Below are 42,758 nucleotides of genomic sequence, written 5' to 3'. Positions count from 1 at the left end.
GGGGTGGTGATCCATCCGATCATCGACGGCTGCCTGGCGCTGCTGCCACAGTTATCGGGTGAATCGATTGACCGGGTGAGCCTGGAGGTTCACCCGCTGGTGCTCAAACTCACCGGGACCCGCCATCCCGCGCACGCACTGGCCTGCAATGCCAGCGTTTACCACTGGGCGGCGGCCGCTTTGACCTGTGGGCGCGCCGGCATCGCCGAAGCCAGCGAGACTGCCCTGAATCACCCCGACATCGTCGCCTTGCGCGATCGCATCGAGGCGCTGCCCCGAGAGGACCTGGCGCGCGATGAGGCCCGCGTGCAAGTGCACCTGCGGTCAGGCCGCGTGCTGGACACGCACATCCCCCATGCCCGCGGGAGTCGCGATCGGCCCCTGACCGACCCGGAGCTGCAGGCCAAGCTGCTGGCGATGGCGACCCCGGTGCTCGGCGATCACCCAGCCCAAGACCTGGCCACCTTGTGCAACGCCCTGGCCGACGCCGGCCCGGGCTGGCTCGGGCCCCTCTTAACCGCCACTGTTCCTGCCCATTCATCCTGAAAGGAAAGCCTCCATGTCACAGATTCCCCTGCACTGGTCACGCCGCGCCCTCCTGGGCCTCCTCGCCGCAACCGCCCTGTCGACCGCACAGGCCCAGCAGTGGCCGGACCGTCCCGTGCGCTTCATCGTGCCCTTCGCAGCGGGCAGTGGCACGGACATCGTTGCGCGCCTGGTGGGACAAAAGCTGTCCGAGGCCATCAAGCAGCCGGTCATCGTCGAGAACCGAGTCGGCGCCAGCGGGGCCATCGCGGCTGCCGCGGTTGCGCGCGCCACACCCGATGGCTACACGGTCTTCATCGCCACGCAGACCACGCAGGCCTCGAATGCGGGGATGTTCAAGAAGCTGCCCTACGAGCCGATCAAGGACTTCGAGCCGGTGACCATGCTGGGCACCATTCCCCTGATTCTGGTCGTCCACCCGGCTGTGCCGGCCAGAACCGTCGCTGAGTTGCAGGCGCACATGCGTGCCAACCCCGGCAAGTTGTCCATTGGCTATGGCACGGGTGGCGCGCAGGTGACCGCCGAGCTTTTCAAGACCCAGAGCAAATCCGATGTCTTGCTGGTCCCGTACAAGAGCAACCCTTTGGCGCTCCAGGCGGTCATCGCGGGCGAGATCCAGATGATGGTGATTGACCCGGGTCCGTCCCTGCCCCTGATCGAGGCGGGTCGGGTTCGCGCCCTGGCCGTCACCACGGCCAAGCGTACCCCCATCGCGCCGCAGTTGCCCACCATGATCGAGGCGGGTATGGCTGGCTACGAGTTGTCGGCCTGGTACGCCGCGCTGCTGCCCGCCGGCACGCCGGCTGCCGTGCGTGACCGCCTCAATGCAGAACTGGTGAAGGTCATGGCCCTGCCGGAGGTGCGCCAGCAGCTGGGATCGGCGGGTATCGACGCCATGAGCAGCACACCGGCCCAACTCGCCAGGTTCTTGGAAACCGAGCTTGAGCGTTGGTCGACCCATATCCGCAACGCCGGCATGATCCCCGAGTGACGCCAGGAGCTATCCATGTGTGACCACATTGCCCCCATTACACGCGCTTGGAAAGGCTGGCTGCCCTTGCCCGAGCCCACCGGAGAGACCGGGGGCAACGGCCCGTGGACCGACCTGACCCACGTTCTGACCGAGAACCTCTCGCGTTCAACCGCCTTTCCCCAGCCGGTGTTTCGGCATCTCCTCAAGATGCCCGAGGGCAATGCCAACATCACCGAGATCCAGATGGTGGTTCACCATGGAACCCACGTCGATGCACCACGCCACTTCATGATCGACGGCCCCGCCTTTGACCAGATCCCGCTCGATCGGCTCTATGGCACCGCGGTGATCTGGCGCATCGAGAAGGAGCCGTTTGCCCCCATCACCGCCGACGACCTGAAGACCGCCAGACCGAAGCTCAAACGCGGCGACATGGTCTTGCTCGACACCGGCTGGGCCCAGTACATCAACACAGAGAAGTACGAGGACCATCCCTTTTTGACCATCGATGCGGCCGACTGGCTGGTCAGCCACCAGGTCAAGCTGCTCGGAGTGGACTTCAGCACGCCAGACCTGACCGCGCACAAACGCCCGGCGGGTTTCACCTGGCCGGTCCACCAGATTCTGCTGTCGCAGGGCGTGCTGGTCGCCGAGCACCTCACCAACCTTCGCTCGCACGCGAACCAGCGGGTCGAAGCGATGTTTCTTGCGCTGCCTATCGCCGGTTCCGACGGCGCCCCGGCACGCGTTTTGGCCAGACCGCTGGTCGCTGCATGAAAGAGAGCCTGTGATGAACCTATTCAAATCTCGCCGCCTTGCCATGGCTACCATGGCCGCAACCCTCCTGGCCGCCGCCGGTAGCACCTTGGCCCAGTCCTGGCCGGATCGGCCGCTACGTCTGGTCGTGCCGCTTGCCGCAGGCAGCGGGGCCGACCTCGTGGCCCGCTTGTACGCCGAGCAGCTATCGACCGCTCTCGGGCAGCCCGTGGTGATCGACAACAAGCCTGGCGCATCGGGTGCGATTGGCTCTGAATTCGTCGCCCGGGCGCCAGCCGACGGCTACACCCTGCTGCTGGCGAGCGTATCGACCCATGGGTCTAACCCCGGGATGTTCAAGAAGCTGCCCTACGACCCTGTGCGCAACTTCGAAGCCGTGAGCCTGCTGGGGAGCTTTCCGCTGATCATCGTGAGCAATCCTGCACTAGGGGCCAACAGCGTCCAAGATCTTGTGGCCTATGCACGGGCCAACCCGGGCAAGATGACCTTCGCCTACGGCACCGGGTCCGCTCAAGTACTCGCCGAGTTGTTTCGCAAGATCGCCGGCACTGACGTCCTGCTGGTTCCCTACAAGAGCAACCCCCTGGCACTCAACGCTGTGGTCGCAGGCGAAAGCCACGCGATGGCGATCGACCCGGGGGCAGGCCTGCCTCTGATTGCCGCAGGCCGCGTGCGGGGCCATGCCGTGACCACGGCCGTTCGTTCGACCGTCGTCCCGAACCTGCCCACGATGGTCGAATCAGGCTATCCGGAGTACGAGCTGTATGCGTGGAATGCGCTGATGGCTCCTGCCGGCACGCCGACACCGATCCTCGAACGCTTGAGTCGCGAGATTCGCGCCATCGCCGCAAAACCGGATTTTCGTCAAAAGCTACGTACTGCCGGCATAGACGCTCAGGCCTCGACACCCGCCGAATTGCGCCGCTTCGTAGAGACCGAAATAGCCAAGTGGACGGGGCATATCAAAGCAGCAGGCATGGTTCCAGAGTGAGCTGAAGGAGTCGGTTATCGGCACAGATTTGGGAACTATTTGATTTTGAGGCTATTTTTCTTTTTGCCAACAATTGGCAGCTTGATAACATAGCTCAACTAATGACCTTCCCTCCCCGACTCCCCAAGGAAAAAGCAATGAAGAAGTTCGAACGCACTGCGCTTGCCTGCGCGGCTCTGGCAACCTGTTTTCTGGCCGGCTGCGGCTCGTTCGGCGGCAAGTCGACCGCTGCCAAGTGGGGAGGCCCGGCCGAGGCCGAGCTGGACGCCTCCGGCAAACCCAGCCAGACTCGCTCGCAGGTGCTGGCCGAGAGTGGCTTGGGATACCTGCGCCAGGGGGACTTCGACAAAGCCCAGCAGGTTTTCAACACCGCGCTGAAGTTCGACATCAAGAGCGTGCCCCTGCATTTCTTCAACGCCTTGAACTATCAGCTCAAGCACGAGCGGGGTGACCCGGAGAGCTTCAAACTGGCAGAAGCCGGCTACAAAACCGCCGCCTTGCTCGACCCGACCATGGATCTGGCTTACCTCCAACTGGGTAAGTTGTACCTCTCAGCGTCTCGGTTCGGCGACGCACAGAAGGCGTTCGCCCAAGCCATCGATGCGAAGCCCTCCAAACCCCAGGAGGCCTTGTTCGGCCTCGCCCGGGCCGCCTTGCTGGCGGGTGACTCGGCGGCATCGGCCTGGGCGGTCAAGAAGCTCGATGACGCCCGCTGGGATGACCCACGCCTCTTCCGCCTCAAGGCCTTCCAGGCAGCCGTGATCGCCAAGCCTGGGCAAGCCCAGGAAATGCTGGCGAAGTACAACGAAGCTGAGAAGAGCGCGCCGCAACGCCGCTATGTCGACGCACGCATCAACCAGTTGCTGGCCGTGCGGTCCGGCTTTGGCGCCGAGATGTTGGCTGTCTCCGACACGGCGCCGGGCGCAGCGCCAGCCAAGGCGGAAGAAGCCGCCCCGGCAGAAGCAGCAAAGAAAGAGGCTGAGCCCGCAGCCGCAGCAGCGCCCGCCGCCGAAGCGGCAGCTGCTCCCAAAAAGAACTGGTTCAGCTGCGATATCCGTCCGGCACCGGTGGTAGAAAAAGATGCCACGCCACTGATCACGCCGACCGCTTCTGGTGGTGGGGATGAAGGCTGGGTCACCTACGCCCTGCCCATGCCCTGCGACGGCAAGAACCCACCGGTGGCCATCATCGAGGTGACCATGGTGCGGACCGAAGAAAAGGACACCCAAACCTACGGCGTCAACCTGATGGAAGGCCTCAAAGTGGCCAGCGCGTGGCGCTTCACTGGTGGCGCTGTGACGGACAACTTCCGGACTCGGTCCTTCTACACCGAACCGGGCTCCGACCCCATCACGGCCGGCATCCTCAGCTACTCGCTGAACATTGCCAACTCCCTGTACGAGAAGAATGAGGTGGTCGCTCGCCCCACCCTCGCCGCCATCGACCGCTTGCCCTCGGTGTTCTTCAGTGGCTCCACCTACTCGGTGCAAGTTGGCAATGCCAACACCGGATTCACCCTGTCGGACAAGCAGGTGGGCATCTCGCTCTCGGTGACACCCACCTTTGTGAACGAAGAGGAGGTTTTGCTGTCCATCCGCGCTTCCCGGTCCTTCCTGGAGGCGGGCGAGTCGGCCAACATCAAGCTGACCCAGACGCGCAACACGGTCAACGCCAACGCCTTGGTGAACTACGGCGAGACCTTCGTCGTCAACGGCCTGGTGGAACGCGAGAAGGACCGGCTCCAGACGGGCACACCCGTCTTCCAAGAGATCCCGGTCTTGCAGTACTTCTTCAAGAATTCGATCACGGTCGACTACAACCGGCAGATCCTCACCATGGTCACCGTCCGCAAATTGGTGGACAACGACGAAGAGATTGCAAAGGCCAAAAACAAGAAGGGCTTGGTCTCCAAGCACAAGCTGTCCGATCAGGTAGCGGCGTTCGTCGACCTACAGAACGCCCAGCCCGTGCTCGACGAAGTACTGGCCGGCCTGCTCAAGGACAACGGCCTTTACAAGCGCCTGAAAGCCCGCGATCTCATCCAGGAGAGCATTTCGCACAAGGGTACGATCGAACGCATCATCCAGGATGTGAAGGAAATGCTGTACTTCTGATCGGACCGCAGCCGCACAAGACTCAGGCGGCTTGGCCCTCAGCGGCCGCCCGGGTCGCAAGATCCCGGGTAGGAGGGCAGGCCGCGACGCGACGCGACCTGCCTCGGTGTGTCAGAGATTCAGAGCGTCAGCGTGTCAGTGCAATGAGCCGCTGCACGTTGGCCGCCTGGTCCAGGTGCTTGCATTCGGCAGCGAGCTCCGCATAGCCCTTGGCGCCGATAGGAAGCTTGGGGCCGAGTGGTGCCAGCTTGCTGGCCAGCGCGTCAAACTCCAGCGCAAACTCGCGCCCGGTTCCTTCCAGGGTATGGAGCTTTCCATCCCGCGTGAAGATGGTGATGCGCGGCGCAAGCAGGGGGCGCGTATGCGAGGCGGTCACGCGAACGCGCTGCATCATGTCGTGCAGGCCCGGCGGGTCTGGCTCGCCGACACCTCGCACCACGTTCTTGTCCAGAGGAAAGCCGCGTTCGAGCACGCCATACGCGGCGTAGTAGTGGGGCCGCTCGCGCTCCGGGCCCGCGTCGTTGCGGCGCGTCGGAAATGCGGGGCTGGGGTACTGGGTCTCCAGCCAATGCACTTCGCATTCGATAGAGACGACATCTTCGGGCTGAATGTTGTCACGCCGGCAAAGCTGCGCGGTCACTTCCACGTGAGGAATGTTGTATCCCGGCGTCGAATAAATCCGGAAAAGCGTATCCAAGAACAGCCACTGACTACCCAGGTTTGCCACGACATCTGAGAGATCGGCATGCAGGCTGTCGGTGAAGCTGTAACGCAGCGGGTGCCCGAGGGTGCCTGCGTAGGTGCGGTAAAAGCCCGCCTCCCCTTCCAAGGACAGTTCTCCTCCCGCCCCCCCGTTGCGCGCAATGGCCGCGGCCAGCAGGCCATTGCGAGCCACTGCGCCCTCATGCAGCGCCTTGGGTCCGCCTTCCAGATTGCCGGCGGCCAGGTTCACGCACTGCCCAATGGCCACATGGATCTGGTCGGCCGTGAGATCAAGCGCCTTGGCAGCCGCAACCGCCGCACCGAAGATGCCGAACACCTGCCCCGCGTGAAAACCGCGCGACATCATCGTCGGAACAAAGTCCTTGGCGAGCCGGTAGGCCACTTCATAGCCGGCAGCGACCGCGGTCAGGTACTGCCGACCGGAGCATTGGGTTTCCTCGGCGATCGCCAGGGCTGCAGGCAGTACCAAGGAGCCGGGGTGCACCACAAGCCGGAAGGTGTCCCATTTGCCACCGGCCACCATCATCTCGGTGTTCACAAAGGCCGCAGCGGAGCGACCGAGTTTGACGTCGTGCCCGAGAACGCTGGTGTTGCCCGGCCCTGCGCCATCGTCTTTCATGATCGCCAGCGCCTGCTGCGCGTCGGGGAACTGGCTCCCAACCAAGGCCGAGGTCAGGCCTTGAAGGGTTGCGGCGCAGGCGCGGTTGACGACGGCAGGGGGCAGGTCTTCGAAGCGAAGCTGATGGACCCACTGGGCGAGTTGGCGGCTGAGGCTTTGTGTCATGGCAGGCACATCGCGCCGCCGTCGACAGCGACGGAGGCGCCCGTGATGAAGCTGGCACGGGCGGAGGCGAGAAACACGGCAACTGCGGCGACTTCCTGCGGCTGTCCGTAGCGACCCAGCGGAAGGCGCGCCGCCACTTCGGCCCGCAGTTCGTCTTCTGGACGCCCCGAGGTTTGGGACTTGACCCGCAAGGCCGCCTTGGCCCGATCAGTTTCGATCGGACCCGGGTTGATGGCATTGATGCGGATGCCGCGGTGACCCCACGCTTTTGCGGTGGTGGCGCTCACCAGCAACAGCGCTGCGTTCGCGGCTCCTCCGGCAATGTGCAGCGGGTTGGCCAACTTGCCGCCGGTCCCGGCGATGTTGACGATGGCGCCGCGCCCGCGCTGCGCCATGCGCGGGATGACCGCATCGAGCGCAGTGACCGTGGGCATGTACTTGTCGCGCATGCCGTCGGCCCAGCGGGTGCTGTCTGTGCTGTCGACGGGGTGGTACTTGGCCGCGCCAGCAGAATTGACCAGAACATCGATGGGGCCCACGGCGACTTCGATGCGTTCGATCGCCGCCTGCACCGCCTGGGCGTCGCCCATCTCCACGCACTCGGTATGCACGGCCAAGCCTGCGCCCGCCAGCTCTGTCGCCGCCTCCAGCAAGGCGGTTTGGGTCCGCGCCATGATGGCCACCTTGGCGCCCTCTACCGCAAACGCGCGGGCACAGGCCAAGCCAATTCCACGGCTGCCGCCCGTCACAACGACCACTTTTCCTGCAAGTTCAAGATCCATCGGATTTCCTCAAATATGGCGCCAGGCCGTCCCGGCCCATTGGCCAGCGGGCACCTGCCCGTGCTCAGCTCCGCGCTGAGCGACCCAGGAGGGAAGCGAACTGACAGACCTCGATACTAGATCCCATTCAGGGCGTATAGCCTCCACTCAAACCCGCGGATGCATTTCTTTTATTTCAATCAAATTGCGAATTGACTACTCAGTATCGGGCGCGCATTGAGATGTCCCGAAGGTGGCCGGGGGGGCCGTACCCGCGTCCTCAATTGCCAGCATGAAGCCTCACCTGCAGCCCTAGGTTTCCTGGGTTGCGGGTCGTGGCAAGCCGCGCTTTAATAGCGCTTAGATCTTCGGTTTTTGCACAGCCAAGCCCATCTCAAAGTAACCATAAAAATCCAGGAGACATCTCATGAAGCACTCACTCACTCGCCGCTCTGTCCTGGTGGGTTCTGCGGCGACGGCGCTAGGCCTGCCTTCCCTCTCACTCGCGCAGGACGACTATCCGAACCGCCTCATCAGGCTCGTGGTTCCAGTGGCGCCAGGTGCCGCCACCGACAATCTCGCCCGCTTGATCGCAGAGCAACTCCGGGTCAAGGCCGGCAAGCCCGTGATCGTTGAAAACCGTGCCGGAGGGGCGTCGGGTAATGTGGGGGCAGAGCATGTGTTCCGCTCGCCTCCTGATGGCTATACCTTCATGTTTTCTGCAGCGGGCCCGATTGCACTGAACAAGCTGGTGATGGCCAAGATGCCCTATGAGCCCTCAGAGTTCACCCATATCTCCCTGGCTGCCCTGATTCCGAACGTGCTCCTGGTGCGCTCGGACTCGCCGTACAAATCAGTGCGCGACCTCATCGCTGCCGCCAAGGCCAACCCGGGGAAGCTCAATTACGGCAGCGGCGGTGCGGGGACCACCACGCACATCACTTCCGAATTGCTCAAGACTTTGAGCGGCACCGACATCGTTCATGTGCCCTACAAAGCCAGTGCCGCGGCCGTTACCGCGCAGTTGCAGGGCCAGACCGACTTCCAATTCTCCGAGTTGAGCAGCACCTACCAGCACGTCAAGAGCGGCGCCCTGCGCGCCCTGGCCGTGGGCAGTGAGACGCGCGCACCCCTGCTACCCGACGTTCCGACCCTGTCGGAGACGATTCCCGGCTTCGCCTCCACCGTCTGGTACGGTGTCGTCGCGCCGCCCAAAACCCCGCCGGCAATCGTCGCCAAGGTGTCGGGCTGGGTGAGCGAAATCATGAAGCAGCCCGAGATGGTGGCCCGGCTGCAGGCGATCAACATCGTGCCCATTGGCAGCAACCCTGCCGAGATGGGGCGCTTTGTTCAGGCCGAACTCGATCGCTGGGGCTCCGTGGTGCGCGCAGCGAAGATTTCGGTCGAGTAAATACGACGCCAGGCGCTCAGCATGGCGCAGATGTCTGCGCCACGCTCAGGTCACTGCATTCAGGCGTCCAGCGGCTTGGGGGGTTGCCCGAAGTCGGGGGAATCCACCCGGCCCTCCAGGATGCGGATCCCCCCGAAAGACGCCTGCTTGGGCGTGTGGTTGATGCGCTCCTGCTCACGGATGGCGGTGTAGTTGGGAATGGCCACGTTGAATGACTCCACCTGCAACAACTCGAGGGGCTCGTCCCCGACGGCCTCAAACCAGTACTTGAAGTTGCGCGGGACCATGACCCCTTCGCGGGGGCCGAGTTCGGCCACGACCACATCCCCCTCGCCGTAGAAGCGCACCCGCCCGGACAAGACGAACCAGAAGCCGTCGAGGTGGCGGTGGGAGTGAAGGTTGTTCTCGCCGCCGCTCCTGAGCGTCTGCACATTGGCCATCATCCGGTCGGTGCGGGCCAGGCGCGTGATGAACTTGCCCTGGAAGTCGCCTTCCGGCAGCTCCGGCGTCGTGTAGCGAAAGACCTGCGCAGGCCCTGCCGCTTCAATGGTGTCACTCATTGCCTTCACTCCATCTTGATGTTGGCGGTGCGGATGATGTCGCCGAACTTCTTGGTGTCGGCTTTCATCATGGCGCTGAAGGCCTCAGGCCCCTGGAACCAAACTTCCTGGCCAGTAGCGGCCAGCTTCTCCTGCGTGGTCGGGTCGTTCATGATCTTTCCGAGTTCGGCCGCCAGCTTGTCGATGACGGGTTTTGGCGTGCCCGCGGGCACCATGATGGCCTGCCATGAGCGCAGGTCGAAGGCCGGAAGCCCCGCCTGCGAGAAGCTGGGCACTCCGGGCAGGCCCGCAGCACCCGTGTGTGCGAGCGCGCGCAATTTGCCAGACTTGATGTGCGGGGTCACCGTGAAAGGCACCGAGAAGATGGCTTTGACCTGGCCGGAGAGCAGGTCCTGCACCGCCTGCCCGCCGCCCTTGTAGGGCACATGCCGCATCCGGGTGCCGGCCACCTGGTTGAACAATTCAGCCGCGATATGGTTGGCGTTGCCATGACCGGAAGAGGCGTAGTCGATCCCGTCCGGCCGGGACTTGGCCAGCGCGATGAACTCCTGCACGGTAGTGGTCGGAACACTGGGGTGCACGACTAAAACAAACTCGCTCTTGATGAGGGTGGCGACTGGCAGGAAGTCCTTCTCGCTGTCATAAGGCAGGTTCGCCATGAGCAGCGGGTTGATGACATGGGTGCTGGCGGTCAGCAGCAGGGTGTGGCCATCCGGCGGCGACTTCGCAGCCGCCAGCGTGGCGATGGTGGTGTTGCCACCGGCGCGGTTGTCCACGATCACGGGCTGGCCCCATGCCTGGGTCAAGCGATCGCCGATCAGGCGTGCCACGGGGTCCAAGCTGCCCCCTGGCGCGAAAGGCACCAGGATACGAATAGGCTTGTTCGGATAGGCAGCGGGCGACTGCGCCAGCGCGAAGGGAGCAAGGCTGGCCAATAAAGCGGCAGCAGCCACGGTTCTTCGGTTCAGTGGGAGCATGGGTCTCTTCCGGTTCAGGGGCCATCGGGCCGATGCAGCGCGAATAAAATCCCCAGCGACACGCAAGTTAAGTCGAGCAAACGCCCTTTGCCAGCGGGTTTTCCCTCGACGTTGCAGACCGGTTTCGCGTCGGCGCAAAGCCCAACGATCGAAACCGTGCGCTTGTGTGCGTGGGCGGCGCTCAAGGCGCAGGTTTGTGGAAGCTGGGCCAGCGCTGAAGCACCAGCTCACGCGAGGCGCCGTAGGCGTAGCAGGTGTCGATCTTGCGCGGTATGCCGTCCGGCCCCAGGGCGTCGAGGGCCGCCGGGCTGCGCACCGAGGCCAGGGCAATCGTGGCAGCACTCGCCAGTGGGATCAGCAACTCGCGCAGGTGCGCGCAGGTGTCGCCCGTGGGCAGGCGTTTGCGTACCTCGCTGCCCCAGCCGGCGCCGATCTTCAAACCCACCAAGGCCTGCAGGGAGTCGCCACCCCCATTGCACTCCCGGTAGGGGTAAGCGGCGAAGAAGGTGCTCACCTCGCGCACCACCATGTCGGCGCCAAAAACCAGGGTCAGGCCCAGGTCGTGAATCGGGTCGCCCGCGGGCACCACCCGCTCGCCGGAGGGCGGGCGAAACTCGTGCGGCTTGCGGTCGCTGAGGCTGGCCTCGATCTCGAATAAGCCGTCGCCCCGGCGCCAACCACGAAACTGGATTTGACGGAGGTGGAGCTCCTCCCGGGGGATGTCGTCGGTGTGCATGGAAAGAGTATGCCGTGGGCGGTGAATGCGCTCGCGAGCCAGCCGGGGTCGCTGCGTCCCGGCGGCCGCTCAAAAGGAGCGCGGGAGCTTGAGCACGTGCTCGGCGACGTGGCTCAGGATCATGTTGGTGGAGATGGGTGCTACCTGGTAGAGACGGGTTTCGCGGAACTTGCGCTCGACGTCGTACTCGCAGGCAAAGCCAAAACCACCATGGGTCTGCAAGCAGGCGTTGGCCGCCTCCCAGCTGGCCTTGGCGGCCAGGTACTTGGCCATATTGGCCTCAACACCAGCGTTCTGGCGCGCGTCGATCTTCTCGCAGGCACGCCAACGCATGAGGCTGGCTGCTTCCAATTCAATGAAGGACTCGGCCAGCGGGAATTGAATGCCCTGGTTCTGGCCGATGGGCCGCCCGAACACCTTGCGCTCATTGGCATAGTTGCGCGCCCGCTCGATGAACCAATAGCCGTCGCCGATGCATTCGGCCGCAATCAGGGTGCGCTCGGCGTTGAGGCCCTCGAAGATCACCTTGAGGCCCTTGCCCTCCTGCCCGAGCAGCGCGTCTTCGGGCAGCTCGAGGTTGTCGAAGAACAGCTCGTTGGTTTCATGGTTGACCATGTTCAAAATAGGCCGCACCGTGAGGCCGTTGCCGATGGCCTTGTCCAGCTCGATGATGAAGCAGCTGAGGCCGTCGCTCTTGCGCTCTACCTCGGAAATAGGGGTGGTGCGGGCCAGCAAAATCAGCAGGTCGCTGTGCTGCACGCGGGAGATCCAGACCTTCTGGCCGTTGATCACCCAGCGGCCGTCTTTCTTAACCGCGGTGGTCTTGAGCTTGGTGGTGTCGCTGCCGGTGGTGGGCTCGGTCACCCCCATGGCCTGCACCCGCAGTTCGCCGGCGGCGATCTTGGGCAGGTAATGTTCTTTTTGCGCCTGGGATCCGCTGAACACGATGGTGTTCATGACATACATCTGCCCGTGGCAGGCGCCGGAGTTGCCGCCGGAGCGGTTGATTTCTTCCATGATGACCGAGGCCTCGGCCATAGACAGGCCCGGGCCGCCGAACTCCTGCGGAATCAATGCGGCCAGCCAGCCGGCCTTGGTGAGCGCGGTCACGAACTCCTCTGGGTAACCCCGCTTTTCATCGATCTTGCGGAAGTACTCGTCGGGGTACTGGGCGCAGAGCGCGCGCACTGCGTCGCGAAGTTCCTGGTATTGGTCGGGGGCGTGGAGCATGAGAAAAGTCCTGGAGGGGGCGCGGCTGGGCAGCGCATGGAGCCGCAATCAAAATCATATTCCTTGATCCAGCGCCGATGAAACCGCATTGATTGATCGGCGGATCAACAGGCGAGCGCCGAGTGCTACCGGCGGCCTCCAAGATTGCGCCCTAGACTTTTTGACCCGCTTTGAACGGCTCAACGCCGCACCAGTCCACGATCGTGGTGGCAACGACGGCGACCGCCGAGAGGTAGTCCTCCACATCCACCCATTCGTCTGTTTGTCCGTTTTGCGACAAATCGCCGCACAGGGGGCCGAGACCCACCGTCGGGATTGCCTTTTGGACCATCGGGTTGCGGATGTCGCTGGACGTGTGCATCGGGTTGACCTGAGGCACATGGCCGGTAACCTGCTCAATGGCACCGGCCAACGCCCGATACAGCGGGTGCTCCGATGAGACCTCGGCTCCGGTGACGCCCGACTCCCATTGCAGTTGCGGCGGGTGCTCGCGAAACCACGGATCGTCCTGACCCAAGGCCGCCAAAGTCTCCTCCACCTGTCTCATCACCTGGGCCATCGGCTCTGGCGGCGCAAACGAGATGGCGCCTCCGAGCCAGCACTCGCTGCGCACGCGCGAGAGCGAGTCGGTCGGGTCGCAGTTCATCGTGGACACCATGAGATTGGTCGATCGGCCCACCGCCTGATGCAGCAAGGGGTGGTGCAGCTGGGCGCCGCGCCGTTCGTCCAAGCGCATGAGTGCTTCAAACACCTGGAAAGCCTTGGCCACCGGATTGACGGCCAGATGCGCAAAGGCGGTCTGCAGGGGCTCGGAGGTCGGCGGCGCGGTGCCTTCGACCCGGATCCTGAATTCCAGCTGCCCGGATGCGAAAGCCTTGATTTCCTTCATACCCAACCCTGATTCAGCAGGGTGAAGATAGATGGCGGCGTCAGCCGTGAGCCCCTGGTGCAACAGCGCAGAGACACCTCGCGCATGCCGCTTGCTGGGCGTACTGACCAAGATGACATCCCCCTTGGGCTGCAAGCCGCAAGCCTTGAGCAGCGCAATCGCCTGGGTGTAGATGGCCACCCCAGCCAGGTCGTCGGCAACGCCCCAGCCGTGGATCCGGTCGCCGCTGATCTCGCCTTTGAAGGGGTCATGCCTCCATTCATCGAGCCGGGAAAGCGGCTCGCTGTCGGGGTGGCCAAAAAATAGCAGGCTTCGGCCCGCACCCGGCGTTCCGATACGCGCCACGACGCACTGGCGCAGGCCCGGCGTCATGGCTTCCTCGGCGGCAAACTCTTCGACCATGGGAACGGCTTGCGGGTCGTATTCGACCCACTCAACACGGCAGCCCATGTCTGCAGACGCTTTTGCAATGGCGCGAAGCACGGCGGCCTCGCCGTGCCGGGTCTCGGCGATCAAGTCCCGCAAAAAACCGACGATGCTCTCGCGCCGGCTGGCAACCGTTTGCGCAAGAAGGGGGGCAAATTCATTCATTCGGCGGCCTTCTCGTGCGTGTGTTCTGAAGGAATCAGGCCAGCTCGATCAGCAGGTCCTGCGCGCCTTCCCACAAGACCTTCTTACCCAGAGCCGGGAGCTGGTCGAGGTTGGAGGTGAGCGTGATGAAGTGGTTTCCCGCGAGCTGGCCCAGCTTGCTGGCAAAGTGCACGCTGCCATACGCCAGCAAGATTTCACACTCGCTGATACCCCCGGGATAAAGAATCATCTGCCCTGGGGCCGGGTAGCTGGTGTGGTTTTCCCACTTCAAATCGAAGTGCTTGTCGCCCAGCGGGATCCAGACGCCCTCGCCACTCCAGCGCACGTGAATCAGCTTTTGCCGATAAGGAAACAAGGGGAGCATGGCGGCACAGGTCTCGGGCGCCAGCGTGGTTTCGAGTCGGGCGTCGAAGACAAAAGAGCCTGCGGTAATTTTGAGTTGTGGGAGGTGCGGCTGTGAGCTCATGGGGGGTACGTGTGGCTAAAGAAGCGCCCGAAGGGGCTGTGGTCAGATGCGAGCGCGCAGGATCAGGCCACCTTGGGGCGGGCCATCTCCGGCCGGCCGCATGGAAGGAACTGCCCCTGGCCGGCGGCGGCCATCAACTTGCCATCGCCAATGACGACCTGGCCGCGGGAAAGGACAGTGACAGGCCAGCCATCCACCACCATGCCCTCATAGGGCGTGTAGTCGACATTGTGGTGAAGCTTGTCACTGCGGATGACACGACGCAGGTCAGGGTCGAACACCACCACGTCGGCATCGCTCCCGACGGCGATAGCACCCTTGCGAGGATGCAAACCGTACATCTTGGCCGGATTGGTCGACACCAGTTCGACAAATTTGTTCAAACTGATCCGACCCTTCTTGACGCCCTCGGAAAAGAGGATGGGAAGGCGGGTCTCGATGCCTGGCACACCGTTGGGGATCCAGTTGAACGGCGTGCTCTCGCCCTTGAGCATCTTGCCTGTCTCGGACTGATAGCGAAACGGGGCATGGTCCGAGGAAAAGATGTGGAACAGGCCGCTGTCCAGGCCGTCCCAGATGACCGACTGGTTCGCCTTGTTGCGCGGTGGTGGGCTGCAAATGCACTTGGCGCCCTCGAAGCCGGGCTTGGCCAGGTCTTCTTCGGTGAGGGTGATGTATTGAGGACAGGTCTCGGCGTAGATGCGCATGCCACGGCCCTGCGCCCAATGAATTTGCTCCACCGCCTCACGCCCTGAGACATGAACGATGAGGATGGGGACATCCGCAAGTTCGGCGAAGGTGATGGCGCGGTGCGTGGCTTCGCGCTCGACCAGCATCGGCCTTGCGGCCGCGTGGTATCGCGGCTCGGTCTTGCCCTGCTCGAGCAATGTATCGGTGAGCCAGGCGATCAGGTCCGAGTTTTCGGCATGGATCATGGCCATGGCGCCATGCTGGCGAGCCACCGACAGAAGCTGTACGACCTGCTTGTCGTTCAACTTCATGTCGTCATAGGTCATGTAGATCTTGAACGAGGTGTATCCCTCGCCGATCAAACGCGGGAGATCCACTTTCAGGAGCGCTTCGGTGGGGTCGCTCACGATCAGGTGGAAGGCGTAGTCGATGACGGCCTTGCCTTGGGCTCGGCGGTGATAGTCATCCACCGCGGCCTGCATTGGCATGCCGCGGAACTGGCAGGCGAAGGGAATGACCGTGGTCGTTCCGCCAAAGGCCGCTGCGACTGTGCCGGTGTAGAAGTCGTCGGCGCACTGGGAGCCGTCGCCGGTCGGCTGGTCGAGGTGGCAGTGTCCGTCCACACCACCGGGAAGAACCAGCCGCCCCTTGGCGTCAATCACTTGGTTGCCATCGGGCAAGTTTCGACCAATGGCCTGGATCTTGCCCTCGCTGATTCCTACATCAGCTTCAAACGTGTCAGAGGCAGTGACGACGGTACCGCCACGGATGATGGTTTCAAATCGTGTCATCCCAGATCCTGGTTGCGTGGGGCCAGATAGGCCTGGCTTTCAATCTCGCGACGCGCATCGTTTTGCAGGTTTTGCAGATGGCGGCGCATGGCGGCCTGGGCCGACTTGACGTCGCGCTGCATGACCGCGTCCATGATCTCGATGTGCTCCACATCGCTTTCGGACTGACGGTGGAAGGGTGAGGAGATGCGAAACAGCCGGGCCACCACCCGCTCGCGCTGGATGGCGCGCGCCAGGGCCTGGTTTCTGGCCATGGTGGCGAAGAAGGAGTGGAAGCGGTTGTCAAATTGCCAATGCGCCAAGTCGTCCTGTGACGACGCAGGCAGCGCCTTCAACTCGTCGTGAAGGGATTTCAGTTCGGCATCCGGCGCGATGGCAATTGCGCGCTCGATGGCATGACACTCCAGCAGTTCTCTCACCTCCATGCACTCGAAGAAATCCCGAATGGATACCGAGCGCACACGGAAAACTCCCTCAGCCGTTTTCTCCAGCAGGCCCTCGCCCGCCAGTCGCACCAAGGCCTCGCGCATGGGGGTTCGGGAGACGTTCAGCTCCGTGGCGAGTCGCCCTTCGGAGAGGCCCGTTCCGCCCACAATATGTCGACCCAGGATCAATGTGCGCAGATGCGAATACGCCTGCTCCGCCAGGTTGGGGCTGCCCTCCGGGCGTTGCGGAAAACTACCCGCCGGCCGGGGTTTGTGCTCCAGATCGATCGCGTGCAACGCCAGTCCCATGGCTTTAGCCTTTCAGTGTCCTTCGTTGACCGAAATTGATTTGTAGGCGCGGCCATAGCGCGCCTCAATACGCCTTTGAATGATGTCCCACACGGAGGTGAGGAGCAAATAGTAGAGGGCCGCGACGGCAAATAGCTCGAGGACCAGGAATTTCTCCTGGATCAGGATTTGCGTCTTGCGAAGCAGTTCCTCCATGGAGATGACGGAAGTGATCGATGTGGTTTTGAGCAGACCGTTGATGCTGTTGCCGAGCGCCGGAATGATGATCCGGATCGCCTGGGGCAACACCACGTACATCATGGTCTGCGCGGAATTGAGGCCCAGCGCTCGTGCGGCGCTGCTCTGGCCAGCCGACACACCCAGAATGCCTCCGCGGATGATTTCCGCCAGGTAGGCCGCTTCATTGAGAACCAGGCCCAGCAGGGCCGACTCCAGAACCGAAAATTTGATTCCGAGCTGCGGCAAGCCGGTGTAGATGATGATCAACTGAACCAGCAGCGGCGTGCCGCGGAAGATCCAGATGTAGCCTTTGGCGATGGCCACCATCCATTTGTGGCTTGAGAGGCGCAGGAGCGAAAGCAGGCACCCCACGACCAGTCCGCCAGCAATGGCAGCCACCGTCAACCCCAGGGTGACAAAAGCCCCCTGCAGAAGATAGGGGTTCACCAGGTACTCGAAGAACCCGCCCCAATCCCAAGCCTTCATTCCGACTCCCTGGTGATGCTGTACTTCGGGCTGCAGGCGATCGCTCGACCGCCTGTAGCCCGCTGGCCTTTACTTGCTCGGGCCGTTGACCTTGATCGGATCCTTGTTGGCCAGCAGGCCGTACTCCGACATCAACTTGGCGTAGGTGCCGTCTTTTTGCATGTCGTTGAACACGCCCACGACGGCATTGGCGAGGACTGTGCTCTTGAGTGCCAGGGCCACAGGCGTGGGGAACAGGCCGCTGATGGCGCGGTCGAACTCTCCGCGCTTGGCATATTCCGCTCCGGTGGAATCAATGGTCACACTGGCCTCGGTTTGGCCCGCGCGCAGTGCCTGGTAGGCGGTGGCAAAGTTGTCGAAGGTGCGGATGTTGATGCCCTTGAGGCCCTTTGCCTTGAGCATGTCATCGAGTTCCTTGAGCTTGCGCTCTTCGAAACCACCAAGCTCGACGCCCACCGTGCGACCGGCGAGGTCTTCAGGCTTGGAGATCTTGAGCGGATTGCCCTTGGCAACCGAAATGCTCACCGCTTGCGCTTCGTACTGAATCATCTGCATGATCTTGGCCCGCTCTTCGGTCCAGAAGATGCCGGTGTTGATCAAATCCCAGCGCCCGGACTGCAGGCCGGGAACCATCGCTGAAAACTCGATCTTGATGTATTCGGGCTTCAGGCAAAGGCGTTTGGCGATTTCGTCACCCAACGTGATACGCATGCCTTTGAGGACACCCGCACTGTCGACGAACTGCATCGGGGGCAGGGTTGGGTTGGTAGACATGACCAGGGTGCCTGGCTTGACCAGCTCGGAGGCCGGCACCTTGGGCGCGCAGGTCTGCGCAGCGGCCAGGCCGGTCAGCGCCATGGATCCAGCCAGGACCAGGCACGCACGAAGGTTGAATCCGAAAACGCTCTTTTTCATCGCGGGGCTCCTTTGAGTAATGCAAAAACGACCATCAGTGAACGGGAATCGAGTCCTTGAGCTGCAGGCGATCGAGCATCGCTTTCAGTTCAACTGTATCGGCGGCGGGCAATGGCAGGCGCGGCGGGCGGGGCGTGCCGACCGGCAGTCCCATGTAGTCCAGGGCCACCTTGCTGGCGGCCACGTAGCGGTGTCCGCCGACCATCTTGACCAGGGGCAGGATGCGTTTGTAGAGCGCGAGGGCGGCCGGCTGGTCCTTGTGGTCGGCGACCAGCTCGAACAGGCGCGCGGAGTCGCGGGGCAGGAAGTTGGAGCAAACCGCCACCCAGCCCTGGGCACCCAGCCAGAATGACTCATACCCTAGGATGCCGGCAAAGACAGTCATCTTGTCGCCGCACAGCTCGATGATGTCCCGCACACGGGTCACTTCGAGGGTGGACTCCTTGATGTAGCGAACGTTATCGATTTGCGCGAGCCGGGCGACGATGTCCGGCGTGAGGTCGACATTGGATGTCGCCGGGTTGTTGTAGACCATGATCGGCATGGACACGGACTCGCCGATCTTTCGGAAGTGCGCGAACAGTTCGTCGGGGGTGGGCGTGCTGTAGTACGGCGGGATGATCATCACGCCGTCGGCCCCCAGGCTTTCGGCCAAGCGGGCTTTCATCACGGCCTCGTCAGTCCATTCGGCGCCCGTGCCAATCAGCACAGGCACCCGGCCCGCCGCCTGGCGAACACAGACCTCAATCACCTCCTCTTGCTCCTGCATCGTCATGGAGAGGAACTCGCCCGTGCTGCCCAGGGGGATCAGTCCGTGGATGCCTTGCTCAATTTGCCAATCGACGAGGCGCCGCAGCGCGGGGACGTCAACCGACTTGCCGTCTGCGGTGAATGGGGTCACCAGTACGGTGAAGGTGCCGCGCCAGTTCTTGCCTGTGTTTTTTGTCGGACTCATGAGGGGACTCGCAGGGGGTTCTTTGAAAACGTTTTGGCTTTGCGCAAGGTTAATATACCGGCAGTATACTCATCGTGCAACGGTCGTATTCATTAGCCTCAGGACCTCGCGTCGCCCCTCCCCATGCGAATCCAACACGCCAGCGCCAGACCCGCCGACGTCACGGTTGAAATCACCTTTGACGGCAGGCGTTTGTCCGCACTTGCGGGGGAAACGATCGCCGCCACACTCCAGGCGCACGGAATCCAGACCTTCCGCAACACCCGCAAGCAAGAACCGCGCGGGCTCTATTGCGGAATGGGCGCTTGTTTCGATTGCGTGGTGACCGTCGACGGCCAGGCGGGCGTTCGCGCCTGCCTGGAGAAGGTGAGGGAGGGCCAAACCGTGCGGTCTCAAATGCCCGCGGGAACGGCGCAGGATCCACTTGCCCCCCTGTGCACAGCACCCACCAGCGCCGAGCCGCGAGCGGAGGCGGTGGACGTGCTGGTGGTAGGCGCTGGCCCAGCGGGCCTCGCCGCCGCGGTCAGCGCAGCCCGTGCGGGCGCCAGCGTCGTGGTCCTCGACGAGCGGCCACAGAGCGGCGGGCAATATTTCAAACCACTGGCACCCTCGCACACGGCCACCCGGCCTGCCGACAAGCAGTTCGCCGAGGGCTTGGCACTGACCCAAGCTGCACTGAATGCGGGCGTGCGCATCCTCCAGGAGGTGACGGTCTGGGGCGCGGACACGCCCCAGGAAGTGATCGCCATGGTGGACGGCGCAGAAACCGTGTTTCGCCCTGGCCAGTTGATTTTGGCTACCGGCGCCTACGAGCGGCCGGTTCCGTTCGCCAACTGGACGCTGCCCGGGGTCATGACCACCGGCGCTGCCCAGACGCTGGTGCGGGCCTACAAAGTCTCGCCCGGCCAGAAAGTGGTGATCGCCGGCAATGGCCCGTTGAACCTGCAACTTGCGGTGGAAATGGTCCGCGCGGGGGTGCAGGTCGCTGCGGTGCTGGAGTCAGCGCCTGCCCCCACCCCCGCGATGTGGCGCACGCTGCTCAAGGCCTGGCGCTTCGCGCCTGATTTGATGGCGCAGGGCCTGGGCTACGTCGCCGAACTGCGCCGGCACGGCGTTTCTGTGCGCTGGGGCCACGGCGTGGTGCAGGCCCAGGGCGACGGCCGCCTGCAAGGCGTGGTCTACGCGCCGCTGAACGGCGCTGGCGCGCCTGACCTGACACGTGCCACCACGACCGAGGCGGACACCCTGTGCCTGGGCTACGGCTTCATTCCCTCCACCGAGCTGGCCCGCGCCCTCGGGTGCGCCCACCGGCTTGTCGACCGCCACATTGGCTACCTCGAGACCGAGACCACGCGGGCGGGTCAAACAAGCCTGCCAGACGTCTTTGCCATCGGCGACGGCAGTTCCCTGGGTGGTGCGCGGGTGGCCCTGGCGCGAGGCACATTGGCCGGCATGGCCGCCGCCAGCGCGCTGGGGAAAAGCGTCGATCCGGCGGTGATGCGCCATGCGGACGCGGCACTGGATCGGGCACTGAAATTCCAGGAGGCCCTCTGGACACTTTTTCAGGCGCCCCCCGTCCGTCTGCAAGGCCTACCCGATTCAACCGTGGCCTGCCGGTGCGAGGAAGTGAGCCTGGGCCAGCTCAGAGAGGCCATCGCGGAGGGCTTTGACAGCCTGGGCCCGCTCAAGCGCATGACCCGTCTGGGCATGGGCCGCTGCCAGGGACGCTACTGCGCGTGCACCGTCGACAAGCTGCTGCACGAGATCAAGGGCAAGCCCCGGGAGCCCGAGCAATTGTTCGCGCCCCGCCTGCCTGCCAAGCCAGTGCCCGCCGGATGCATGGCGTTTGAAAAGCCGGAATGGGGCGGTCACAAGCGCTCGATCACACCGAATATCGCGCGCCCGACCGAGACGCAGCCACTGCCACTGCAACAGGCCGAGGTATTGGTGATCGGCGCAGGCGTCATGGGGGCCTGCCTGGCCCATTACCTGGCCCGCGAGGGCCGCGACGTGCTGGTGGTCGAGCGGGACGAAGCCAATATGCAGGCCTCGGGCGCCAACGCCGGCAGCCTGCATGTGCAGTTGCTCTCGTTCGATTTCGGCGCCAAGGCTGAAGCGGGCGGCGGACCCGCCGCGCAGACCCTGCCCCTCGGCCCGGCCTCGGTCCAGTTGTGGAGAGAGCTGGAGGCGCAAACCGGCGGCGACTTTGAGATCTCGACCACTGGCGGGCTCATGGTGGCCGACACCCCGGAAGGCATGAAGTTCCTCCAAGCCAAGGCCGCCCTGGAGCGCCAATTCGGCATTGAAAACGAGATCATCGACGCCGCAACACTCAGATCACTGGCGCCTGCGATTTCCCATCAAATGCTCGGCGCGGAGTACGCACCGCAAGAAGGAAAGATCAACCCGCTCAAAGCGACGTACGGCGTCTTGAAAGCGGCGCAGGCTGCGGGAGCTCGATTCATTCGCGGTGCCAGCGTCGAGCACTTGGAGAGGGCCGGCACGCGCTGGCGCGTGAAGACCTCGCGGTGCGTGATCGAGGCAGGCACGGTCATCAACGCCGCTGGCCCCTGGAGCCGCGAAGTCGGGGCGATGGTCGGCCTGGACCTGCCGGTCCACAGCGCGCCCTTGCAGATGATCGTCACCGAAACAGCGCCCGCCATGGTCAAGCAATTGGTGGCGCACGCCGATCGTCACCTGAGCCTCAAGCAAGCCGCCACGGGCGGACTGATCGTGGGCGGTGGCTGGACAGCCTCTTACGATGACCGGCGGCGGTTCAACACCACCCTGCGCCAAAGCGTGGAGGGCAACCTCTGGGTAGCTCAGCGCGTGGTGCCACAGGTCCAGGGGCTGCGCGTGCTGAGAACTTGGGCCGCCATGAACATCAACATTGACGGTGCGCCCATCCTGGGTGAGGCGCCGGGTGTGCCGGGCTTCTACAACGCCGTCACATCGAACGGCTACACGCTGTCGCCCGTGGTCGCCCGTATGACGGTCGACCTCCTCCTCAGGCGCTCGGCGTCATTTGACCCACACCCCTACTCGCTGGCTCGCTTCTGACACTCGAGGATCCGTGCATGATTGAAATCGTCAACGTCAACAAAAATTTCGGCAGCTTCCAGGCACTGAAGAACGTGTCGGCCAGCATCACCAGAGGCGAGGTGGTGGTGGTGTGCGGCCCCTCGGGATCGGGTAAGTCAACTCTCATCAAGTGCATCAATGGCCTTGAAAAGATAAACAGCGGCTCGATCAGCATCAATGGCAAGACGCTGGGTGCCAAGGACACAGACATGTCACTGCTGCGCGCACAAGTGGGCATGGTGTTCCAGAACTTCGAGCTATTTCCCCATCTGACGATTCTTCAGAACCTCACCCTGGCCCAGCGCAAGGTGCTCAAGCGCTCGGAGGAGGAGGCTGTGGCGAAAGGCGAGAAGCTATTGGACAGGGTCGGCCTCCAGGCCCATACGCACAAGTACCCCGCCCAACTCTCAGGCGGGCAGCAGCAGCGCGTCGCGATTGCCCGGGCCCTGGCGATGGACCCGATCGCCATGTTGTTCGACGAGCCGACCTCTGCGCTCGACCCCGAGATGATTCAGGAGGTGCTCGAAGTCATGGTCACCCTGGCGCGCGAAGGGATGACCATGGTGTGCGTCACCCACGAAATGGGTTTTGCCCGGCAGGTTGCCGACCGGGTGATCTTCATGGACGAAGGCCAGATCGTTGAAGACTGCACCAAGGACGACTTCTTTTCCACCACTCGTTCGCAACGCTCACAGCAGTTTCTATCGAAGATCCTCAAGCACTGACTGCCTCGCCAGATTCAAGCGGGCGCAGGGGCGGCCTGCGCCCCCGCTCGCTCACTGCTTCTGAATACCCGCCCGCTGGATCACCTCGCCCCAATGCCGGGTCTCGCTCGCCAGCCAGTCCTGGCCCTGCGCAGGGGTGCCCGGGCTGGGCTCGATGTTCATCTCGATCAGCTTCTGCCGGGTCGGGGCGTGATTGAGGGCTGCCACGACCTCGCGATTAAGGCGCTCCAACACCTCGCGCGGGGTGCGGGCCGGCACGCCCAGCGCATTCCAAGACGAAGCCAGCAGGTTGGCGACGCCGGCCTCGCGCGCGGTGGGCACCTGCGGCAAGGCCGCACTGCGCCGGGTGCCGGTAATGGCCACGGCCTTGAGCACACCGCCCCTGATCTGCGGCAGCACAGGGCTGAGCACCTCGGCGGCAACGTCGATCTGCCCCCCGCGCAGGGCGGTGACCACCGCGGGCGTCCCGTTGAACGGCACCACTTGGGCGTCGAGGCCCGCTGCACTCTTGAACAATTCAGCCGCCAGGTGCTGGGTGCTGCCAATGTTGATACTGCCGATATTGAGCTTGCCCGGGTTGGCGCGGGCCCAGGCCAGCATTTCGGGAAGGCCGCTGAAGCGAGACTCACCACTGGTGACCAGCACCAGGTCAAAGGTACCCAGCAGCGAAACCACGCTGAAGTCGCGGGCCGGGTCGAAAGGCAATTGCTTGAACAGGCCGGCACTGACCGCGTTGGCGTTGGACATCAGCAGCAGCGTGTGGCCATCGGGGTCGGACTTGGCCACCAGGTCGGCGGCGACGATTCCGCCGGCGCCGGGCCGGTTCTCGATCACTACCGGTTGGCCCAGGGTCTCCGTCATGCGCTGAGCGACGGTGCGAGCGGTGATGTCTGCGACGCCGCCGGCGGCGAAGGGCACGACGATCTTGAGGGCCTTGCTCGGGAAGGCCTGAGCCCGGGCAGCCAGCGGCAGCGCGCCGGCCAAGGAGGCGGCGGTGAGCGCGAGGACTTGACGACGTTTCATGGTGGGTTCTCCTGCAAAAAAGGGATGCTGGGGCGGCGAGATGCTGCGATTGTTGCACCGTCGCCCAATACTGCCAGAATGAACATCGATGGAGTCCTGCAGCCCCCCCGGGAATGGCCGAAGGGACTTGGCGAGAGAACTGAGCGAGGTGAATAGCGGGCCCACAAAGTGCACGGACAGAGGAGGTCCGTGGCGCTTCGCAAACATGGAGACACGATGGACAAGCGGCAGTTTTTGCGAGCCGGCGTGGCCTGGGCAGGCGCGGCCCATCTGCCGGCCACCGCATTCGACCGATGGAGTACGCGGGGAACCTACCCGATCGGCCTGGACGGCGGCCTCAACCGCGACCCGCTGTACCGGGTTGGCAACTACTCCGGCGGCTTTGAAAAGGTGCTGCCCTGGCGCGCCATGGCGCCTTCGCCTGTGCCACTGGCGCTGCGCGATTCTCCGGTCAGCGACCTGCGCTATCCCTCCGCCTTTGGCCTCCGGACACCCGACGACTACCTCGACAAGTGGCCGGTCACCGGCTTGCTGGTGTGCCGTGATGGCGAGATCTTGCTGGAGCGCTACCGGTTTGCCCGCACCGCATCGATGCGCATGACGAGCTGGTCGATGGCCAAGAGCGTGAGCTCGCTGCTGCTGGGAATTTGCCTGGATCGCGGCCTGATCGCCTCTTACGACGACGAAGCGCAAAAGTACCTGCCGGAGCTGGCAGGCACGCTGCACGGCGGGGTGACACTGCGCAACCTGAGCAACATGTCCAGTGGCGCTGCCATCTCGCACGACCGGGACAACAGCACCATCTACCCCCGCGCCTTTCTGGACAGCGGGTCGGATATCGCTTCGGTGGTTGCCGGCTGGAACCGCCGGGCCCAGGAGCAAGGGCGTCGCTTCAACTACAACGAGCTATGCCCGCTGACCCTCGGCATGGTGATGAGGCGGGTCACCGGGCGCTCGCTGTCGGAGTTTGCCGAGGAGGTCTTGTGGCAGCCCCTGGGTGCGCAGGACATGGCCACCTGGACGACGGACTCGCAGCGCAACGAGTTCAACTGCGTCGGCTTTGCCGCAACGCTGCGCGATTGGGCGCGACTGGGGACGCTGGTGGCCAACCGCGGCCGTGCGGGCGGGACCCAGGTGGTGAGCGAGACATGGGTGAACGAGTTCACCCGCTGGGGCCCCCTGGACGCCCAGGTTCGCCATGGGGTGGCCATGGGCGGGGCCGGTTACAAGGCGCTCATGTGGCACATCAAGCCGGACGGTTCGCGGCTTTCCTTCAACGGGTTCCACGCCCAGCGTGTCATTGTGGACATGCCCACGCGCACCGTGCTGGTCCAGACCGCGGTCGACCACCTGGGTGGTTGGCAGGGTGAGTTGCTCACCCTGTTCGAGGCCTGCACCCGGATCTGAGTGCGCTCAGGGCTCCATCTTCAGCCGGCCGTCCTTGATCATCTTGCCAATGCGGGCGTGCTCGGCGCGGATGTGACGGGCAAACTCTTCTGGCGTGCTCCCCACCACTTCGGCGCCCTCGCTGGAGAGAGAGTCACGCACACTGCTGCCGCGCAGCGCCTTGACAGACTCCGCATTGAGACGGCGGACAATTGCCTCCGGCGTACCTGCTGGCACCAGCAGGCCGTACCAAGAGCCAGCTTCGTAGCCAGTGAGACCCAACTCCGCCAGGGTCGGCAGGTCCGGCAGCAGCGCCGAGCGCTTCGCGCTGGTGACGGCCAGCGCACGCAGCTTGCCAGACTTGATCTGCGGGGTGATGGCCACCACGCTGGAGAACATGATGTCGACCTGGCCGGACATCAGGTCCGTCATCGCCGGCGCGAGACCCTTATAGGGCACGTGGGTCATGTCCACACCCGCCATGGTTTCGTACAAGGCCGTGGCGATATGGGCCGAACTGCCGTTGCCGTTGGAGGCGAAGTTGATGCGCCCCGGATTGGCCTTGGCGTAGGCCGTCATCTCCTGCACCGTCTTGAACGGTACTTTGGGGCTCACCGCCACCACCGAGGGGGCGGACGCCAGCAGCACCACGGGAATAAAGTCCTTCAGCGCGTCGTAACTGATTTTGGGAACGATATGCGGGTTGACCGCCAGGCTGCCCACGCCGCCGAGAAACATGGTGTAGCCGTCGGGCGCTGCCTTGGCCGCCATGTCGGCGCCAATCACGCCGCCGGCGCCAGCCCGGTTTTCCACCACCACCGGCTGGCCCAGCGAGCTGGTCAACTGGTTGGCCACCGCTCGGGCCACGGTGTCGTTACCGCCGCCGGGGGAGAAGGGGACGATGAGCCTCAGGGGGCGGGTAGGCCACTCCTGAGCCATGACCGGCTGAAACAGCAGCACCCAAGCGGAAAGCAGAAGAGAAACCAGCTTCATGGAGACGACTCCTTGGCAAGCGCCAGCCCCTGCGGCCAGCGATGTACGCAATGGTATACCAAGGAATCCCGTGCGGTCACCGCCCTCGGGGCGAACCGCTTACTGGTTCAAGATGGTGATGCTCACGCGCCGGTTGCGCGGATCGGCCGGATTGCCCTGGATGAAGGGCGCGGTGTCGGCAACGCCTTCGATGCGCTGGAAGCGATCGTAGGGAACGCCGCCGCCCTGTAGCACCTTGCGTGTCGCATCGGCGCGCTCGGTGGACAGCGACCAGTTGTTGCGCCCGCTGTCGGGAGCGAATCCGAGGCTGTCGGTGTGGCCGCGGACGGCGACCTTGTTGGGCACGCCCTTGACCGACTTGGCCACCTCATTGAGCAGCGCAATGGCCTTGTCATCGAGTTCGGCGGTGCCAGACCGGAACATGGAGAACTTTGCCTTGTCGATCACCTCGATGCGAAGGCCGTCCTTGTCGCGGGTGATGGACATCTGGTCTTGCATCTGCGAGAGCTGCTTGTTGTCGGAGATCTTCTGCTTGAGCTCCTTCTCGAGCTTGTCGAAGTTCTCGTTGTCCTGCTGCTGCTTTTGTGAGCCCTTACCTCCATCCGGATTGGAGGACTCCTCCTGCGGACCCTCCTTGTTGTTCTCCTGCTGCGAGGAGCCGTTGTCGGTGTTGGCGCCGCCCTTGGCCTGAGGCGTGAGGCGCTCCATCACCGAGCTTTGCTTGGCGGTGAAGGGGAAGCCGTCGGGGTCGATGATGGAGCGTCCGCCGAGAAGGCCGTCGGAGCCAGCGAGCTCACCGAACTTGATCTGGCTGTGGGAAGAGGGGCGGAAGTAGTCGGCCACCGACTTGCGCTGGTCCTCCTGGGTCGCGCCAAGCAGCCACATCAGCAGGAAGAAGGCCATCAAGGCCGTCATCATGTCGGCCAGCGCGATCTTCCAGGCGCCGCCGTGGGCACCGCCGTGGCCGTCTTCAACAATGATCTTCTTGATGATCGGCCGCACCGGCTCGCCACCGGCATCGGCCGCGGGCGCGGCCTCGGGGGCCGCAGGCGGCTGAGCCTCGGCAGCCGCAGGCGCGGCCTGGGCGACGGGCTTTTCTTCCTCAGCGACTGCAGCTTCGGCCATCACGACCCTCGCAAGGCGTCAAACACTTCCGAGAAGCTCGGCTGGTTGTGGTGGCTGATGCAGGCGCGCGCGGTCTCAATCATCACCGGCTGCGGGTGGCCGCGCAGGTTGGAGACGATCATCTGCTGGATCACGTTATAGATCTGGCCGTCTTCGTCAATGACCTGGGCCAGGCGGCCAGCAAAGGGCTCGAACATGGCGTAGGACATGAACACGCCCAGCATGGTGCCCACCAGCGCAGCGCCAATCAGCGCGCCCAGCACGGGCGGGGGCTGGTCGATGGCGCCCATGGTCTTGATCACGCCCAGCACGCAGGCCACGATGCCCAGCGCAGGCAGGGAGCCCGAAATGGAGGACAGGGCCGCCGACGCGCGCAACGCGTCGTGGTGGTGCGCCTTGATCGCCGTCTTCATGATGTCTTCGACGGTATCGGCCTCCAGGTTGCCCTGGGAGATGACGGCCAGACGCAACGGGTCGCAGATCATCTGCACGATGAAGTGGTCATGCGCCAGCTTGGGGAACTCGCCGAAGATGGGGCTGGAGTCGGGGTTCTCGACGTGGGCTTCCAGGGCCACCACGCCTTCCTTCTTCATCACGCCCAAAAGCTTGCCCACCAACACCATCACCGCCAAGTAGTCAGCCTGCTTCCACTTAGCGCCGGAAATGCACTTGGCGATGCCGCCCATGGCGGCCTTGAAGATCGCGAAGCTGTTGCCCACCAGCGCAGCGCCGATCGCGGCGCCGCCGATGATGACGATCTCGAAGGGGGCCGCCTTGATGATGGGCGCCATCTTGCCGCCGGCGGCGATGTAGCCACCGAACACCGCGCCGAAAATCACCACAAAACCAACGAAGAAGAACATGAGTCACCTTCAATTCACGATGCACCAGAGACCGATACACCAGCCAAACCACCACTGGAACAAAAAATCCAGCAGATTGCCCAGGATCGCCACCGGCAAGCCCAGGTAAAAAAGCACCAGCAAAACACCGGAGGCGGTCAGACGCGCCCCGGGAATGTCCTGGGACGCGAGGCGCCGCGCGCCGCCTGTACCGTTATTGGGGGTAGCCAATGACCTGCCTCCCGGGGATGAATCGGCGCCGCGTGCCGGAACTTGACCCTGCACCCGACATACCGACCCTTCTCATGTTGACCTTTGGCTATTATGGGCTGATGAACGTCGACTGGGACTCGCTGGATCGCGCCAATTGGGAGGGCTTCCACCGCCAGCACGGGAGCTCGCTCCAGCAGGCTTGGGCCTATGGCCAGGCGCTTCAAACATTAAACGTTCGTATACATCGCGCTGCGATCCGCGTCCCCAGGGATGGCCCGGGGCCAGGCGGCGAACCTGGCGGCGTGATCATGGGCCTGGCCCAATTCATGGTTCGCAGAATTGCCGGCTACATCTCACTGGCCTCCTGCACCCGAGGGCCTGTCTGGCACCCGGACCTGGCCCCAGAGGCGCGCGCGCAGGCCCTGACGATGCTCCGCAAATCGCTGCCCGTCCCCCGTCTGCGGGTGGCGCTGTTCTCGCCCGACGCGCCGGCCTCCCCCGAGGTGGAGGCCGAGACCCGCGGCCTTTGGCGGGTAATGACCGGCTATTCCACCGTCATGCTGGACCTCACACAGCCCCTGGAGGCACTTCGTGCCGGGCTGGACGGCAAGTGGCGCAACCGCCTGGCCAAGACCGAGGCCGATCCGTCATTCACCGCCAGGGTCGAACCCAACCTGCCGGAGGCCAAGCGCTTGCTCGAACGCGAAACCGAGCAGCGCACCCAGCGGCGCTTCCAGGGCCTCCCTACCGACTTCGTACGGGCCTATATCGATGCGGCGCCCTCGCGTGAGCAGGGCTTTGCAGTGAGCTACGCCCAATCACGCAAGGAGACCCAGGCGGCCCTTTTGTTCTTGATTCACGGCGACACGGCCACGTACCACATTGGCTGGTCTAATGAGGCGGGGCGCAAGGCGAACGCCCATAACTTGCTGATGTGGCGCGGCATAGAGTACCTGCGCCACATTGGCGTCAAGCGCCTGGACCTGGGCGGGGTCAACACCCACGCCCTGCCAGGCATCACCCGATTCAAGCTCGGAACCGGTGGCCAAGTACTGACCCTGGCCGGCAGCTACCACTGAAACACGCAAACATGGCCACAGGACCCCGCATTCCGCCAGAAAGCGCCTTTACACCCCGCATCAAGAAACTGCTGGCCCTGGCGGTCGTCGCCACCGCCGCCGGCTACCTCTCCTTCAGCTTCTTCGAACCACGGGCGCAACGGGCGCAGCTGCTGCCCGAGTTGGAGGTGGCTATCGGCCCCGGTGATTCGCCCTGGGTGGCGCTGGGCGAAACCCCGGCGATGACGCTTTATTGGGACCGCAGCTCGCGGCTGCGCGACGACTACGTGCTCAAGGTCTGGGAGATCCAGGACATGAAGGCACCGGACCCCGACGGGGTGCAGTCACGCCGTTACCGCAATGAGTACGACTGCAAGCACCGGATGCACCGCCTCACCAAGATGATCAGCTACGCGGGGCCGATGCTCACCGGCGCCAAGCTGTTCGAACTCGACGACGACGGCCTCTGGCGGAAAGCGCCGACCAACAGCATTTTTGCGAAGGGCCTGGCCCTGCATTGCGGCAAGCTTGCGCCCCTGCCGCCAGAAGAAGAAAAGGCGCCCTGGTGGGCGCCTTTCTGGCCGTTCTGACACCCCGGGCTGGGGTGACCCGCGCGGCTCAAGAGGCCTGGATCTTGCGGCCGTTGAGCGGCTGCACCGGGCGAGCGTTCATCTTGAACGGGAAGCTATCGATCATCTCGCGCTGGATGCCGATCGGCGACTTCAGAACGAAGAACTTCACGCCTTCGGTGCAGGGCGGTGTGGTGAGCGAGCCCTCGTAGGCGTAGTGCGCCAGCGACTCGGGCAGCAGGGTTGCCGGGTTGATGGACACCGAGGCCACTTCAACCTCTGGGCCCTCTTTCGCAGGCATGTTCTTCCAGATCGACCACAGAGTGCGGTTCTGGACGGCAGACTCGCGCATCAGCACCGAGAGGACCGCCAGCTTGCCGTCGGCGCTCTTGTGCACCATGTGCGTCTCCATGGCCATGGGCTTGCCGTCGATCTGCTCCTCGCTGGGGCGGCGAAAGTGAAAATACACCAGTTCATAGGACTCATTGCCCACCTTGAGCGTGCTACCCGGGGATACGTTCACCTGGATGGTGTGGCCGTTGTTGACTAGCTTGAGGACCCCCGGCTTGTAGTCGGCCTTGAGCGTGGTGGTGGACTTGTCGAAGGGCCCGACAATGTTCAACGGCGACTGCGACTTGCCTTCAGCACAGGTGGGATACTGCTTACCCCAGTTCGCAGGGCCCGTCTCACCCTCGTAGCCCCAGCGGGGCGCAGCAGCGTTAGAGCCACCCTTACCCTTGTCGGCCAAAGCGTGAAGCGTTTCCTCGAGCTTTTTCAGGGCTTCTTCCTGCTCCTTGATCTGCTTGCTGGCCTTGACCAGCCGGGTGTCGAGGTCCTTGGTCTTGCCAGTGTTGACAATGGACAGGGTAATCACCATCGCAAACAGGCTGGCGACGATGCCGCCAAGAAGGATTCGAATGAACATACTGACCTCAAGAATTCTCAGGTGACGCCGAGTCCAATGACAACGGCAAAGGATTGTGTCCTGCGTCACCACCCGATTCAACGGCGGGGCGATACGGAACGCTGCCAAAGTATGATCGGATCATCCCGGAACGGCTTGAGTGCAACATGAAGAACTTGTTCATCGGCATCGTGATCGGCATTCTGGCCATGGCCGGAATATACGGAATAAGTCTTCTTTTCTCGAGCGAGGCAGCCCCACAGGCCTCGCCCGCTCCCACAGGCGCGTCCGGCGCGGGGGTGGCCCGGGCTGGCAGCGTCGTCGACATGATCTGCGAGCTCCACCTCGACCTGGAAGGCCAGAAGACCCTGGGTATTCAGGGTAACGAGCCCCCGCGCATTACCCTGGCCCAGATCGACCTCGAGCAGAAGTCCGGCTGGTATCAGGGCCGCATTTCCATCTCTGAGGGCCGCGGTGGCAGCCTCAGCCTGCAGGGCAACAAGTTCGTGGTGACTCGCCCGGCGATGTTCCAGCGCTTTGGCACCTCCATCAGCCAGGAGTCCTTCTCGATCGACCGCAGCACCGGCCAGTTCGAACAGTCCCTCACCATTGAGGGCGGCAAGGTCGTCCCGCTCATTCGCGGGACCTGCGCCCGGGTCATCAAGCCGCCGTTCTAAGGTCGGCGGCTGGCAGTGGCCCGGCTGGACCTGCACTGGCACCTGCGCGCCTGGCGCTCGCAGTCACGCTGGACGCGCACACGCGCGGCCATCGCCGACTGGCTGGCGCAGGCGCCTGAGGGCCATGAAGACCTGCTCCTTTTCGGCGCCAGCGCCGGCTGGATGATGGACGACGCCTTCCTGGCCCGCTTTCGCCGCATCGACGCGGTCGACTTCGAGTCGGCTTCCGGCCCCTTGTTCAAGCTCAATCACCGGGGTGTCATCGCCCGCCACCGCATTGAGGTGCGCTTCCACAATGCAGAGGCGCTGTCTCGCCTGGAAGAATTCCTCGCCCTGCGGCCGCAGGCGCTGGTGTTGTTCGACAACGTCCTGGGGCAGTACACCCTCACCTGCCGGGACGCGGCCCGCGCCGAGGCCACGCTATCGGAGGTCGGCCGCCGTCTGGCAGGGCGCGACTGGGGCAGCGTGCATGACGCGGTCTCCGGTCCCGGAAGGCTGCTGGACATCGCGAGGGAGCCCGTACCGCTGGCGCTCAGGCCAGGGCAGGCCTGGCCAGATGACTTTCTGCTCGATGCAGTAGGCGGCACTGGCCAATGGCGCGACCACCTCACCCGCGCGGTGCTGCCCGCCACGATCGAAAGCCGCTTGCTGCCCTGGCAGCTGGCGCCCGGGTACTGGCACTGGCTTCAGGCAGGCTGGGTGCGGGCCTAAGCCGCCAAGCGCTCAGGCAAGCAACAAGCGCTCGACCTCTAGCCTGCCCTCGGCACCCGTCATGAGCACCAGGCTGGCGCCAGGGCGTACCGGTTGATCTTCACTCGGGTTGAAGTGCCAGCGGCCCTGCTCGTGAAGAGCCAGCAGCATATAGCGCGGGGACCGGGGCAAGAGCTGGCCCAGGGCCTGCACGGGCAAGCCCTCCGGCACCAGCACCTCCTCGATACGGGTGCCTTCCTCAGTGCGCAGCATCTGGTCCATGAAGTTGACGACATGCGGGCGCACCATGGCCGACGCGATCCGCATGCCGCCGGTGAAGTCGGGCGAGACCACCTCGTCGGCACCGGCACGCCGGGCCTTGTCGGCATTGCGGATGTCGTGCAGGCGCACCACCACCCGCACCTGAGGGGCGAGCAACTTGACCGAGAGCGCCACCATCAGGTTGTGGCTGTCATCGGCAGTCACTGCAAAAACTCCGGCGGCGCGCGAGAGGCCGGCGCGGCGAAGGGCCTCATCATCTGCAGCGTCGGCGTGCAGGTAGAGGCAGCCGGGGTGGCGCTCCAGCCAGGCATCCAGCGCCTCCTGGCTCTTCTCGATCACCACCAAGGGCCGTCGGGTGGCCAGCAACTCCTCGGCGACGTTGCCGCCCACGCGGCCGATGCCGCAGACGATGTAGTGCCCCGACAGGGCTGCAATATGCCGATCCATGCGACGTCTCCTCAGGTTGGCGTTCAGGTCGGACTCGATCAGCAACGCCAGGAAGGTGGAAAACAGGTAGCTCATGGTGGCGATGCCCACCACCGAAATCGCCACCGTAAACAATCGCCCATAGGGTTGGGCGGAGAGGTCCACCACCTCGCTGTAGCCAATCGTGGCCACGGTGATGAAGGTCATGTAGAAGCTGTCGATCCAGCTCGCCTGCGGGCTGCCAATGGCGTGGTAACCCAGCGTGCCGACGACCATCACCGCGCAGATGCCCAGAGCGCCAGAGACAAGGCCCCGGAAGTGGCGGCTGAGTAGGAGGGATTGGCGCGAGGGCAAGTAGGAGGCGCGATCGGTTTTTATCCCGTCGGGCCGGTCGTCAAAATTCTAGGCCAGCTGCCGCTTCAAGTGGTGCCGTCCGAAGTGGCGCAGCGCGGCAGGTAAACTCCCGCCCTCCCCCGTACAGCCTCTGGATCCACACCACGAACCGCTGGAAAGTCATGAACGCAAGCAACACCACCGCGCCCGCCGCCCCCCCTGCGGCTCCGGCCCCCACAGCAGCGGCCCACCGCGCGCCCGCTGAACGCCCTCCCGAAGAGGGCCGCACGCCCAAGATCTTCATCAAGACCTTCGGGTGCCAGATGAACGACTACGACTCGGACAAGATGGCCGACGTCATGAAGGCCGCTGAGGGCTACGAAAAGACCGACGACCCCGAACAGGCCGACCTCATCCTCTTCAACACCTGCTCGGTGCGCGAGAAAGCGCAGGAGAAGGTCTTTTCCGACCTGGGCCGGGTCAAGCACCTCAAGGCCAAGGGCGTGCTCATCGGCGTGGGCGGCTGTGTCGCCAGCCAGGAGGGCGCGGCCATCGTCGAGCGCGCGCCGTATGTGGATGTGGTCTTTGGCCCGCAGACCCTGCACCGCCTGCCCGAGTTGCTCGAGGCCCGTCGGCGCGAAAAGCAGGCCCAGGTGGACATCAGCTTTCCCGAGATCGAGAAGTTCGACCACCTGCCTCCCGCCAGGGTCGAAGGCGCCAGCGCCTTCGTGAGCATCATGGAAGGCTGCTCCAAGTATTGCAGCTACTGCGTGGTGCCCTACACCCGCGGCGAGGAAGTCTCGCGCCCCTTCGAGGACGTGCTCACCGAGGTGGCAGGGCTCGCCGAACAGGGCGTGAAGGAAGTGACCCTGCTGGGGCAGAACGTGAATGCCTACCGGGGCAAGATGGGCGACACCGCCGAGATCGCCGACTTTGCGCTGCTGATTGAATATGTGGCCGAGATCCCCGGCATCGAGCGCATTCGCTACACCACCAGCCACCCCAATGAATTCACCCAGCGCCTGATCGACGTGTATGCCAAGGTGCCGCAGCTGGTAAGCCACCTGCACCTGCCAGTGCAGCATGGCAGCGACCGCATCCTGATGGCGATGAAGCGCGGCTACACCGCGATGGAATACAAGTCGACCATCCGCAAGCTGCGGGCGGTGCGGCCTCAGATTTCCCTCTCGTCGGACTTCATCGTCGGGTTCCCCGGCGAGACCGAGGACGACTTCCAGAAGATGATGAAGTTGATCGAGGACGTGGGTTACGACGCCAGCTTCAGCTTTGTCTTCAGCCCGCGGCCCGGCACGCCGGCGGCCAACCTGCACGACGACACACCGCAGACCCTCAAGCTCAAGCGCCTGCAGCAGTTGCAGGCCAAGCTCGAGGAGAACGTGCGCCGTATCAGCGACAGCCGGGTCGGCACGGTGCAACGCATTCTGGTGGAAGGGCCTTCCCGCAAAGACGCCAACGAGCTCATGGGCCGCACCGAGTGCAACCGCATCGTCAACTTCGCCGGCCCCCAGCGGCTCAAGGGGCAGATGATCGATGTGACCATTACCCAGGCCTACCCGCATTCGCTGCGGGCCGAGGTGCTCACGCGCGAGTGAGGCAATAGAAATCACCGCAATAAAAAGGCGCTCCTCGGAGCGCCTTTTTTCTCGGATGGGCCCTGAGCCTCACATCCCGGGCATTCCCGGCATGCCTTTCATGCCCTTCATGCCGCCCATGCGCTTCATCATTTTCATGAGGCCGCCGCCCTTCATCTTTTTCATCATGCCCTGCATCTGGTCAAACTCATTGAGCAGGCGGTTCACTTCCTGAACATGCACCCCGGCGCCGGCAGCAATGCGGCGCTTGCGGGTCGCCTTGATGAGGTCAGGCTTGCGGCGCTCGAGCGGCGTCATGCTGCAGATGATGCCCTCCTTGCGTCGGATGTCGCGCTCGGCCTTGTCCATGTCGACCTGGCCGGCCTTGGCCTGCATCTGCGCGGGCAGCTTGTCCATCAGCTGCGACAGCCCACCCATTTTCTTCATCTGGCGCAATTGGTCGAGAAAGTCGTTGAGGTCAAAGCCCTCGCCGCTTTTGACCTTGGCGGCCAGCCGCTGCGCGGACTCCATGTCCACGCCAGCCTGCACCTGTTCGACCAGGGCGACGATGTCGCCCATACCCAAGACACGGCCGGCGTGGCGCTCGGCGTCGAAGACTTCCAGGCCGTCGATCTTTTCAGACACGCCGGCAAACTTGATGGGCGCGCCGGTGATCTGCCGCACCGACAGGGCGGCGCCACCGCGCGAGTCGCCGTCGAGCTTGGTGAGGACGATGCCGGTGAGCGGCAGTGCCTCACTGAAGGCCTTGGCCGTGTTGACTGCGTCCTGGCCCTGCATTGCGTCAACGACAAAAAGCGTCTCCACGGGCTTGAGCTCGGCGTGCAGGGCACGGATTTCCTGCATCAGCGCCTCGTCGATCGCCAGGCGACCGGCGGTGTCGACCAGCAACACGTCGAAGTAGCCGCGGCGGGCATGGTCCAGCGCGGCGCGGGCAATGTCGACCGGCTTCTGGTCGGGGCTGCTGGGGAACCACTCGGCGCCGGCCTGGGCGGTCACCGTCTTGAGCTGCTCGATGGCGGCCGGGCGGTACACGTCGCCCGAAACGGTGAGCACCTTCTTCTTGCGCTTTTCAATCAGGTGCTTGGCCAGCTTGGCGGTGGTGGTCGTTTTGCCCGCGCCCTGGAGGCCGGCCATCAGGATAACGGCGGGCGGCTGGGTGGCCAGGTTGAGGTCGGCGACGCCCTCGCCCATGGTGGCCACCAATTCGCGGTGAACAATGCCCACCAGCGCCTGCCCCGGGTTGAGCGAGCCCGCCACTTCCTGGCCGAGGGCCTTTTCCTTGACCCGGGCGACGAAGTCGCGCACCACCGGCAGGGCGACGTCGGCCTCGAGCAGGGCCATGCGCACCTCGCGGAGCATGTCTTGGACATTGCTTTCGGTGATGCGGGCCTGGCCACGCATTTCCTTGACCAGGCGCGAGAGTTTGTCAGTGAGTGCGGAGGCCATGGGGGGATGGGAGGGGGGTGGGGAGCCGCTGCCAGGGGTGCCGGCTGGACCGGACAGGCGAACGACTAAACTGTGGTCATGATTCTACCGATCACGGGGGCCTCGGCGTCCCTGGCCATCCTGCTGCTCACGCTGGCAACAGCCGCCGCCTATGCGGTACCGGCTGCACTGGCGCAGCGCCTGTCCAGCAGAGCGACGCGCGGTGCGCTGGTGCTGGCCTGGGTGCTGCACCTCGCGGTTCTGGCGGGTTCGCTCCTCGGCGACGGGCCGCGCTTCGGCTTCGGGCCCGCCCTGTCCGTGACCGCCTGGCTGGTGCTGACCGTGTACGCGATCGAGCAGCAAATGTTCCCCCAGTTGCAAGCGCGCTGGGCAGTGGCTGGCTTGGGTACGGCCACGGTGTTGCTCGCGCTGTTGTTCCCGGGCGCGCAGCTACACGCCTCGGCCTCGCCGATGCTGCCCCTGCACTGGGCGCTGGGGATCTCTTCTTACGGGCTGTTTGCCGCCGCAGTGGTACATGCTTGGTTGATGATGCGGGCCGAGCGCCAGATTCGCCAGGCAGCCGAGCCGCAGCCGGGCCTGCCCCTGCTCACCCTGGAGCGACTCACCTTCCGCTTTGCCACCGGCGGCTTCGTGCTGCTGTCGGCCACCCTGCTGGCAGGCGTGGTGTTCGGGGAGGCCGCTGGCGGACCGGGCTGGCGCTGGGACCACAAAACCTCCTTCTCGGTGCTGGCCTGGCTGGCCTTTGCCACCCTCCTCATCGGCCGGGCCCGCTTCGGCTGGCGCGGTCGCCGGGCGGTGCGCATGCTTTATGTGGGGTCCCTGCTCCTGCTCTTGGCCTACGTAGGCTCACGCTTTGTCCTCGAGGTGGTGCTCAACCGGGGCATGGCGTGAAGTACCTGATCGTCCTGGCCCTGCTGGCCTACCTGTATTTCGCCTGGCGCAAACAGCGGGGGAATCGTCCGGGTAACAGCGCCCGCAGCCCCGGCCCCGAGCGCAGATCCGAGACTGGGGCCGCGCCACAGGAGATGGTCTGCTGCGACCGATGCGGGTTGCACCTGCCACGCAATGAGTCCCTCACCGACGGGCGCGGCGGCACGTTTTGCTGCGCCCAGCACCGCGAGCCAGGCAGCGCCTGAGGCGCTCGGACCCAGCGATGCGCCAGCCGGCTGCCGCTGCACTCTGGGACCGAGGCTGGTACCGGTTCGCCCGCCGGCTTGATTCGCCCAACTTCGGCCCACGTCCCACAGGCGCCTGCGTCGACCTGGTGGTGGTGCATTCCATCAGCCTGCCGCCGGGCCAGTTTGGCGGCGACGAGGTGCAGCGCCTCTTCACCAACACCCTGGATTGGAACGCCCATCCCTACTTTGGGCAGATCCGCGGCATGGAGGTCTCGGCGCATTTTTATATACGCCGGGGCGGCGAGTTGTGGCAGTTCGTGAGCGGCGACCAGCGCGCCTGGCATGCGGGCGCCTCGCACTGGCGCGGCCGCGCCAACTGCAATGACGATTCGGTCGGCATCGAGCTCGAAGGGCTCGAAGGTGATACTTTCGAGCCGGCCCAATATGAGTGCCTGGCCGCGTTGGTGGCAGCCCTCGCCCAGCACTACCCCATCGCCCACATTGCGGGCCACGAGCATGTGGCGGCAGGACGCAAAGCGGATCCTGGTCCTGGCTTCGACTGGGCGCGCTTACAACGGCAACTGGGCTGGCCGTCGCGGTGTTTTCCCGAGGTTTTGAGCCTGCCCCGCGGTTCGCTGTAGGCAGACAGCTGAACTTTGGTTTCAAGCGCGGATTCGGGCTTGAACTTGCCCGTGTTTTAGAGACTGTCCAATCGGGGGTGTCAAGGGCGTGAACACTACATCTAGTGCCTTGTCAGCGACCCGCACCCCAGATATAGTGCTTGCGCAGACCAAGTGAAAAATGCCTTTTTGTCCCCCCGCCTCACGCAGGTGCCCGGGCAAAGCGGACACAAAACCAGCCTGAAGACTGAAAAAGAGGACCCATGCAGACAGCCCAGAGCGTTTCTTCCCCCGCCTTTGCCGGCGTCGTCCCGATGATGGGTCCGAGCGCCAACGCTGGCAGCACCGGCCAAGCCCTGGCCAACTACCAGATCATTCGCCGCAACGGCGCCGTCGTTCCCTTCGCCCCTGACAAGATCGCCATCGCCCTGATGAAGGCCTTCCTCGCGGTGCACGGCACCCAAGGCGCGGCCTCGGCCAGCGTGCGCGAGACGGTAGACGGCCTCACCCAGTCCGTGATGCGCGCCCTGATGCGTTCGCGTCCGGGCGGCGGCACCTTCCACATCGAAGACGTGCAGGACCAGGTCGAACTCGGCCTGATGCGCGGCAGCCACCATGAAGTGGCCCGCGCCTATGTGCTGTACCGCGAGCGCCGCGCGCAAGAGCGTGCCGCCCAAGGCGAGGCCGCCCAGCCTGCCGCTCCCACCATGCACGTCATCGATGGTGGCCAGCGCATCCCGCTGGATATGGCCCACTTGCAGGGCCTGATTGAGAGCGCATGCCGCGGCCTGGGCGCCGACGTCAAGCCCGACCCGATCGTCGCCGAGACCCTGCGCAACCTGTACGACGGCGTGCCGATCGACGAGGTTTACAAGGCTTCCATCCTGGCCGCGCGCACGCTGATCGAAAAAGACCCCGACTACACCTACGCCACCGCGCGCCTGCTGCTGCACACGATCTTCAAGGAGATCCTGGGCCGCGACCTCACCCCGGCCGAGGCCGCCGCCAGCTATGTCGACTACTTCCCGGCCTTCATCAAGAAGGGCGTGGACAACGAGCTGCTCAACCCCGACATGCTGCAGTACAACTTGGCACGTCTGGGCGCTGCGCTCAAGCCCGAGCGCGATCTGCAGTTCGACTACCTGGGCCTGCAGACCCTGTACGACCGCTACTTCCTGCATGTGCGCAAGACCCGCATCGAACTGCCGCAGGCCTTCTTCATGCGCGTGGCCATGGGCCTGGCCCTGAGCGAAGTCGACCGCGAGGCGCGCGCCATCGAGTTCTATGAAGTGCTCTCGAGCTTTGACTTCATGTCCTCTACCCCGACGCTGTTCAACGCCGGCACCCTGCGCTCGCAGCTGTCCTCGTGCTACCTGACCACCGTCCCCGACGATCTGGACGGCATTTACGAGTCCATCAAAGAAAACGCCCTGCTGTCCAAGTTCGCCGGCGGCCTGGGCAATGACTGGACCCGCGTGCGCGCATTGGGCTCTCACATCAAGGGCACCAACGGCGAGTCCCAGGGCGTGGTCCCCTTCCTGAAGGTGGTCAATGACACCGCGGTGGCCGTCAACCAGGGTGGCAAGCGCAAGGGTGCGGTCTGCGCCTACCTGGAAACTTGGCACCTGGACATCGAGGAATTCCTCGAGCTGCGCAAGAACACCGGCGATGACCGTCGCCGCACCCACGACATGAACACGTCCAACTGGATCCCGGACCTGTTCATGCGCCGGGTGATGGAAAAGGGCGAGTGGACTCTGTTTTCCCCCTCCACCTGCCCCGACCTGCACGATAAGTTCGGCACTGACTTTGAGAAGGCCTATGTGGCCTACGAAGAAAAAGCCAAGCGCGGCGAACTCAAGCCCTTCAAGACGGTTCAGGCCGCCGACATGTGGCGCAAGATGCTCACCATGCTGTTCGAGACCGGGCATCCTTGGATCACCTTCAAGGACGCCTGCAACGTGCGCTCGCCCCAGCAGCACATTGGCGTGGTGCACTCATCCAACCTGTGCACCGAGATCACCCTGAACACCAGCGACACCGAAACCGCGGTCTGCAACCTGGGCTCGATCAATCTGCGCCAGCACCTGAAAGACGGCGGCATGGATCACGACAAGCTCAAGCGCACCATTTCGGTGGCCATGCGCATGCTGGACAACGTGATCGACATCAACTACTACGCGGTCAAGAAGGCGCGCGACTCCAACCTGCGTCACCGCCCGGTCGGCATGGGCATCATGGCCTTCCAGGACGCGCTCTATGAGCTGCGCATTCCCTACGCCTCCCAAGAGGCCGTGGAATTCGCCGACAAGTCCATGGAGGCCGTGTGCTACTACGCCTACTGGGCCTCCACCGAGCTGTCCAAGGAGCGGGGCCGCTACTCCAGCTTCAAGGGTTCGCTGTGGGACCGGGGCATCCTGCCCCCCGACACCATCGACCTCCTGGCCCAGGCCCGCGGCGGCTATGTCGAGGTCGACCGCTCGTCGACCCTGGACTGGGACGCCCTGCGCAAGAAGATCAGCGTCGACGGCATGCGTAACTCCAACTGCATTGCCATCGCCCCCACCGCCACCATCTCCAACATCATCGGCGTAGACGCCTGCATCGAGCCCTGCTTCGGCAACCTCTCGGTCAAGTCCAACCTGTCGGGCGAGTTCACCGTCATCAACCACTACCTGGTGCGTGACCTCAAGCGCCTGGGCCTGTGGGACGATGTGATGGTCATGGACCTCAAGCACTTCGACGGCTCGCTGCGCCCGATCGACCGCGTGCCGCAGGAAGTGAAGTCTCTGTACGCCACCGCCTTCGAGGTCGAGCCCCAGTGGCTGGTCGAGGCTGCTGCGCGCCGCCAGAAGTGGATCGACCAGGCCCAGTCGCTCAACATCTATATGGCGGGTGTGTCCGGCAAAAAGCTCGACGACACCTACAAGCTGGCTTGGACCCGCGGCCTTAAGACTACCTATTACCTGCGCACCATCAGCGCCACCCAAACCGAGAAGTCCACCGTGACCTCGGGTCGCCTCAACGCCGTGTCCTCGGGCGCGGCGCAGGGTGGTGGTATGAGCGCAATGGAGGCCGCTGCTGCGGCGGCGCAATCGCAAATCGATGCGACGCCCGCTACCGACATCAAGTTCTGCGCGATCGACGATCCGACGTGCGAAGCCTGCCAGTGAGGCAGGCACGCCGATGATCAAGGCGTGTCGTCTCGCAGCGATCGCCACCTTGTCGAACTTCTCCGACAAAGTGGCGATGTATATGAACAACAAAATCGAGCGGTGATGTGAACGGACACTTTGCTTTTCACGATACCGCTCTCATAATCCGCGCATTGGAAAACGTATGTTGACCTGGGACGAAGAAGTCAAACCCGCATCGCAAGCGCTCTCCGCAGCGCCCCTCCCCAGCAGCCTCAATCTTGGCCGCTCGGTGGAATCGTCACCCTCTTTCTCTCCTGCTCCCTCGCTCGCTGCTCCGGTCCCCTCCATGAGCAGCGTCTCCGCCAAGGCAGCCGCAGCCCCCACCCCGTCGCAAGGCGCGCGCCGCGTCAACGCCGCAGACAAGCGCATCATCAACGGCCAGACCGACGTCAACCAACTGGTGCCGTTCAAGTACAAGTGGGCCTGGGAAAAGTACCTCGCCACCTGCGCCAACCACTGGATGCCGCAAGAGGTCAACATGACCCGCGACATCGCCCTGTGGAAAGATCCCAACGGCCTGACCGATGACGAGCGGCGCATCATCAAGCGCAATCTCGGCTTTTTCGTGACCGCCGACTCGCTGGCCGCCAACAACATCGTTCTGGGCACCTACCGCCACATCACCGCGCCCGAGTGCCGCCAGTTTTTGCTGCGCCAAGCCTTTGAAGAGGCGATTCACACCCACGCCTACCAGTACATCGTCGAATCGCTGGGCCTGGACGAATCCGAGATCTTCAACGCCTACAACGAAGTCCAGTCCATCCGCGACAAGGACGAATTCCTGATCCCCTTCATCGCGGCGATCATGGATCCGAACTTCCACACCGGTACGCCGGAGGACGACCAGACGCTTCTCAAGAGCCTGATCGTCTTCGCCTGCCTGATGGAAGGCCTGTTCTTCTACGTCGGCTTTACCCAGATCCTGGCGCTGGGTCGCCAGAACAAGATGACCGGTGCCGCCGAGCAGTACCAGTACATCCTGCGTGACGAGTCGATGCACTGCAACTTCGGCATCGACCTGATCAACCAGCTCAAGCTCGAAAACCCCCATCTGTGGACCGCCGAGTTCAAGGCCGAGATCAAGGGCCTGTTCCAGAAGGCCGTCGAGCTCGACCCGA

The 42,758-nt window shown here is 64.0% G+C and carries 39 protein-coding genes and 1 pseudogene; 19 read left to right on the top strand and 21 right to left on the bottom strand.

The annotated features are described in order from the left end of the window. The 5 genes and pseudogenes from QE494_RS06625 to QE494_RS06605 form a co-directional block, all read left to right on the top strand. A pseudogene (locus QE494_RS06625) lies at nt 1-546 on the top strand (MmgE/PrpD family protein); the annotation flags it as partial. Between the two features lie 13 nt (nt 547-559). Next, nucleotides 560-1,537: a tripartite tricarboxylate transporter substrate binding protein gene (locus tag QE494_RS06620; protein WP_300042123.1), complete on the top strand. Its 978-nt coding sequence runs from the start codon at nt 560-562 to the stop codon at nt 1,535-1,537. A gap of 15 nt (nt 1,538-1,552) precedes the next feature. Then, a complete protein-coding gene (locus QE494_RS06615) occupies nt 1,553-2,296 on the top strand; it encodes a cyclase family protein (RefSeq protein WP_300042122.1) in 744 nt (247 codons plus the stop codon). A 13-nt stretch (nt 2,297-2,309) separates the two neighbouring features. Next, on the top strand, nt 2,310-3,287 hold the full coding sequence (locus QE494_RS06610; RefSeq protein ID WP_300042121.1) for a tripartite tricarboxylate transporter substrate binding protein: 978 nt from the start codon (nt 2,310-2,312) through the stop codon (nt 3,285-3,287). Nucleotides 3,288-3,424: 137 nt separating this feature from the next. Continuing rightward, nucleotides 3,425-5,401: a tetratricopeptide repeat protein gene (locus QE494_RS06605; RefSeq protein ID WP_300042120.1), complete on the top strand. Its 1,977-nt coding sequence runs from the start codon at nt 3,425-3,427 to the stop codon at nt 5,399-5,401. Between the two features lie 127 nt (nt 5,402-5,528). On the opposite strand, the gene QE494_RS06600 is transcribed toward QE494_RS06605, so the two are convergent. Both QE494_RS06600 and QE494_RS06595 read right to left on the bottom strand, forming a co-directional pair. Further along, complete coding sequence (locus tag QE494_RS06600; protein WP_300042119.1) at nt 5,529-6,908, bottom strand: MmgE/PrpD family protein; 1,380 nt, start codon at nt 6,906-6,908, stop codon at nt 5,529-5,531. After that, complete coding sequence (locus QE494_RS06595; protein WP_300042118.1) at nt 6,905-7,690, bottom strand: SDR family NAD(P)-dependent oxidoreductase; 786 nt, start codon at nt 7,688-7,690, stop codon at nt 6,905-6,907. Before QE494_RS06595 ends, QE494_RS06600 begins: the two co-directional genes overlap by 4 nt. A 406-nt stretch (nt 7,691-8,096) precedes the next feature. On the opposite strand from QE494_RS06595, the gene QE494_RS06590 reads away from it, so the two are divergent. After that, complete coding sequence (locus QE494_RS06590; RefSeq protein WP_300042117.1) at nt 8,097-9,080, top strand: tripartite tricarboxylate transporter substrate binding protein; 984 nt, start codon at nt 8,097-8,099, stop codon at nt 9,078-9,080. Nucleotides 9,081-9,139: 59 nt separating this feature from the next. On the opposite strand, the gene QE494_RS06585 is transcribed toward QE494_RS06590, so the two are convergent. The 11 genes from QE494_RS06585 to QE494_RS06535 all read right to left on the bottom strand — a co-directional run bounded on the left by QE494_RS06585 (nt 9,140) and on the right by QE494_RS06535 (nt 19,319). Continuing rightward, on the bottom strand, nt 9,140-9,640 hold the full coding sequence (locus QE494_RS06585) for a cupin domain-containing protein (RefSeq protein WP_300042116.1): 501 nt from the start codon (nt 9,638-9,640) through the stop codon (nt 9,140-9,142). A 5-nt stretch (nt 9,641-9,645) separates the two neighbouring features. After that, on the bottom strand, nt 9,646-10,617 hold the full coding sequence (locus QE494_RS06580) for a tripartite tricarboxylate transporter substrate binding protein (protein ID WP_300042115.1): 972 nt from the start codon (nt 10,615-10,617) through the stop codon (nt 9,646-9,648). Nucleotides 10,618-10,798: 181 nt separating this feature from the next. Then, on the bottom strand, nt 10,799-11,353 hold the full coding sequence (locus tag QE494_RS06575; RefSeq protein ID WP_300042114.1) for a DUF2889 domain-containing protein: 555 nt from the start codon (nt 11,351-11,353) through the stop codon (nt 10,799-10,801). A 69-nt stretch (nt 11,354-11,422) separates the two neighbouring features. Continuing rightward, nucleotides 11,423-12,583 (bottom strand): acyl-CoA dehydrogenase family protein, encoded by a 1,161-nt coding sequence (locus tag QE494_RS06570; protein WP_300042113.1) that lies wholly within the window; start codon nt 12,581-12,583, stop codon nt 11,423-11,425. 151 nt (nt 12,584-12,734) lie between these two features. Next, the gene (locus tag QE494_RS06565; protein WP_300042112.1) at nt 12,735-14,063 is read right to left on the bottom strand and encodes a M20/M25/M40 family metallo-hydrolase; all 1,329 of its coding nucleotides are present in this window, start codon (nt 14,061-14,063) and stop codon (nt 12,735-12,737) included. A 34-nt stretch (nt 14,064-14,097) separates the two neighbouring features. Then, nucleotides 14,098-14,529 (bottom strand): DUF3830 family protein, encoded by a 432-nt coding sequence (locus tag QE494_RS06560; protein WP_300042111.1) that lies wholly within the window; start codon nt 14,527-14,529, stop codon nt 14,098-14,100. Between the two features lie 62 nt (nt 14,530-14,591). Then, nucleotides 14,592-16,010 (bottom strand): dihydropyrimidinase, encoded by a 1,419-nt coding sequence (gene hydA / locus QE494_RS06555; RefSeq protein WP_300042110.1) that lies wholly within the window; start codon nt 16,008-16,010, stop codon nt 14,592-14,594. Continuing rightward, nucleotides 16,007-16,744, bottom strand: coding sequence for a GntR family transcriptional regulator (locus QE494_RS06550; RefSeq protein WP_300042109.1), 738 nt, complete (start codon nt 16,742-16,744; stop codon nt 16,007-16,009). The genes hydA and QE494_RS06550 overlap by 4 nt, the downstream gene beginning before the upstream one ends. A gap of 12 nt (nt 16,745-16,756) precedes the next feature. Continuing rightward, nucleotides 16,757-17,449 (bottom strand): amino acid ABC transporter permease, encoded by a 693-nt coding sequence (locus QE494_RS06545; protein ID WP_300042108.1) that lies wholly within the window; start codon nt 17,447-17,449, stop codon nt 16,757-16,759. Between the two features lie 69 nt (nt 17,450-17,518). Then, nucleotides 17,519-18,364 (bottom strand): ABC transporter substrate-binding protein, encoded by an 846-nt coding sequence (locus QE494_RS06540; RefSeq protein ID WP_300042107.1) that lies wholly within the window; start codon nt 18,362-18,364, stop codon nt 17,519-17,521. A 34-nt stretch (nt 18,365-18,398) separates the two neighbouring features. Next, nucleotides 18,399-19,319, bottom strand: a complete 921-nt coding sequence (locus QE494_RS06535; protein ID WP_300042106.1) for a dihydrodipicolinate synthase family protein — start codon at nt 19,317-19,319, stop codon at nt 18,399-18,401. Nucleotides 19,320-19,442: 123 nt separating this feature from the next. Here QE494_RS06535 and QE494_RS06530 point away from each other — a divergent pair, with 123 nt between their 5' ends. Together QE494_RS06530 and QE494_RS06525 are read left to right on the top strand one after the other, a co-directional pair. Beyond that, on the top strand, nt 19,443-22,379 hold the full coding sequence (locus QE494_RS06530) for an FAD-dependent oxidoreductase (RefSeq protein WP_300042105.1): 2,937 nt from the start codon (nt 19,443-19,445) through the stop codon (nt 22,377-22,379). Between the two features lie 17 nt (nt 22,380-22,396). Beyond that, entirely contained in the window at nt 22,397-23,125 is a 729-nt protein-coding gene (locus QE494_RS06525; RefSeq protein ID WP_300042104.1) for an amino acid ABC transporter ATP-binding protein, read from the top strand. A 51-nt stretch (nt 23,126-23,176) separates the two neighbouring features. Here the strand turns inward: QE494_RS06525 and QE494_RS06520 are convergent, their stop codons facing one another. Beyond that, nucleotides 23,177-24,148, bottom strand: a complete 972-nt coding sequence (locus QE494_RS06520) for a tripartite tricarboxylate transporter substrate binding protein (protein WP_300042103.1) — start codon at nt 24,146-24,148, stop codon at nt 23,177-23,179. Nucleotides 24,149-24,364: 216 nt separating this feature from the next. Between QE494_RS06520 and QE494_RS06515 the strand changes: the two genes are divergently transcribed. Further along, a complete protein-coding gene (locus QE494_RS06515; RefSeq protein ID WP_300042102.1) occupies nt 24,365-25,555 on the top strand; it encodes a serine hydrolase in 1,191 nt (396 codons plus the stop codon). 6 nt (nt 25,556-25,561) lie between these two features. Here the strand turns inward: QE494_RS06515 and QE494_RS06510 are convergent, their stop codons facing one another. From QE494_RS06510 to QE494_RS06495, 4 genes are all read right to left on the bottom strand, one after another. After that, complete coding sequence (locus QE494_RS06510; RefSeq protein WP_300042101.1) at nt 25,562-26,527, bottom strand: tripartite tricarboxylate transporter substrate binding protein; 966 nt, start codon at nt 26,525-26,527, stop codon at nt 25,562-25,564. A gap of 99 nt (nt 26,528-26,626) precedes the next feature. Continuing rightward, the gene (locus QE494_RS06505) at nt 26,627-27,652 is read right to left on the bottom strand and encodes a flagellar motor protein MotB (protein ID WP_300042100.1); all 1,026 of its coding nucleotides are present in this window, start codon (nt 27,650-27,652) and stop codon (nt 26,627-26,629) included. Continuing rightward, complete coding sequence (motA, locus tag QE494_RS06500; protein WP_300042099.1) at nt 27,652-28,515, bottom strand: flagellar motor stator protein MotA; 864 nt, start codon at nt 28,513-28,515, stop codon at nt 27,652-27,654. The genes QE494_RS06505 and motA overlap by 1 nt, the downstream gene beginning before the upstream one ends. 9 nt (nt 28,516-28,524) lie before the next feature. After that, on the bottom strand, nt 28,525-28,725 hold the full coding sequence (locus QE494_RS06495; protein WP_300042098.1) for a hypothetical protein: 201 nt from the start codon (nt 28,723-28,725) through the stop codon (nt 28,525-28,527). A 32-nt stretch (nt 28,726-28,757) separates the two neighbouring features. Here QE494_RS06495 and QE494_RS06490 point away from each other — a divergent pair, with 32 nt between their 5' ends. Further along, complete coding sequence (locus QE494_RS06490) at nt 28,758-29,786, top strand: lipid II:glycine glycyltransferase FemX (protein WP_300042097.1); 1,029 nt, start codon at nt 28,758-28,760, stop codon at nt 29,784-29,786. An 11-nt stretch (nt 29,787-29,797) separates the two neighbouring features. Then, a complete protein-coding gene (locus tag QE494_RS06485; RefSeq protein WP_300042096.1) occupies nt 29,798-30,355 on the top strand; it encodes a surface-adhesin E family protein in 558 nt (185 codons plus the stop codon). A gap of 28 nt (nt 30,356-30,383) precedes the next feature. Here the strand turns inward: QE494_RS06485 and QE494_RS06480 are convergent, their stop codons facing one another. Then, complete coding sequence (locus QE494_RS06480; RefSeq protein ID WP_300042095.1) at nt 30,384-31,259, bottom strand: carbonic anhydrase; 876 nt, start codon at nt 31,257-31,259, stop codon at nt 30,384-30,386. A 146-nt stretch (nt 31,260-31,405) separates the two neighbouring features. On the opposite strand from QE494_RS06480, the gene QE494_RS06475 reads away from it, so the two are divergent. Then, complete coding sequence (locus QE494_RS06475; RefSeq protein WP_300042094.1) at nt 31,406-31,915, top strand: hypothetical protein; 510 nt, start codon at nt 31,406-31,408, stop codon at nt 31,913-31,915. A 15-nt stretch (nt 31,916-31,930) separates the two neighbouring features. Then, nucleotides 31,931-32,626 carry a hypothetical protein gene (locus tag QE494_RS06470; protein ID WP_300042093.1) on the top strand — a complete coding sequence of 232 codons (696 nt, stop codon included), beginning with the start codon at nt 31,931-31,933 and terminating at the stop codon, nt 32,624-32,626. 12 nt (nt 32,627-32,638) lie between these two features. Here the strand turns inward: QE494_RS06470 and QE494_RS06465 are convergent, their stop codons facing one another. Next, the gene (locus tag QE494_RS06465; protein ID WP_300042092.1) at nt 32,639-33,667 is read right to left on the bottom strand and encodes a TrkA family potassium uptake protein; all 1,029 of its coding nucleotides are present in this window, start codon (nt 33,665-33,667) and stop codon (nt 32,639-32,641) included. 302 nt (nt 33,668-33,969) lie between these two features. Here QE494_RS06465 and miaB point away from each other — a divergent pair, with 302 nt between their 5' ends. Beyond that, nucleotides 33,970-35,259 carry a tRNA (N6-isopentenyl adenosine(37)-C2)-methylthiotransferase MiaB gene (gene miaB / locus QE494_RS06460; RefSeq protein ID WP_300042125.1) on the top strand — a complete coding sequence of 430 codons (1,290 nt, stop codon included), beginning with the start codon at nt 33,970-33,972 and terminating at the stop codon, nt 35,257-35,259. Nucleotides 35,260-35,328: 69 nt separating this feature from the next. On the opposite strand, the gene ffh is transcribed toward miaB, so the two are convergent. Then, entirely contained in the window at nt 35,329-36,705 is a 1,377-nt protein-coding gene (gene ffh, locus QE494_RS06455; protein ID WP_300042091.1) for a signal recognition particle protein, read from the bottom strand. 78 nt (nt 36,706-36,783) lie between these two features. On the opposite strand from ffh, the gene QE494_RS06450 reads away from it, so the two are divergent. The 5 genes from QE494_RS06450 to QE494_RS06430 all read left to right on the top strand — a co-directional run. Further along, nucleotides 36,784-37,596 (top strand): inner membrane protein YpjD, encoded by an 813-nt coding sequence (locus QE494_RS06450; protein ID WP_300042090.1) that lies wholly within the window; start codon nt 36,784-36,786, stop codon nt 37,594-37,596. Beyond that, entirely contained in the window at nt 37,593-37,841 is a 249-nt protein-coding gene (locus tag QE494_RS06445) for a PP0621 family protein (RefSeq protein WP_300042089.1), read from the top strand. Before QE494_RS06450 ends, QE494_RS06445 begins: the two co-directional genes overlap by 4 nt. A 17-nt stretch (nt 37,842-37,858) precedes the next feature. Then, a complete protein-coding gene (gene ampD / locus QE494_RS06440) occupies nt 37,859-38,464 on the top strand; it encodes a 1,6-anhydro-N-acetylmuramyl-L-alanine amidase AmpD (RefSeq protein WP_300042088.1) in 606 nt (201 codons plus the stop codon). A 293-nt stretch (nt 38,465-38,757) separates the two neighbouring features. Further along, on the top strand, nt 38,758-41,616 hold the full coding sequence (locus QE494_RS06435; protein WP_300042124.1) for a ribonucleoside-diphosphate reductase subunit alpha: 2,859 nt from the start codon (nt 38,758-38,760) through the stop codon (nt 41,614-41,616). Between the two features lie 166 nt (nt 41,617-41,782). Next, nucleotides 41,783-42,758, top strand: a 976-nt coding sequence (locus tag QE494_RS06430; protein ID WP_300042087.1) for a ribonucleotide-diphosphate reductase subunit beta, incomplete at its 3' end; no start/stop codon positions are given.

It is taken from the genome of Ramlibacter sp. (assembly GCF_029866045.1).
Classification (GTDB): Bacteria; Pseudomonadota; Gammaproteobacteria; order Burkholderiales; family Burkholderiaceae_C; genus Ramlibacter.
Note: the sequence above shows the minus strand (reverse complement) of the source record. Positions and strands in the feature narration are given on the sequence as shown.

Coding starts and splice junctions, on each gene's coding strand:
- ampD (WP_300042088.1), top strand. CDS start 37,859: ATGCGCCAGCCGGCTGCCGCTGCACTCTGGGACCGAGGCTGGTACCGG.
- QE494_RS06510 (WP_300042101.1), bottom strand. CDS start 26,527: ATGAAGCTGGTTTCTCTTCTGCTTTCCGCTTGGGTGCTGCTGTTTCAG.
- QE494_RS06435 (WP_300042124.1), top strand. CDS start 38,758: ATGATGGGTCCGAGCGCCAACGCTGGCAGCACCGGCCAAGCCCTGGCC.
- QE494_RS06545 (WP_300042108.1), bottom strand. CDS start 17,449: ATGAAGGCTTGGGATTGGGGCGGGTTCTTCGAGTACCTGGTGAACCCC.
- QE494_RS06560 (WP_300042111.1), bottom strand. CDS start 14,529: ATGAGCTCACAGCCGCACCTCCCACAACTCAAAATTACCGCAGGCTCT.
- QE494_RS06580 (WP_300042115.1), bottom strand. CDS start 10,617: ATGCTCCCACTGAACCGAAGAACCGTGGCTGCTGCCGCTTTATTGGCC.
- QE494_RS06565 (WP_300042112.1), bottom strand. CDS start 14,063: ATGAATGAATTTGCCCCCCTTCTTGCGCAAACGGTTGCCAGCCGGCGC.
- QE494_RS06600 (WP_300042119.1), bottom strand. CDS start 6,908: ATGACACAAAGCCTCAGCCGCCAACTCGCCCAGTGGGTCCATCAGCTT.
- QE494_RS06610 (WP_300042121.1), top strand. CDS start 2,310: ATGAACCTATTCAAATCTCGCCGCCTTGCCATGGCTACCATGGCCGCA.
- QE494_RS06530 (WP_300042105.1), top strand. CDS start 19,443: ATGCGAATCCAACACGCCAGCGCCAGACCCGCCGACGTCACGGTTGAA.
- miaB (WP_300042125.1), top strand. CDS start 33,970: ATGAACGACTACGACTCGGACAAGATGGCCGACGTCATGAAGGCCGCT.
- QE494_RS06480 (WP_300042095.1), bottom strand. CDS start 31,259: ATGTTCATTCGAATCCTTCTTGGCGGCATCGTCGCCAGCCTGTTTGCG.
- motA (WP_300042099.1), bottom strand. CDS start 28,515: ATGTTCTTCTTCGTTGGTTTTGTGGTGATTTTCGGCGCGGTGTTCGGT.
- QE494_RS06590 (WP_300042117.1), top strand. CDS start 8,097: ATGAAGCACTCACTCACTCGCCGCTCTGTCCTGGTGGGTTCTGCGGCG.
- QE494_RS06540 (WP_300042107.1), bottom strand. CDS start 18,364: ATGAAAAAGAGCGTTTTCGGATTCAACCTTCGTGCGTGCCTGGTCCTG.
- QE494_RS06550 (WP_300042109.1), bottom strand. CDS start 16,744: ATGGGACTGGCGTTGCACGCGATCGATCTGGAGCACAAACCCCGGCCG.
- QE494_RS06505 (WP_300042100.1), bottom strand. CDS start 27,652: ATGGCCGAAGCTGCAGTCGCTGAGGAAGAAAAGCCCGTCGCCCAGGCC.
- QE494_RS06525 (WP_300042104.1), top strand. CDS start 22,397: ATGATTGAAATCGTCAACGTCAACAAAAATTTCGGCAGCTTCCAGGCA.
- QE494_RS06595 (WP_300042118.1), bottom strand. CDS start 7,690: ATGGATCTTGAACTTGCAGGAAAAGTGGTCGTTGTGACGGGCGGCAGC.
- QE494_RS06485 (WP_300042096.1), top strand. CDS start 29,798: ATGGCCACAGGACCCCGCATTCCGCCAGAAAGCGCCTTTACACCCCGC.
- QE494_RS06570 (WP_300042113.1), bottom strand. CDS start 12,583: ATGCTCCACGCCCCCGACCAATACCAGGAACTTCGCGACGCAGTGCGC.
- ffh (WP_300042091.1), bottom strand. CDS start 36,705: ATGGCCTCCGCACTCACTGACAAACTCTCGCGCCTGGTCAAGGAAATG.
- QE494_RS06575 (WP_300042114.1), bottom strand. CDS start 11,353: ATGCACACCGACGACATCCCCCGGGAGGAGCTCCACCTCCGTCAAATC.
- QE494_RS06535 (WP_300042106.1), bottom strand. CDS start 19,319: ATGAGTCCGACAAAAAACACAGGCAAGAACTGGCGCGGCACCTTCACC.
- QE494_RS06515 (WP_300042102.1), top strand. CDS start 24,365: ATGGACAAGCGGCAGTTTTTGCGAGCCGGCGTGGCCTGGGCAGGCGCG.
- QE494_RS06520 (WP_300042103.1), bottom strand. CDS start 24,148: ATGAAACGTCGTCAAGTCCTCGCGCTCACCGCCGCCTCCTTGGCCGGC.
- QE494_RS06615 (WP_300042122.1), top strand. CDS start 1,553: ATGTGTGACCACATTGCCCCCATTACACGCGCTTGGAAAGGCTGGCTG.
- QE494_RS06585 (WP_300042116.1), bottom strand. CDS start 9,640: ATGAGTGACACCATTGAAGCGGCAGGGCCTGCGCAGGTCTTTCGCTAC.
- QE494_RS06620 (WP_300042123.1), top strand. CDS start 560: ATGTCACAGATTCCCCTGCACTGGTCACGCCGCGCCCTCCTGGGCCTC.
- hydA (WP_300042110.1), bottom strand. CDS start 16,010: ATGACACGATTTGAAACCATCATCCGTGGCGGTACCGTCGTCACTGCC.
- QE494_RS06475 (WP_300042094.1), top strand. CDS start 31,406: ATGAAGAACTTGTTCATCGGCATCGTGATCGGCATTCTGGCCATGGCC.
- QE494_RS06605 (WP_300042120.1), top strand. CDS start 3,425: ATGAAGAAGTTCGAACGCACTGCGCTTGCCTGCGCGGCTCTGGCAACC.
- QE494_RS06450 (WP_300042090.1), top strand. CDS start 36,784: ATGATTCTACCGATCACGGGGGCCTCGGCGTCCCTGGCCATCCTGCTG.